The following is a 57671-nucleotide window of genomic DNA, read 5'->3' on the forward strand; positions in this document are numbered from 1 at the left end:
AACCGCGACCGCTGAGCGCGCGGGCCGTGGGCCCCGAGGCTGTGGGTCCCGAGGCCGTGGGCCCGGCGGGAGCCCCCGGGCCGGGCCGGTAGGGTCTGCACGCATGGGAGAGCAGGACATGCCTACCGGCCCGGCGCACGACACGGCGCACGCGCCTGGCACGCACCACCGCGCGGTGCCCGCCCGCGCCACCGGCCGGGGCACCGGCCCGTCGCCGTCGGGCAAGCGCCGCCTCGGCGTCATGGGCGGCACCTTCGACCCGATCCACCACGGGCACCTCGTGGCGGCCAGCGAGGTAGCCGCGCAGTTCCACCTCGACGAGGTGGTGTTCGTGCCCACCGGCCAGCCCTGGCAGAAGAGCCACCGCACGGTCTCCGCCGCCGAGGACCGCTACCTCATGACGGTCGTCGCGACCGTCGAGAACCCGCAGTTCTCGGTGAGCCGCATCGACATCGACCGCGGCGGCCCCACCTACACCGTGGACACCCTGCGCGACCTGCGCGCCCTCAACCCGGACGCCGACCTGTTCTTCATCACCGGCGCCGACGCCCTCGCCCAGATCCTCACCTGGCGCGACAGCGACGAACTGTTCTCCCTGGCGCACTTCATCGGCGTCACCCGGCCCGGCCACACGCTGACGGACGCCGGACTCCCCAAGGGCGGCGTCTCGCTCGTCGAGGTCCCCGCCCTCGCCATCTCCTCCACGGACTGCCGTGCGAGAGTCGCCAAGGGCGACCCCGTCTGGTACCTGGTGCCCGACGGAGTCGTGCGCTATATCGACAAGCGCCAGCTGTACCGCGGCGACTGAGCCGAGAGGGGCACCGGTGAACGACGGATACGACACGGGACACGGCGGCGGCGACCAGTACGAACTCGTCGGCTACGACGAGTACGGCCGGCCGGTGTACCGCCAGGCCCAGGGCCAGGCCCCGGCCCAGCCCGACGGACAGCAGCAGTACGACCCGTACGCGCAGCAGCGGAACGACCAGTACGGGCAGCAGGACGCGCAGCAGGGGTACGGCTCGCAGCAGGGGTACGGCTACGACCCGTACGCCACGGGCCTCCAGCAGCCGTACGCCCCCTACGGCTACGACGCCTACGGCACCCAGGGCGGCTACGACACCGGGCAGCAGCCGCCCGCCCCCGGCCATGGCGCCTACGACGGCCACCCCTCCGGCACGCCCCAGGGCGGCCCGGTCGCGCAACCGTCGTACGACCCGTACGGGCAGGCCGCCACCAGCGGCCCGCAGCCCCGGGTCGCCGAGCAGACCGCCCACATCCCCCAGCAGGCGGGCCCGCGCGAGGAACCGGCCGCATACGCCTCCGGCGAGACCGCGGAACCCGACCGGGACTACCGCACCGAGCAGTTCGCCTTCGTCGAGGAGCCCACCGACGACTCCGAGGACGTCATCGACTGGATGAAGTTCACGGAGAACCGCACCGAGCGCCGCGAGGAGGCCCGGCGACGCGCACGCGCGCGAGTCGTCGCCCTGACCGTCGTCCTGGCGCTGGTCGCGGCCGGCGGCGTCGGCTACCTCTGGTACGCCGGGAAGCTCCCCGGAACGTCCTCCTCGGACTCCGGGACGGGATCCGCGACGGCGGCGGGCGCCCAGAAGCGCGACGTGATCGCCGTCCACCTGCACGACACCAAGGGCGGCGGCACCTCCACCGCGCTACTCGTCGACAACACCACCACCAAGCAGGGCACCGCCGTGCTGGTGCCCAACGCCCTCGCGGTGACCTCCGACGACGGCACCACCACCACGCTCGCCAAGTCCGTCGACGACGCCGGCCCCGACGCGACCCGCACCTCGCTCGACTCGGCGCTCGGCACCGACATCGAGGGCACCTGGCGCCTGGACACGCCCTACCTCCAGATCCTCGTCGACCTGGTCGGCAACATCGAGGTCGACACCGACACCGACGTCCCCGACCCGGAGGCCGAGGACAAGGGCGCCGCGCCCCTCGTACGCGAGGGCGAGGGCCAGACCCTCAGCGGCAAGATGGCCGTCGCCTACGCCACCCACCGCGGCTCGGGCGAGAAGGCCGACGCCCAGTTGCAGCGGTTCGGGCAGGTCATGCAGGGGGTGCTGCGCAAGCTCTCCTCGGACCCCGCGGCCGCGACGACCACCGTCCAGACCCTCGGACTGATCCTCGACCCGCCGCTGACCGACAAGGACCTCGGCTCCTTCCTCGCCGGGCTCTCCGACCGCGCCAAGGGCGGCGACTTCAGGACGACGCTGCTGCCCGTCCAGGGCGACGGCAGGCTCAGCGCCGAGGCGAGCGACAGCATCGTCAAGGACGTCCTGGGCGGCACCGCCAAGAGCCCCGACAAGGACGCGGCCGTCAGCGTCTCGGTCCGCAACGCCACCGGCGTCGAGGACCGTACCGCCAAGGCCCGCGTCGTCCTGCTCAACGGCGGCTTCACCTTCCTGGAGGGCGGCACCGCCTCCGGCACCGAGGCGACCAGCGAGGTGGTCTACGCCGAGGCCGCCGACAAGGAGAACGCCGTCGAGGTCGCCAAGACCCTGGGCCTGCCCGCCGGCTCCGTCACCCAGGGCAAGGTCTCCGCGAACGCCCGGGTCTCGGTGGTCCTCGGCCAGGACTACGAACCGGCGTCGTAGCGGCCCGTCGCCCCTCGGCCGAGGGGCGACGCGCTTATCACGTGGGCCGTCGGCGGCGGTCGTGAGACCCTTGAGGTCAACCGACCGCCGACCCGAAAGCCAGGCAGTGACCGCGACCGACCGTTCCATCGAACTCATCAACACCGCCGCCCAGGCGGCAGCCGACAAGCTCGCGCACGACGTCATCGCCTACGACGTCAGCGACGTGCTGTCGATCACGGACGCCTTCCTGCTGGCCTCCGCGCCCAACGACCGCCAGGTCAAGTCGATCGTCGACGAGATCGAGGAGCGGCTCAGCAAGGAACTCGGCGCCAAGCCGGTGCGCCGCGAGGGCGACCGCGAGGCCCGCTGGATCCTGCTCGACTACGTCGACATCGTCGTCCACGTCCAGCACAGCGAGGAGCGCGTCTTCTACGCCCTGGAGCGGCTGTGGAAGGACTGCCCCGAGCTGGAGCTGCCCGCCGACGCCAAGGAGACCCGCGGCAAGGCGGAGGAGCACGCCAAGCTCCAGGCCGCCGAGGAGGCGACGGACACCGACGGGGACTGGCGATGAGCGCCACCGGCGAGGTGGCGGCCGGGCAGCCGGGCCGCGGTCGGCGCATCATCCTGTGGCGGCACGGCCAGACCTCGTGGAACGTGGAGCGCCGCTTCCAGGGCACCACGGACGTCGGCCTCACCGAGACCGGCGTCGCCCAGGCCCGCCGCGCCGCCCGGCTGCTGGTCGGCCTGCGCCCCGACGCGATCGTCGCCTCCGACCTCAGCCGCGCCGCGCACACGGCCGCCGAGCTGGCCTCGCTCACCGGCCTGGAGGTGACCCTGGAGGAAGGCCTGCGGGAGACCTACGCGGGCGTCTGGCAGGGCCTGACCCACGACGAGATCATCGCCCGGCACGGCGAGGAGTACGCGGCGTGGAAGCGCGGCGAGCCGGTCCGGCGCGGTGGCGGCGAGCTGGAGACCGAGGTCGCCGACCGGGCCGCCCCCGTCGTGCTCCGGCACGCGGAGAAGCTCTCCGAGAACGGCACCCTCGTCGTGGTCAGCCACGGCGGCACCATCCGCACCACCATCGGACGCCTGCTCGGGCTGGAACCGCACAGCTGGGAGAGCCTCGGCGGCCTGACCAACTGCTGCTGGTCCGTCCTGGGCGAGGGCGCCCGCGGCTGGCGGCTGCTGGAGCACAACGCCGGCACGCTGCCGGAACCGGTGCTCGGCGACGACGACTGACCCGGGCCGGTGGGGGCCCGGACCCGGATTTCACTTTCCGGCAGGTCACAGGCTAAAGTTCTTCTTGTTCGCCCCGCCGAGCGGGGCGAAACACCACACGGCTTCGCCGAGTGGCCGCAAGGGGCTATAGCTCAGTTGGTAGAGCGCCTGCATGGCATGCAGGAGGTCAGGAGTTCAATTCTCCTTAGCTCCACAGCCCACGGACGGATCCCGTCCCCCTCGGGGGGCGGGATTTTTCGTTTCCGCTCGCTTGAGCAGCAGGCGTCCCACGGGCGTATATCCCTGCGGGACTCCGTGTCCGGACTGGTACTGAGGCGTCGCTGACCGTATTGGCCCGGTCGTGGCAGAATCAAACGGCCGGAAGGGGACCGCGACCCGACGGGAGGGAGTGGCGATGCCTGCGAGCATCCTCGAGGAGGTCGGTCACCTCCTCGGCTCAGCGGTGACACGGAACACGGCCACCCGCATCCACTGCCCCTCCTGCGGTTCCGGGCACGTGGCCCAGGTCCTCGGCGACAACGGCGGAATCTCTTACGTGTGCACGGCCTGCGGCCACAGCTGGAGCTGATCGATGGGTGCACACAGGCGAAAGTGCGACTGGTGCGGCAGCGGCACCCCCATCGTGCGGGACATGGAGCCGGTCAATCCGGACTACCAGTACTGGTGCGAGGAGTGCGCGCGGGCGCTGATCATAAAGGGCGACCCCATCGAGACGTACCGCGAACTCGAGGGCGAGCCGATCTACGGCCGGCTCCTGGAGGAGCACTGCACGCTCAAGCGGTTCTACTCGTTCGTGACGGCGTAGCCCGGTGGCCCACAAGAGGGCAAAACGGGCAAACCGGAAACGATTTGGTGTTGGGCCCGGTCGACCGTGTAATGTTGGCGTCGCCGCCGGGGAAACCGGGCGGCGGACAGCAAGGGGCTATAGCTCAGTTGGTAGAGCGCCTGCATGGCATGCAGGAGGTCAGGAGTTCAATTCTCCTTAGCTCCACAGGAACGACGAACCCCCCGGATCACTGATCCGGGGGGTTCGTTCGTCTGTCAGCGGCCGAGGGCCCGCCGCCCCCGCCCCGGGGACAGGACCGGCAGGTTGGTGCGCGAGGGCGTGACCTGTCCGCGGGTGTCCTCCTCGATGCGCAGGGCGAGTGCCGGGCAGCGGCGCACCGCGCGGACCGCCTTGGCCTCCGCGAACCGCGGCACGTCGGCCTGGGCGACGGTCGGGAAACCGTCGGCGCCCAGCTGGAAGACCTCCGGGAGGATGTCCGCGCACAGGCCGTGGCCCCGGCACAGCGTCCAGTCGACGTGGATCTTCTGGCGGCTGGGGCCGTTCCCCTCCCCGCCGCCGGGGACGCCCGTGGGTGACCCGCCCCCCTCAAGGAGCGGCAGGACACCCTCCACGGGCCGTCCGCAGCCGTTGCCGAGGACGTGGGCGGCCAGGTCGTCCGTGAACGCCTTGACGGTCGACTCCAGGAACATCGCCGAACCGTCCGGGTGCGAACAGGCGCCGCGCCGCTTCACGTTCCTCGCGACCTGCTTGACGGCCTCCAGGGCGGCCGGCCCGCCGCCGTTCAGGATGTCCTCCAGGCCGCGCGCGGCGGCCGGCAGGCCCAGGTAGCAGGGGCCGCACTGGCCGGCGCTCTCCGCGGCCAGCCACTGCGCCACCCGCAGCGACTCGCCCAGCGGGCACGTGTCCTGACCGATCGGCAGGATCGCCCCCGCGCCGAGCGAGCCGCCCACCTGCTGGAGCGAGTTGCGGGAGACGATCGCCTCGTCGACGGCCGCCGCGTCGATCCACTTGCCGTGGTAGCCGCCGGTCAGCACGCCCTGCGGCACCGGCGGCGCGCCGGCCAGCTGCAGGACGTAGCGCAGCGGCACGCCCGTCGGCACCTCGATCACCATCGGCCGGGCGACCGCGCCGGAGACGGTGAGCATCACGGTGCCCGGCTCGTCGAACAGGCCGGTGTTGCCGTAGCGCTCCGGGCCGATGCGGGCGGCGATGGCGAGCTGGGCGAACGTCTCGGCGTTGGACAGCAGGGTCGGCGCGCCGCCGACGCCGCTCTTCGACGCGCTGACCTTGCGGCCGGGAGGGATGGCCGGGCCGCCGTCGATGGAGCGGATCAGCGAGGCCGCCGCGCCGGTGACCATGCGCACGGGATTGCGCTGCACGCGCGCGCGGAGGGCCGACCGGCGGCCGTTGTTCAGGCCGCGCTCGGCGAGGGCGGCCTCCATGGAGCGCTGCGTGGACTCGCGGGTCACGCCGATCACGAGCGTGCGGGCGCCCATGGCCTCGGCGCACAGCAGCGCGCCGTCCAGGATGAGGTGCGGGGCCCGGTTGATGAGCACGGTGTCCTTGCGGCAGGCCGGCTCGTCCTCGCTGCCGTTGACGACCACGACCGGACGGACGCCGCGCTTGATCGCGGACTCGGCGACCGAGCGCAGCTTCTTGTGGAAGGGGAAGCCCGCGCCGCCGCGGCCCCTCAGGTTGATGCGTTCGGAGAGCTGCGCGAGCTGCTCCCCGCCCAGGGGTTCGAGCGGGCCGTGCACCTTGAGGTGCATCGGCAGGTCCAGGCGCTCGACAAGGTCGAAGCCCGACGTGAGCTGGGGAAGACCGACCACGCGGACTTCTGGGACGTCGGGCAGGGCCTCGTTCACTTAAAGCCTCCGGAAGGCGTGTTCCAAGGTTCGCCCGACCCCGGTGCGTCGAAGTCGTAGGACGACGAGGGCGCACCGGGGGATGGTTCAGTGGCGGGACCGCTGTTGTACGTGTCGCTGGGGTAGTACGTGTCGTAGACGGTGTTCGTCTCACCGGTGTCGTACACGTCACTCGAGCCGTAGCCCGAGGCGTCCGTATCGCCGTAGACCGGGATGGTGTGTCCCGTGTCGTTGAGCGGGTCGTAGGCCGACGGAGGCGCCTCGCCGACCGGCGGCGGCGACGGCACGGGCCAGCCGCCCGAGGTGGCCGAGCCGCCGTCCGCGACGGGCATCGCCTCGGTGGGCCACATGTCGGGCGACGTCCGGGTGGGCGCGGCCGGATCGGTGGTCAGCGGCTTACGGCGCCTGCCGCCGGAGCCGGACACGGCGCGGTAGGCCGCCGCGAAACCGCTCGGGGGCCGCGGGGGAGTGAGGCGTTCGGCGGGTTCGTACAGGGGCCCGGAGGGCGCGGCGGCTCGCGGGCGGGCCCACCCGGCGTCCTCGGGTCCCGGCGCCGCGGAGGACGTCGCCCGGGTCCGGCTCTCCGCCGGCAGGTCCTCGCGGGCGGGCCGCTCCCCGGACCCGAAGAAGCCGGTGATCAGGTCGGCGACCCTGCGCTTGACGGGGCGGGGCGCCGCACGCAGGGCCAGGGCCCCCATGACGCCGAGCACGGACAGGCCGTACAGGATGGTGAAGACCGGCTTGGCCGCGCGACCCGCGTAGAGCCCGTGCAGCAGGGCCAGGCACCACGCCGGGTAGGCCAGCATGTGCATCGCCCGCCAGCGGGCGGCCACCGGGGACACGGACGCGAAGCGGTTGCGCAGGGCGCCCGTGACGCCCACGAAGATCATGAGCATGCTGGCCAGGGTGCCGAAGCCGATGAGCACGGCCCGGCCCCCGAACGCCTCGTCGTCCGTGGCCAGCAGCCCGAACGGGATCACCGCGGCGACCCAGGTGGTGTGCTCCAGCGCCAGCTTGACCCCGATGTGCACCAGCAGGAACACGACCGACGCGACCGCGGTGGTCCGGTGCACCGCCTGGGCCAGGATCCGCTGCCGGGTGTCGAGGACGACGCGGTCCTGGGCGACCAAACCCCAGATCACCGAGCAGCTGAGGAGGACCAGGGACAGGACGCCGGCGCCGAAGTCGAGGAACTCCGCGAAGGTGTCGTCCATGGTGCTGTCGTTCGTCACCACGGCAGGCCTCCCCGTGCCCCGCGGGCGCGGGGAGGGGGCGAGCTGTCGCCGCGGGGGTGGAGCGAGGGTGGGTGGTGAGGGTTCATGGGGCAACTCCGGAGCGGTTCGGGGAAGCGGTCCCGGTGCCGCACTCTAAGTGGCGCCATACTCGCGGGTACGAGGTTTGAGTTATTGCGTTGTTATCAAACGACAATGCACTCGTAGTGATGTCCCGTTAGCGGTCGTTACGCGAAGTAACCTTTGACCTTGGTTCAGGTTCACCCGCCGTACGACCGGCGTGCGGCCCGGCGTGCGGCCCGGTGTACGGCCGCGCGAAGCCCCGTCGCGGCTCCCTCGGCGACTGCGGTACCCTGACGCCATGCGTGCCGTACGCCTTCTGCTTAGCGAGCCGCGCTGATCAGTCCCGACCCCCGGTCGTAGTCCGGTGGCCGGAATCAGCGCGGCGTCCCCTCCTGTGCGAGGGGATTTTTCATTTCCCGGCATTCGCAGCCGCTGGTCTTGAATGTCGCAGCCGCCGGCAGAGACGATCGATGGAGCTTTGAGGATCATGAGCGAGACGAACCCCGCGGCGACCGCCCCTGCGTCGGCGGACGCCGCGCCGCACCGCTACACGGCCGCCATGGCCGCCGAGATCGAGGCACGCTGGCAGGACTTCTGGGACGCCGAGGGGACGTACGCAGCGCCGAACCCCAAGGGCGACCTGGCGGGCGACCCGGAGCTGGTCGCCAGGCCCAAGAAGTTCATCATGGACATGTTCCCGTACCCGTCCGGTGCGGGCCTGCACGTCGGCCACCCCCTGGGCTACATCGCCACCGACGTCTTCGCCCGCTTCCAGCGGATGACCGGCCACAACGTCCTGCACACCCTGGGCTTCGACGCCTTCGGCCTGCCCGCCGAGCAGTACGCCGTGCAGACCGGCACGCACCCGCGCGTGTCGACCGAGGCCAACATGAAGAACATGCAGAGCCAGCTGCGCCGGCTGGGTCTGGGCCACGACAAGCGCCGGTCGTTCGCCACGATCGACCCGGAGTACTACAAGTGGACCCAGTGGATCTTCCTGCAGATCTTCAACTCCTGGTACGACGAGGAGGCGCGCAAGGCCCGCCCGATCGCCGAGCTGGTCGCCCTGCTCGAGTCCGGTGAGCGGGCCGTTCCGGGCCACCCCGGGCGCGCGTGGAGCGACCTGAGCGCCGGCGAGCGCGCCGACGTCCTGGGCGAGTTCCGCCTGGCCTACGCCTCCGACGCGCCCGTCAACTGGTGCCCCGGCCTGGGCACCGTGCTGGCCAACGAGGAGGTCACCGCCGACGGCCGCTCCGAGCGCGGCAACTTCCCCGTCTTCAAGTCCAAGCTGCGCCAGTGGAACATGCGCATCACCGCCTACGCGGACCGGCTGCTGGACGACCTGGACGAGCTGGACTGGCCCGAGGCCATCAAGCTGCAGCAGCGCAACTGGATCGGCCGCTCCGAGGGCGCCCGCGTCGACTTCCCGATCGACGGCGAGCGCATCACCGTCTTCACCACCCGCCCCGACACCCTGTTCGGCGCGACCTACATGGTGCTGGCGCCCGAGCACCCGCTGGTCGAGAAGTTCACCCCGGCCGCCTGGCCCGAGGGCACCCACCAGGTGTGGACCGGCGGTCACGCCACCCCGACCGAGGCCGTCGCGGCGTACCGCGCGCAGGCCGCCGCCAAGTCCGACGTCGAGCGGCAGGCCGAGGCCAAGGAGAAGACCGGCGTCTTCATCGGCGCCTACGCCACCAACCCGGTCAACGGCGAGCAGGTCCCCGTCTTCATCGCCGACTACGTGCTGATGGGCTACGGCACCGGCGCGATCATGGCCGTCCCGGCGCACGACACCCGTGACTTCGCGTTCGCGCGCGCCTTCGAGCTGCCGATCCGCTGCGTCGTCGAGCCGACCGACGGCCGCGGTACCGACACGTCGACCTGGGACGACGCGTTCGCCTCGTACGACGCGAAGATCGTGAACTCCTCCGGTGCGGACGTCTCCCTGGACGGCCTGGGCGTCGTCGAGGCCAAGGAGCGCATCACCGAGTGGCTGGAACGCGCCGGCACCGGTGAGGGGACCGTCAACTTCCGCCTGCGCGACTGGCTGTTCAGCCGCCAGCGCTACTGGGGCGAGCCCTTCCCGATCGTCTACGACGAGGACGGCATCGCGCACGCGCTGCCCGAGTCGATGCTGCCCCTGGAGCTGCCCGAGGTCGAGGACTACTCCCCGCGCACCTTCGACCCGGACGACGCCGACACCCGGCCCGAGACGCCGCTGTCGCGCAACGAGGACTGGGTCAACGTCACCCTGGACCTGGGCGACGGGCCGAAGAAGTACCGGCGCGAGACCAACACGATGCCCAACTGGGCCGGTTCCTGCTGGTACGAGCTGCGCTACCTGGACCCGCACAACTCCGAGCAGCTGGTCGACCCCGAGATCGAGCAGTACTGGATGGGCCCGCGCGAGGGCCTGCCGCACGGCGGCGTCGACCTGTACGTCGGCGGCGCCGAGCACGCCGTGCTGCACCTGCTGTACGCGCGCTTCTGGTCCAAGGTGCTGTTCGACCTGGGACACGTCTCCTCGGCCGAGCCGTTCCACAAGCTGTTCAACCAGGGCATGATCCAGGCGTACGTCTACCGTGACGCGCGCGGCATCGCCGTACCGGCCGCCGAGGTGGAGGAGCGCGACGGCGCCTACTACTACCAGGGCGAGAAGGTCTCCCGGCTGCTGGGCAAGATGGGCAAGTCCCTGAAGAACGCCGTCACCCCCGACGAGATCTGCGCCGAGTACGGTGCCGACACCCTGCGCCTGTACGAGATGGCGATGGGCCCCCTGGACGTGTCCCGGCCGTGGGACACCCGCGCGGTGGTCGGCCAGTTCCGGCTGCTGCAGCGGCTGTGGCGCAACGTCGTCGACGAGGACACCGGCGAGGTGACGGTCGCCGACGTCGCGGAGTCCGACATCGACGCCGACACCCTGCGCGCCCTGCACAAGGCCATCGACGGCGTACGGCAGGACCTGGAGGGGATGCGGTTCAACACCGCCATCGCCAAGGTCACCGAGCTGAACAACCACCTGACGAAGGTGGGCGGCGTCGTCCCGCGCACGGTCGCCGAGCGGCTGGTGCTGCTGGTCGCGCCGCTGGCCCCGCACGTCGCGGAGGAGCTGTGGCGCAGGCTGGGGCACACCGATTCGGTGGTGCACCAGGACTTCCCGGTGGCCGATCCGGCGTACGTGGTCGACGAGACGGTGACCTGCGTCGTGCAGATCAAGGGCAAGGTCAAGGCGCGGCTGGAGGTCGCCCCGTCCATCTCCGACGAGGACCTGGAGAAGGCGGCGCTGGCCGACGAGAAGGTCGTGGCCGCGCTGGGCGGGGCCGGGATCCGCAAGGTGATCGTGCGGGCGCCGAAGCTGGTGAACATCGTCACCGGCTAGGGCTCCGGGCGGGCGGGGCGGGCCCGCGGGCCTCTGTGCGGGCCGGTGCGGGCCTCTGTGTGGGCGTCGGGGCAAGGCCCCCCTTGTGTGGGCCTGGCAGACCCTTAAGGGGCGGTGCTCGGTCGTCTGCGGGCCGGTTCAGGGTTGCGCGCGGGCAGGTTCGGGGTTCTGGCGGAACCTTGGGCCTGCCCGCTGCGTTTACCGTGGAAGAGCGGCGCGGAGAGTGCCGCGGTCCGCCGTGCGCGGGCCGGACGCTCGGAGGAGGAGCTTCGTGGAAGCAGTGATCGCAGTATTCGCCCTGCTCTTCGTGCTCGCCCTCGTACTGGGCGCCTACGCCACGGTGAAGGCCGTCGGCGCCGCCAAGCGCAGCGTGGACCGCGGCATCACGCAGGCCCGCCGCACGGTCGAGGACCACACCCTGCGGGCCAAGTCCCTCGTCCAGCTGGGCCCCGCGAGCGAGCTGGCACAGCTCCGGCTGTCGCTGCGCACCTCCATGCGGGCCACGCAGGACGCACTGCACGCGGGCGTGGCCGAGGACGAGTCCCTCAAGGAGTCCCTCGCCCTCTTCGAGCGGCTCAGCGCCCACGGGTTCGAGCTGGACGCGGAGCTCAGGCGCCTGGAGTCCGAGCCGGACCGGACCACGCTCGGCGCGCTCCTGCCCGCGCTGCGCGAGCGTACGGAGCGCATCACGCGGTCGGCGGAGTCCCTGCGCTGGGCCGCCCGGGACCGGGCCCGCCGCTTCGCGGACGACGACCTGGACTCGCTGCGCGCGCAGATCGACGTCGAGGCCGGCGCCCTGCGCCACTGGACGGAGACGGAGCCCGCGGCAGCTCCGCCGCCCTGGCCCGAGGCTCCGGCCGCCGACGCCCCGGCGACCCCGCAGAGTTGGCCGAAGGCCTCGCGGCCGGAGCGGGCCGAGCCGGCGGAGGAGCCCGCGCGCCCGGCCATCACCCCGCCCGGTCCGAACCCCGTGTACCCCTGGCAGAAGAAGGCCCGTCCGGAGAACACGACCTGACCACGGCCCCGCCCGATCCGACGACGGCCCCACCCGATCTGACCACGACCCCCCACCTGACCTGACCCCGCCCCGACACGACCCGGTCGGGGTCCTGCGCGCGCCGGGCGTCGGGGCCGGGCTGCCGTACGGGCGCTACGCCAGGTAACCTCCAGCTCATGTCCCGCCATGTCGCGATCGTCACGGATTCAACGGCCTACCTCCCGGCCCGGACGATGGAACGGCACGGCATCACCGCGGTACCCCTGACCGTCGTCCTGGGCGACCAGGCGCTGGAGGAGGGCACCGAGATCTCGACCCGCTCGCTGGCCCAGGCCCTGCAGAAGCGGCGACCGGTCACCACCTCCCGCCCCAGCCCCGAGCTCTTCGCCGAGACCTACCGCGCGATCGCCGAGTCAGGCGTCGACGGCATCGTCTCCCTGCACCTGTCCGCCGAACTCTCCGGTACGCACGACGCGGCGGTCGTCGCCGCGCGCGAGGCGCCGGTCCCGGTGCGTGTCGTGGACACCGGGATGATCGCGATGGCGCTCGGTTTCTGCGCGGTCGCCGCGGCGGAGGCGGCGGAGGCGGGCGGCACGGTCGACGAAGCCGTCACCGCGGCGGAAAAGCGGGCCGCGGGCACCTCCGCCTACTTCTACGTCGACACCCTCGACTATCTGCGCCGCGGCGGCCGCATCGGGGCGGCCCAGGCCCTGTTCGGCTCCGCGCTCGCGGTGAAGCCGCTGCTGCGGCTCGACGGTGGTCGCATCGAGCCGCTGGAGAAGGTGCGGACGGCGTCCAAGGCCATCGCCCGGCTGGAGGAGATCGTCGCCGACCGCGCGGGCGGCGCGCCCGTCGACATCGCCGTCCACCATCTCGCCGCCCCCGACCGGGCGTCGGCCCTGGCGGACCGCCTGCGGGACCGCGTGCCGCACCTGGCCGACCTGCACGTGAGCGAGGTCGGCGCGGTGATCGGGGCGCATACCGGGCCGGGGCTGCTGGGGGTTGTGGTCTCCTCGCGGTGAGGGGGGCGCCACTCGTGCGGGTGACGGAGTTGTCCACAACCCGGTGACTTTCCCCGGGAATTGAGCATGATCATCGCGAGTGTGCCGAGGTGTCCGATCCTCGTCGCATGACTCTTCGATCACGCTCACGCACCACGGCCGCGACCAGTGGCCCGGGCCGTCCCCCGGCCTCCGACGGCCGGCTCCGCCACCACCCCCGCCCACCTCGCACCCGCTCCCTCGGCAGGCCACGGCAGGGCCGGCAGGCGCGCCCTCGCACACCGGCGGAGGAGCTCCGCCAACGCGCGCAGGCGCTCTTTCCCGAACACGCCGGTCAGCGGGGGGAGTCGGGGAAGGGACCACCGATCACACGGGGGGAGACGCCGGAGCGAGCGGAGGTGACGGAGGAGGGAAGGGGGTCGCGGGGCGAACCGGGCGCCGTGGGCCTCGCGGACACCGCGGACGTCACGGGCGCAGTGGATGTCACGGACACCATGGATGTCACGGACACCGTGAACTCCGTGCACGTCGTGAGTGCGGCCGGCGGTGACGTGGCGACCCGGTGGGGGCGGGCCGGGCAGGCGCTGCGGGAGCGGATGCCGGTGTGGTGGCAGACCCGGTGCGGGATGGAGCGGCGCAGTCTGGCCGCCCTCACGGTGCTCCTGGTGGTCGCCGCGGTCTTCGCCGCGCAGCACTTCTGGACCGGCCGCACCCAGCCCGTGGCCGCACCCGAGATGGTGCGGGAGGAGGCGGCGTACGGGGCGGGAGGCGAGGGCGGGGCGGCAGGAGCGGCTGCGGCGGCCGGAGCGAACGCCAGGACCGGCGCGTCCAAGGGAACCGGGACGGCCACGGCCCCGGCCGGCGCCGAGATCGTGGTGGACGTCGGCGGCAAGGTCCGCAAGCCCGGAGTCCACCGGCTCCCGGCCGGTTCACGGGTCGTGGACGCCCTGCGCGCCGCCGGAGGAGTAAGGCCCGGCGCCAAGACCGAGGGGCTCAACCGCGCCCGCTTCCTCGTGGACGGCGAGCAGGTGATCGTCGGTGCCCCCGCGCAGGCCGCGGTCACCGGCGCCGACGGCACCGTCCAGGGGAGCCCGGCCGGTTCCGGGGGCCCGGCCGGTTCCGGCGGCACCGCTGCGGGACCGTCGGCGGCGCCGGTGGCCCTCAACACGGCGACCGCCGACCAACTGGACACCCTGCCGGGCGTGGGCCCGGTGCTGGCCCAGCACATCATCGACTACCGCACCCGGAACGGCGGTTTCCGCTCGGTGGACGAGTTGCGCGAGGTCAACGGCATCGGCGAACGCCGCTTCGCCGACCTGCGCGATCTCGTGCGGCCATGAACGGGGACATGAGGCCCGGCGACGCCCCCGACACGGGCACGGGTCGGAGGGCGGATATGGGCACGGGCGCGAGGGCGGACGCGGGGGCGCCGGACGGGTCGGGAGGGGCCGTCGGTCGGACGGCGACCTCGCGCGCGGGCGTGCACGCCGCTTCCGGGCACCGGCTGGGGGCGGCCCATCCCCGGCAGGAAGCACCCCCGGATCTGCGACTGGTGCCGCCCGCCCTCGCGGCCTGGGCGACGGCGGCGCTGATGCTGGACGCGCCGACCGGATGGGCCGTGGGGGTCGGCACCGCCGCTCTGACCCTGGCCGGCGTCCTGCTCCTGGGGGCACGGCGAAGCCACCCGGCCCGCCGTCCCCCGGCGCGGCGACGCTCCGTGGCGCGCGGTCGTCCCCAGGTACCGGTCGCCGCCCTGCTCCTGTGCGTGGCCGCCGCCACCGCCTCGGCCGCGCTGCACGGCGCGGACCTGCGCCGCGGTCCCGTGCCGACGCTCGCGCGGCAGTACGGCACCGTCACCGCCGAGGTGGAGGTCACCGCGGACCCCCGGCTCACCCGGTCCCACGTCCGCGGGAACCGGGCGCTGCCGCCCACCGTGCTGATCGAAGCCGAGGTACGGCGGGTCACGGAGCCGGGCGGGAGGCAGGTGCGGACACGGACGCCGGTCCTGGTGCTCGTCGACGTGGGCGAGGAGCCCTCGGGCGGCGCCCTTGCGACGGTCGCCGGCGACTCGCGGCCCGCCAGGGCCGGCCCCGGCGCCGCGCCCTGGCTGCGGCTGCTGCCGACCACGCGGTTGCGCGTCTTCGCCCGGTCGGCTCCCCCGAGGACCCGAGGGGACCGGGTCGCCGCCGTGCTGCGGGTACGAGGACACCGGGAGGCGCCCCACGTGGTGGCGGCGCCGTCGGGGGCGCAGCGGCTGGCCGGGCACCTGCGGGCCGGGTTGCGGGAGGCGACCGAAGGGCTGCCGGCGGACGCGCGGGCCCTGCTGCCGGGACTGGTCGTCGGCGACACCTCACGCATCACGCCCGAGCTGGAGGAGGCGTTCAAGGAAACCGACCTCGCCCACACCCTCGCGGTGTCCGGGGCCAACTTCACCATCGTGCTCGCCCTGCTGCTCGGGCCGCCGGGGCTGTCCCAACGCGCCGAGCGCCGGGGGTCGGCGCCCCGGCTCGGCCTCTCCCTGCGGGCGACCGCGCTGCTCGGCGGGGTGCTCGCACTCGGCTTCGTCGTCGTGTGCCGGCCCGACCCGAGCGTGCTGCGGGCCGCGGCCTGCGGTGCCGTCGCCCTGCTCGCCCTGGCCACCGGACGCCGCAGGTCGCTGCTCCCGGCGCTGGCGACGGCCGTGCTGCTGCTGGTGCTGTACGACCCGTGGCTGGCCCGGGGTTACGGCTTCCTGCTCTCCGTGCTGGCGACCGGGGCGCTGCTCACGCTCGCCCCGCGGTGGAGCGCGGCGCTGTGGCGGCGCGGGGTGCCGCCCCGGTTGGCGGAGGCGCTGGCCGCCGCGGGCGCGGCGCAGGCACTGTGCGCCCCCGTCGTCGCCGTGCTGTCCGCGAGGGTGAGCCTGGTGGCGGTGCCGTGCAACCTGCTCGCGGAGTTCGCGGTCGCCCCGGCCACGGTGCTGGGCTTCGCGGCGCTGGCGGCGGCGCCGGTGGCGATGCCGGTGGCCAAGGCGCTGGCCTGGTGCGGGGGCTGGCCGGCCGAGTGGATCGCGGGGATCGCCCGCGCGGGGGCCGCGCTGCCCGGCGGGGGAGTGGACTGGCCGGGCAGTTGGGGCGGGGCCGCGCTGCTCGCCCTCGTCACGGCGGGCGTGCTGCTCGCCGGCCGGCGGATGCTGAGACATCCCTGGTGGTGCGGTGTCTGCGTGGTGCTGCTGGCGCTCGCCGTGGTGCAGCCGCCGCCGCTGGGCCGGGTGTTCACGGGCTGGCCCCCGCCGGGCTGGCGGATGGTGATGTGCGACGTCGGTCAGGGGGACGCCCTGGTGCTCGCGGCGGGCGAGGGCGCGGGGGTCGTGGTGGACGCCGGACCCGACCCGGCGCTGGTCGACCACTGCCTGCGTTCGCTCGGCATCAGCCGCGTACCGCTCGTGCTGCTGACCCACTTCCACGCCGACCATGTGGCCGGTCTGCCGGGGGTGCTGCGGGGGCGTTCGGTGGGCGCCATCGAGACGACCGCCCTCGCGGAGCCCGCGTCCCAGGCCGAGTCCGTCCGTCGACAGGCGGCGGCCCGCCGGATCCCCCTGCGTCACGCCGCCGCGGGCGAACAGCGGCGGACCGGCCCCCTGTCCTGGCAGGTGGTGTGGCCACCGCCAGGGTCACGGTCGGGGCCACAACCGGGGGCACGGTCGGAGCCACCGCCGGGTGCGCCGCCGCACTCCCCGCCGGGCCCGCCGACGCCTTCCCCGCCGGGCCCGATGCCGCCGGTGACGGAGGGACCCAACGACGCCAGCGTCACCCTCCTGGTGCGGACGGCCGGCCTGCGTCTGCTGCTGCTCGGGGATCTGGAACCGCCCGCCCAGCAGGCGCTGGCGCGATCACCGGCGGCGGCGGAGCTGGGCGGGGTCGACGTCCTGAAGGTGGCCCATCACGGCTCCGCCCACCAGGATCCCGACCTGATACGGAAGGTGGCCCCACGGCTGGCGCTCATCAGCTGCGGTGCGGACAACAGCTACGGCCACCCGGCGCCGGGCACCGTCGCGGCGCTGCGCGCTCACGGAGCCATGGTGCTGCGGACCGACCGGGACGGTGCGCTGGCGGTCACCGGCACGGGCGGCGCGCTGCGGGTGGCGGGAGACTGAGGGGATGGATGCAACACAGGCCGATGCCTACCTCCGCCGCCTGGGGGCCGAGTACCCGGCGTGGCCCACCGTCGACGCCCTGCGCGAGCTGCACCTGCGTCATCTGCGGCGGGTGCCGTTCGAGAACCTGTCCGTCCATCTGGGAGAGGAGATCGTGCTGGAGGAGAAGCGGCTGCTGGACAAGGTGGTGGGCGCGCGGCGGGGCGGGTTCTGCTACGAACTCAACGGGCTGTTCGGCGCGTTGCTCGCGGCCCTCGGGTACGAGGTCACGCTGCTCGCGGCGCGGGTGTACGGGGACGGCGGCCGGCTCGGCATCCCCTACGACCATCTGGCGCTGCTCGTGCGGACGGTGGACGGGGGCGACTGGCTGGCCGACGTCGGGTTCGGGGCGCACAGCCACGGTCCGCTGGCGTTCGCGGAGCGGGGCGAACAGGAGGATCCCGGGGGCACGTTCCGGGTCGCCGAGGCGGGTCCGGACGCGGCGGGGGTGCGCGGCGACCACGACTCGGTGCGGACGGCCGACCTGGACGTGCTGCACGACGGGAAGCCGGTGTACCGGTTGGAGCCGCGGCCGAGGGTGCTCGGCGACTTCGTGTCCGGCGCGTGGTGGCACAGCACCTCACCCGAGTCGCACTTCGTCCGGTCGCCGGTGTGTTCGCGGGTCACGGAGGACGGGGGCAGGATCACGCTCAGCGGCCGCAGACTCACGTCCACGACGGCCGACGGCCGGCGGGAGGAGCGGGTGCCGGGCACGGACGAGGAGGTGCTGGCGGCCTACCGGGAGCACTTCGGCATCGTCCTGGACCGGGTGCCCGCTGTGCGCCACCGGTAGGAATTCCGCCCGGAGCATGCCATTCGGGGCACTCGGGGCCACTCGTGCGTACTCCCAGCACATGTGCTGGTTTCCCGTGATGTGGTCCCGTGTTGCCTCGAAAGCCCCAACAGTGATCGAATGTTCCTTCGTCAACTGGTTTTGTCACGTCGTGCAGAGGGTGTCGCAGATGATCGGCCGCTGGCTGGAGAGCCGAACGAAGCGGGTGCACCGGGCGGGGCCCCTGGCGGCGGTGCGGACCCCGCCGAACGCGGGCGTGCTGAGCTGCCGGGTCCTGGACCCCGTCAGCGAGCCGGTGAGCAACGCGGAGTTCTCCGTCAGCGACACCATGGGGCGCAAGGTGGTCGGCGGCGGCACCGACCCCTTCGGCTCGTTCGTGGCGACGGTGCCGACGGGGGAGTACCGGCTCGCGGTGTCCGCCGAGGGGTACACGCCGTACCGGGCGTCGGTGACGGTCACCGAGGACACGCTCGCCTCGCTCGGTGACGTGACCCTCCAGGTGGCCCAGCCCCCGGAGCTGCCCGCGCCGGGCGACTGGGAGATCGAGCCGACCCACTCCTCCATCGCGTTCACCGCCCGGCACATCGGGCTGGCCCGGATCCACGGCCGGTTCAACTCCTTCGCGGGCGCGGTGCGGATCGCCGACGAGATGGAGCACTCGGCGATGCACGTGGTCATCGACGCGGCGTCCATCGACACCAACGTGCGGATGCGCGACGACCACCTGCGCTCGGGGGACTTCCTGGACGTGCGGCGCTATCCGACGCTGGAGTTCTACAGCGACCGGTTCGCGCACCGGGGCGGCAACCGGTGGGCCGTGACGGGGGCGTTGTCCCTGCACGGCGTGACCCGCACCGTCACGCTGGACGCCGAGTACCTCGGCCTCGGCAACGGCATGGAGGGCGAGACCCGGGCGGCCTGCCGCGCCACCACCGAACTGCACCGCGACGACTTCACGGTGAGCTGGCAGACGATGCTGGCCCGCGGCATCGCCGTGGTCGGTCCCAGCATCCGCGTCGACCTCGACGTGCAGATCGTCCCCAAGGGCTGACCTGCTGCTCCGGCCCGCGCGCCGTGTCCGACAATGGCACCCGTGAGCGATGTGAGACACGTGCTGGTGCTGCCCGACCGCGACAGTGCCGAGGAGGCGGCCCAGGCCCTCGGTGAACGGTTCGGTCTCGACGAGGAACCCCAGCTGATCAGGGACGCCCTGGCCGGCGAGGACGACGCCGAGGACGCCCAGTGGCTCGTCGTCCTGCGCGATGAGCGGGAGCGGCTGGACCCGGGCGAGCTGGACGCGTTCGCGGGGGAGTGGGACGGCTGGCGCGAGGAGCCCTGAGGCCGCCCCGGGGCTCGGGGGCGCTCCGGAACACGGGGCCGCTCCGGCCTTCCCGCCCGGGCGGGGCCCGTTGTCGGTGGTGCGTGCGATGCTTGTCGCGATGGCCAGGAAGACTGCGAACGACGACCCTCTCGCCCCGGTGACCCTCGCCGTGGGCCAGGAGGACCTGCTGCTCGACCGCGCCGTGCAGGAGGTGGTGGCCGCCGCGAAGGCCGCCGACGCCGACACGGACGTACGCGACCTGACTCCGGACCAGTTGCAGCCCGGCACGCTCGCCGAGCTCACCAGCCCCTCGCTCTTCGCCGAGCGCAAGGTCGTGGTCGTACGCAACGCGCAGGACCTGTCCGCCGACACGGTCAAGGACGTCAAGGCCTACCTCGGCGCACCCGCCGAGGAGATCACGCTCGTCCTGCTGCACGCGGGCGGCGCGAAGGGCAAGGGCCTGCTGGACGCCGCCCGCAAGGCGGGGGCGCGCGAGGTGGCGTGCCCGAAGATGACCAAGCCCGCCGACCGGCTGGCCTTCGTGCGGACGGAGTTCCGCACGGCGGGGCGGTCGGCCACCCCCGAGGCGTGCCAGGCGCTGGTCGACGCCATCGGCAGCGACCTGCGGGAGCTGGCCTCGGCGGTGTCCCAGCTCACCGCCGACGTCGAGGGGACGATCGACGAGGCGGTCGTGGGGCGGTACTACACCGGGCGGGCCGAGGCCTCCAGCTTCACGGTCGCCGACCGGGCGGTCGAGGGGCGCGCCGCGGAGGCGCTGGAGGCGCTGCGCTGGTCCCTGGCGACCGGAGTGGCGCCGGTGCTGATCACCAGCGCGCTCGCCCAGGGCGTGCGGGCGATCGGCAAGCTGTCCTCCGCCCGCGGCGGACGCCCCGCCGACCTCGCCCGTGAGCTGGGGATGCCGCCGTGGAAGATCGACCGCGTGCGGCAGCAGATGCGCGGCTGGACGCCGGACGGTGTCTCCGTGGCCCTGCGCGCGGTGGCCGAGGCGGACGCGGGGGTGAAGGGCGGCTCGGACGACCCCGAGTACGTCCTGGAGAAGGCCGTGGTGACCATCGCCCGGGCGGCACGCTCCCGGGGACGGTCGTAGCCCTCCCCCCTCCCCCCTCCTTCAGGTCCGGCAGGACCGTCCCGCCCCCGCCAGGCCCGCCCCGCCCCGCCCCCCAGGGCAGACCGAAGGCCCCGGCGTCCGTCCTGGGGAAGGACGGCCACCGGGGCCTTCGGATCAAGCTCGGGGATCCATGCCCGCGTGGCGAACGCAGGCCGCGCATGGATCCTGGGTGCCGGACGGGAGCGGATGAGAGAGGGCCCGCTCTGGGTCCTTCCGGCGATCAGACCAGATAAGAGGTTCAGCCCTTGAGGGCGACGACCTTCTGCGACAGCGCCGACTTCTTGTTGGCGGCCTGGTTCTTGTGGATGACGCCCTTGGAGACGGCCTTGTCGAGCTGGCGCGACGCGGCGCGCTGGTACTCGGTGGCCTTCTCGACGTCGCCCGCGGCAGCGGCCTCACGAGCCTTGCGGATCGCGGTCTTCAGAGAGGACTTGACGGCCTTGTTGCGCAGCCGGGCCTTCTCGTTGGTCTTGTTCCGCTTGATCTGGGACTTGATGTTCGCCACGAATGAGCCTTTGCAGGTTCAGGCACGAGGCCGCGAGGGTCCCGTGCCGATGATTTCTTGAAGGAGTGCCTCGCGCTGAGAGGGCAAGAGACACAGCCCCCCACACTACCAGTGGCAGGTGAGCCGCCCAAAACCCGGCCGCGGTGCGGGGCCGGCCGGGAGCGAACCCGCCCCGAACCCGCCTCCAGCCCCTCCCAAACCCATCCCAGCTCCCCACCCGTGGGACGATGGAAGCTACGTATCGATCCGACCCGAGACCGCAGACACTGCGGACGCCTCAAGAATCAGGACCCTGCGTGCCCGCGATCCCTAGCCATGTGCCCGAGCCGAGCCGTACCGACCCGGCTCTGATCCGCAACTTCTGCATCATCGCGCACATCGACCACGGCAAGTCCACGCTCGCCGACCGGATGCTCCAGCTCACCGGTGTGGTCGAGCAGCGGCAGATGCGCGCCCAGTACCTCGACCGCATGGACATCGAGCGCGAGCGCGGCATCACGATCAAGTCCCAGGCCGTGCGTCTGCCGTGGGCCCCCACCCACGACAAGAGCAGTACGCACATCCTCAACATGATCGACACCCCGGGGCACGTCGACTTCACGTACGAGGTCTCGCGGTCGCTGGCCGCGTGCGAGGGCACCATCCTCCTCGTGGACGCCGCCCAGGGCATCGAGGCGCAGACCCTCGCCAACCTGTACCTGGCGATGGAGAACGACCTCACGATCATCCCGGTGCTGAACAAGATCGACCTGCCGGCCGCGCAGCCGGAGAAGTTCGCCGAGGAGCTCGCCAACCTGGTCGGCTGCGAACCCGACGACGTCCTCAAGGTCTCCGCCAAGACCGGCCTCGGCGTCGACGTGCTGCTGGACAAGGTCGTCGCCGAGGTCCCGGCGCCGGTCGGCGTCAAGGACGCCCCCGCCCGCGCGATGATCTTCGACTCGGTCTACGACTCCTACCGCGGTGTCGTGACGTACGTCCGTGTCATCGACGGCCAGCTCGGCAAGCGCGAGCGCATCAGGATGATGTCGACCGGCGCCACCCACGAGCTGCTGGAGATCGGCACCAACTCGCCGGAGATGCTCGGCGCCGACGGGCTCGGCGTCGGCGAGGTGGGTTACCTGATCACCGGCGTGAAGGACGTCCGCCAGTCCAAGGTCGGCGACACCGTCACCAGTCAGCACAAGGGCGCCACGGAAGCGCTCGGCGGCTACAAGGACCCGAGGCCGATGGTCTTCTCCGGCCTGTATCCGCTGGACGGCTCCGACTACCCCGAGCTGCGCGAGGCGCTGGACAAGCTCCAGCTCAACGACGCCGCCCTGGTCTACGAGCCGGAGACCTCCGCCGCCCTCGGCTTCGGCTTCCGCGTCGGTTTCCTCGGCCTGCTCCACCTCGACGTGATCCGCGAGCGGCTGGAGCGCGAGTTCGGCCTCGACCTGATCGCCACCGCGCCCAACGTGGTCTACCGCGTGATCATGGAGGACGGCACCGAGCACACCGTCACCAACCCGAGCGAGTTCCCCGAGGGCAAGATCAACGAGGTGTACGAGCCGGTCGTGCGCGCCACGATCCTCGCGCCCACCGAGTTCATCGGCTCGATCATGGAGCTGTGCCAGACCCGGCGCGGCACGCTGCTCGGCATGGACTACCTCTCCGAGGACCGGGTCGAGATCCGCTACACCCTCCCGCTCGCCGAGATCGTCTTCGACTTCTTCGACCAGCTGAAGTCCAAGACGCGCGGTTACGCGTCCCTGGACTACGAGCCCACCGGTGAGCAGACCTCCAGCCTGGTCAAGGTCGACATCCTGCTGCACGGCGACAAGGTGGACGCCTTCTCGGCGATCACCCACAAGGACGCGGCCTACGCGTACGGCGTACGGCTCGTCGCCAAGCTGCGCGAGCTGATCCCGCGCCAGGCCTTCGAGGTGCCCATCCAGGCCGCCATCGGCTCCCGGGTGATCGCCCGCGAGACCATCCGCGCCATCCGCAAGGACGTCCTCGCCAAGTGCTACGGCGGTGACATCTCCCGTAAGCGGAAGCTGCTGGAGAAGCAGAAGGAAGGCAAGAAGCGGATGAAGATGGTGGGTTCCGTGGAGGTTCCGCAGGAGGCCTTCATCGCGGTCCTGTCCAGCGATGACAGCGCGGGGTCGGGCAAGGGCAAGAAGTAGCCGCGCCATCGCGCGCCGAGCCCGGCCGAGTCCGGCCGACTTCGGGCAAAGCGGTCACGAAAGGGCCCGTCGTGCGAAAGCGCGGCGGGTCCTTTCGCATGTCACGGGCGGGCATCTGTAGGAAGTGACAGGGTGCGGAGTCTTACGCCGAGGCCGGACGCCCTTTAATCTGATGCCTGCCCCGTAGTTACTCGTGAGTTAAACAAGTGATCGGGCACCTGTCCGAGCCACTGCCTGAACACGCCCGAGAGTGAAATCCAGCCGCACCTGAGCAAGCCGCGCCGTCGCGGGCCCACGGAGGATGTCGTGAGCGACACACAGACACTGATCGAGAACCGTCCGCCCTCCGTGGCGGGACTCTTCCTGGAGCGGGTGGCGGCCACGCCGGACGCCGAGGCCTACCGCTACCCGGTGCCGTCGGCCTCGGGCAGTGGCCCGGACGACTGGAAGTCGCTGACCTGGGCCCAGGCGGCCGAACGGGTGTACGCGATCGCCGCCGGCCTGATCGAGCTGGGCGTGCGGCCCGAGCAGCGCGTCGCGCTGGCCTCCGCGACGCGGCTGGAGTGGATCCTCGCCGACCTCGGCATCATGTGCGCGGGCGCGGCGACCACCACGGTCTACCCGCAGACCAACGCCGAGGAGTCGGCGTACATCCTCTCCGACTCCGAGAGCAGGGTGCTGATCGCGGAGGACGCCGCTCAGCTCGCCAAGGCGAAGGAGAAGCGGGCCGAGCTGCCCGACCTCACCCACGTCGTGGTGATCGACGCGACCGGCGCCGACACCACCGAGGACTGGGTCCTCACCCTCGAGGAGCTGGAGCGCCGGGGCGCGGCCCGCCTGGAGAAGGAGCCGGAGCTGGTCAAGGAGCGCGTCGGCGCGCTCACCAAGGACCAGCTGGCCACCCTCATCTACACCTCCGGCACGACCGGCCGGCCCAAGGGTGTGCGCCTCCCGCACGACAACTGGTCGTACATGGCGAAGGCGATCGCGGCGACCGGCCTGGTCGCCGGGGACGACGTGCAGTACCTGTGGCTGCCGCTCGCGCACGTCTTCGGCAAGGTGCTGACCTCCGGCCAGATCGAGGCCGGTCACGTCACCGCCGTCGACGGCCGCGTCGACAAGATCATCGAGAACCTGCCGGTCGTCCGGCCCACCTACATGGCGGCCGTGCCCCGCATCTTCGAGAAGGTCTACAACGGCGTCGCGGCCAAGGCCCGGGCGGGCGGCGGAGCCAAGTACAAGATCTTCCAGTGGGCCGCCGGCGTCGCCCGCGAGTACGCCAAGGTCACCCAGGACAACTTCAAGCGCACCGGCACCGCGAGCGCCCCCGCGGGCCTGCGCACCAAGCACGCCGTCGCCGACAAGCTGGTCTACGCCAAGATCCGCGAGGCGTTCGGCGGCAACCTGCGCGCCTGCGTGTCCGGGTCGGCCGCGCTCGCCCCGGAGATCGGCTACTTCTTCGCCGGCGCCGGCATCCACATCCTGGAGGGCTACGGCCTCACCGAGTCCTCCGCCGCGTCCTTCGTGAACCCCGGCGAGGCCTACCGCACCGGCACGGTCGGCAAGCCGCTGCCCGGCACCGAGGTGCGCATCGCCGACGACGGCGAGATCCTGCTGCGCGGCCCCGGCATCATGGAGGGCTACCACAAGCTGCCCGAGAAGACCGCCGAGGTGCTGGAGGCCGACGGCTGGTTCCACACCGGCGACATCGGCGAGCTGTCTCCCGACGGCTACCTGCGCATCACCGACCGCAAGAAGGACCTCATCAAGACCTCGGGCGGCAAGTACATCGCGCCCGCCGAGGTCGAGGGCCGGTTCAAGGCGGTCTGCCCCTACGTCTCCAACATCCTGGTGCACGGCGCCGACCGGAACTTCTGCACCGCGCTCATCGCCCTCGACGAGATCGCGATCACCGAGTGGGCCAAGGAGAACGGCCTGGCGGGCAAGCCCTACGCGGAGATCGTCGCGGCCCCCGTGACCGTCGAGATGGTCGACGGCTACGTGAAGGAGCTGAACGAGGACCTCCAGCGCTGGCAGACCATCAAGAAGTTCCGCCTGCTGCCCCGCGACCTCGACGTCGAGCACGGCGAGATCACCCCGAGCCTGAAGCTGAAGCGGCCGGTGGTGGAGCGGGAGTACAAGCACCTGATCGAGGAGATGTACGAGGGCTCGCGCGAGGCGTAGGAGCGACTTCGGGGGCGTCTTCGGGACGTTTCCGGGGGCGCCTTCGGGGCTGCCTTCGAACGCTTGCCTAGCACGGTTCTCACCCCTGGCGGGCCACTTCGGTAACTCGGCGCTTATGGGCGGGGTCGGTCTGTCACTCTGTCGGCATCGACTGCGAGGTGTTCGCACGTACTGCCCGGGGAGCCGTCCATGGGGGCCATTCCGACGCAACGGGAGACCGTCTCCCGCGCCAGTGGAGCGCCCGCGCATCCCACTGTGCCGTCCGCTGTGCCGTCCGCCCAGGAGTGCGCGCGGGCGCACGTGACCCTGCTCGGAAGCTCCCTGGCGCCGGGCGCCGCCCGCGCGATGGTGCGGGCGGCGCTGGCCGACTGGTCCGCGCTCGGCCTGCCCGGCACGGAACTGCTGACCGAACACCTCGCCGCCGACGCCCTGGTGGTCGTCAGCGAGCTGGTCACCAACGCCGTCGTGCACGCCGGCACCGACGTCGAGGTGGTGTGCCGCCTGGCGGAGACCGGCACCCTGGTGGTCGAGGCCACGGACCACCACCCCTCCCGCGCTCCGAGGTGCGGCGACCCGGAGACGCCGCACGAGACCCCCGAGTACGGGCGCGGCCTGCGGCTCGTCGCCACGCTCTCGGAGGCCTGGGGCATCACCTACCGCCCGGGTGCGAAGACGGTGTGGGCGTCCCTTCCGGCCGCGGGCGCGGAGCCGGCGGAGGCCGCCGGGACGCTCGCCGAGCAGACCGACGCGTACACCGGCGGCCGCGACGGCACGGTCCGTCCGCACGGTCCCGAGCACGAGGACGGCACGGCCCGCCCGTACGGCGGGGACGGCACGGCCCGTCCGTACGGCCCGGAGGCCCAGGACGGCACCGGGCGGCGCGGCGTGCGGGACCGGGAGTGGCTCGGGCGGGGCGCCCTGTCCTTCCTCGCCGAGGCGTCCGACCTCCTGGCCGGCCAGCTCGACGAGGACCTCGTCGCCTCCCTCACCGGTCAGCTGATCGTGCCGCGGCTCGCCGACTGGTGCGCGGTGTGGCTGGAGGACGAGTCGCTGGGCCGCGGCGCCTGGAGCGACGTGCCCGGCGCGGCCGTGGGAGCCCGGCTGGCCCGCGTCTGGCACGGCAGCGAGAGCCACATCGAGGAACTGCGCCGGGCCCTGGAGAAGGACCCGCCCCGCCCGCGCGACCCCTGGCGCTCCGGCCCCGTCGCCCACCCCTGGCCCGGCGAGGCGCTCGGCCCGAACGGCACCGAGGGCTCCGCGCTCGCCTACCGCCTGGTCGCCGGCGGCCGCCCCCTGGGCACCCTGGTCATCGGACGGACCGGCACCGCCGGCTTCCCGGAGGAGATCAGCGGCCTGGTCGAGGACCTCAGCCGCCGGGTCGCGCTCGCCATCGGAGCCGCCCGCCAGTACGCCCGGCAGGCCACCATCAGCGCCGTCCTCCAGCGCGGTCTGCTGCCGGGCGCCGTCGCCGAGATCCCCGGCGTGCGCAGCGCCCTCGTCTACGAACCGTGCGACAAGGGCGGCCCCAGCGGCGACTTCTACGACCTCTTCCCGGCCGGCGCCGGCCGCTGGTGCTTCGCGGTCGGAGACGTCCAGGGCAAGGGCCCCGAGGCGGCCGTCGTCATCGGCCTCGCCCGGCCCTGGCTGCGGCTGCTGGCCCGCGAGGGGTACGACGTGCCGGACGTCCTGGACCGCCTCAACCAGCTCCTCCTCGACGACGCCACCGAGGCCGCGGACGCCGCCGCCCGCGCCCTCGTCGCCGCGGGCCCTCCGGTTGCCCCGGGCGACGGACCGCAGACCCGCTTCCTGTCCCTGCTCTACGGCGAACTCGTCCCCTTCGACGGCGGCGTCCGCTGCACCCTGGCCTCCGCCGGACACCCGCTGCCCCTGCTCCTCGGCCCCGACGGCACCGTGCGCGCGGTCGCGGAGCCGCAGACCCTGCTCGGCGTGGTCGAGGACGCGACGTACACCAGCGAGACCTTCGAGCTGCGCTCCGGGGACACCCTGCTGTGCGTCACGGACGGGGTCACCGAGCGGCGCAGCGGCTCGCGCCAGTTCGACGACGGGGACGGGCTCGCCGCGGCCCTCGCCGGGTGCGCGGGGCTGGACGCCGGACTGGTCGCCGAGCGCATCAGGCGGCTGGTGCACGAGTTCGGGGCCCGGCCCCCGGAGGACGACCTGGCCCTGCTGGTGCTGCAAGCGGAGTAGGCGCGCCGGTACGGGACAATGGAACGCATGCCCTCCGCACTCCCCGACGGCGAACCCGTCCCCGCCGACGGCGCCCTCCCGGCGTCCGCGCTGGCCGGCGCCGCCGACCGCCCCCTCGGCTTCTACCTGCACGTCCCGTACTGCGCGACCCGCTGCGGATACTGCGACTTCAACACCTACACCGCGACCGAGCTGCGCGGCACCGGCGGCGTCCTCGCCTCCCGCGACAACTACGCCGAGACGCTGGTCGACGAGGTCCGCCTGGCCCGCAAGGTGCTCGGCGACGACCCCCGCGAGGTCCGCACGGTCTTCGTCGGCGGCGGTACGCCCACACTGCTGGCCGCCGGCGACCTCGTGCGGATGCTGCACGCGATCCGGGACGAGTTCGGCCTCGCCGCCGACGCGGAGATCACGACGGAGGCCAACCCCGAGTCGGTCGACCCGGCGTACCTCGCCACCCTCCGCGAGGGCGGCTTCAACCGGATCTCCTTCGGCATGCAGAGCGCGAGGCAGCACGTCCTGAGGATCCTCGACCGCACCCACACCCCGGGCCGCCCCGAGGCGTGCGTCGCCGAGGCCCGCGCGGCCGGCTTCGACCACGTCAACCTCGACCTGATCTACGGCACCCCCGGCGAGACCGACGACGACTGGCGGGCCTCGCTGGACGCGGCGCTCGGCGCCGGACCCGACCACGTCTCCGCGTACGCCCTGATCGTCGAGGAGGGCACCCAGCTGGCCCGCCGCATCCGGCGCGGCGAGGTCCCGATGACCGACGACGACGTCCACGCCGACCGGTACCTGATCGCCGAGGAGACCCTGTCGGCGGCGGGCTTCGACTGGTACGAGGTGTCGAACTGGGCGACCTCCGACGCGGGCCGCTGCCTGCACAACGAGCTGTACTGGCGGGGCGCCGACTGGTGGGGCGCGGGACCGGGCGCGCACTCCCACGTGGGCGGGGTGCGCTGGTGGAACGTGAAGCACCCCGGCGCGTACGCGGGCGCGCTGGCGGCGGGGAAGTCGCCCGGCGCGGGCCGCGAGGTGCTGGCGGGCGAGGACCGGCGGGTGGAGCGGATCCTGCTGGAGCTGCGGCTGCGGGAGGGCGTCCCGCTGTCGCTCCTGAAGGAGGCGGGGCTCGCGGCGTCGCGGCGGGCGCTGTCCGACGGGCTGCTGGAGGAGGGACCGTACGAGGCGGGGAGCGCGGTGCTGACGCTGCGCGGGCGGTTGCTGGCGGACGCGGTGGTGCGGGACCTGGTGGACTGAACGGCCTGGTGTCGCCCCCGCCGCGGGGGCTCCGCCCCTGGACCCCCCTCCTCGAACGCCGGACGGGCTGAATCGAGGAACGCCGGACGGGCTGGCTCAGGTCGTCACGAAATCGATCAGTTCCTCGACCCGTCCCAGCAGCTCCGGCTCCAGGTCCTTGTACGACCCCACCCGCGCCAGGATCGCCTGCCACACCGCCCCGGTGTTCTCGGACGGCCAGCCCAGCGCCCGGCACACGCCCGTCTTCCAGTCCTGGCCGCGCGGTACCCGGGGCCAGCCCTCGATGCCCAGGGAGGACGGCTTCACGGCCTCCCAGATGTCGATGTAGGGGTGGCCCACGACCAGCGCGTGTTCGCTGGTCACCGCCTCCGCGATCCGCCACTCCTTCGAACCCGGCACCAGGTGGTCCACCAGGACCCCCAGCCGCGCGTCCGGACCCGGCGCGAACTCGTCGACGATCGACGGCAGGTCGTCCACGCCCTCCAGGTACTCCACGACGACCCCCTCGATCCGCAGGTCGTCGCCCCACACCTTCTCGACCAGCTCGGCGTCGTGCCGCCCCTCGACGTAGATGCGCCCGGCGCGGGCCACGCGCGCGCGAGCCCCCGGGACCGCCACCGAACCGGACGCCGTGCGCGTGGGCCGTACCGGACCGGACGACGGCCGGACCAGCGTCACCACCCGTCCCTCCAGCAGGAACCCGCGCGGCTCCAGCGGGAACACCCGGTGCTTGCCGAAGCGGTCCTCCAGCGTCACCGTGCCCGCCTCGCAGCCGATCACCGCCCCGCAGAACCCGGTGCCGGGCTCCTCGACCACCAGGCCGGGGTCGGCCGGGACCTCCGGTACCGGCTGCGGTTTCTTCCACGGAGGGGTCAGGTCGGCGGAGTACTGGCGCATTCTGCCGACGATACGAGAAACGGGCGCGCCGTGATCAGCGCGACACGCCGAACCGGGCGGCCAGCGCGTCCCGTTGGGCCCGTACGAACGCCGCGTCCACCACCGCTCCGTGACCGGGCACGTACAGCGCGTCCTCGCCGCCGAGGTCCAGCAGCCGGTCCAGGGCGGCGGGCCAGTGCGACGGTACGGCGTCGGGGCCCGCCTGCGGTTCGCCGGACTCCTCGACCAGGTCGCCGCAGAAGACGACCTCCACCTCGCCCGGCACCAGCACCGCGAGGTCGTGGCCGGTGTGGCCCGGCCCCACGTTGGCGAGCAGCGCCTGCCGGCCGCCGCCCAGGTCGAGCGTCCACTCGCCGCACACCTCGTGCCGGACGGCGACGAGCGCGTCGGCCGCCTCCTCCGCCTGCCCCGCGTCGAGCCCCTCCGCCACCGCGTCCGCCCGCAGCGCCCCGCGCCCGTGTCCGCCCCGCGCGAACACCGCGTCCGTGCCCACCGCGCCGTACACCTCCACCCCCGCGAACGCCGCCGCGCCGAAGACGTGGTCGAAGTGCGGGTGCGTCAGGGCGAGATGCGTCACACGGTGGCCGGTGAGTTCCCGCGCCCACGTGCGCAGCCGAGCGCCCTCCGCCAGGCTCGACCCGGCGTCCACCATCAGCGCCGCGCCCGCGCCGACCACCAGCCCCGCCGTGCAGTCCCACCCCGGCAGCCGGCGGCGCCCCACCCCCGGGGCCAACCGCTCCCACTCCAGGTCTTCCCACATCACGCTCATGGCGGCGACGCTATCGAGGAGGGCGCCTTCGGGCACGGCGACGGTGACCGGCCTTGCCGAGGGCGTACCCCACGGCCGTACACTGGGCCGGGGAAGGCTGGCACTCGCGCGCCGTGAGTGCCAGAGAGGACACCGGGCGGACGACTTCTGGAGGTGCGCGCGCCGATGCTCAGTGAACGCAGGCTCCAGGTGCTGCGCGCCATCGTCCAGGACTACGTCGGCACCGAGGAGCCGGTCGGCTCCAAGGCCCTCACCGAGCGGCACAACCTCGGCGTCTCCCCGGCCACCGTGCGCAACGACATGGCGGCCCTGGAGGACGAGGGGTTCATCGCCCAGCCGCACACCAGCGCCGGGCGCATCCCGACCGACAAGGGCTACCGGCTCTTCGTCGACAAGCTGGCCGGCGTCAAGCCGATGACCGCGCCCGAGCGGCGTGCCATCCAGAACTTCCTGGAGGGCGCCGTCGACCTGGACGACGTGGTGGCCCGCACGGTGCGGCTGCTCGCGCAGCTCACCCGGCAGGTCGCCGTCGTGCAGTACCCGTCGCTGACCCGCTCGACCGTGCGGCACGTGGAGCTGCTGTCGCTGGCGCCCGCGCGGCTGATGCTGGTGCTGATCACGGACACCGGCCGGGTCGAGCAGCGGATGGTCGACTGTCCGGCGCCGTTCGGCGAGGCGTCCCTCGCGGACCTGCGGGCGCGGCTCAACAGCAGGGTCGCCGGGCGCCGGTTCTCGGACGTGCCGAGCCTGGTGGAGGACCTGGCCGACGCCTTCGAGGCCGAGGACCGCGGTACGGTCTCGACGGTGCTCTCCACTCTCCTGGAGACGCTGGTCGAGGAGAACGAGGAGCGGCTCATGATCGGCGGCACCGCCAATCTGACCCGCTTCGGGCACGACTTCCCCCTGGTGATCCGGCCCGTCCTCGAGGCGCTGGAGGAGCAGGTCGTGCTCCTCAAGCTGCTGGGCGAGGCGAAGGATCCGGGCGTGACCGTCCGTATCGGTCATGAGAACGCCCACGAGGGACTCAACTCCACGTCCGTCGTGTCGGTGGGCTACGGTTCGGGCGGCGAGGCGGTTGCCAAGCTCGGCGTGGTCGGACCGACCCGCATGGACTACCCGGGAACGATGGGAGCGGTACGCGCAGTGGCACGGTACGTCGGACAGATCCTGGCGGAGTCGTAGGTGGCCACGGACTACTACGCCGTACTCGGCGTGCGCCGCGACGCTTCCCAGGACGAGATCAAGAAGGCGTTCCGGAGGCTCGCCCGCGAGCTGCACCCGGACGTCAACCCCGATCCGAAGACCCAGGAGCGGTTCAAGGAGATCAACGCCGCCTACGAGGTGCTGTCGGACCCGCAGAAGAAGCAGGTCTACGACCTCGGCGGCGACCCCCTCTCGCAGGCCGCCGGCGGTGGCGCGGGCGGCTTCGGCGCGGGTGGCTTCGGGAACTTCTCGGACATCATGGACGCCTTCTTCGGTACGGCGTCGCAGCGCGGGCCGCGCTCGCGCACCCGCCGGGGCCAGGACGCGATGATCCGCATCGAGGTCGAGCTGGACGAGGCCGCGTTCGGGACGACCAAGGACATCCAGGTCGACACGGCCGTCGTCTGCAACACCTGCAACGGCGAGGGCGCGGCGCCCGGCACGTCGGCCCAGACGTGTGACATGTGCCGCGGCCGCGGTGAGGTCTCGCAGGTCACCCGGTCCTTCCTGGGCCAGGTCATGACCTCGCGGCCCTGCCCGCAGTGCCAGGGCTTCGGCACCGTGGTCCCGACCCCGTGCCCCGAGTGCGCGGGCGACGGCCGGGTCCGCTCCCGGCGCACGCTGACCGTGAAGATCCCGGCGGGCGTCGACAACGGCACGCGGATCCAGCTCGCGGGCGAGGGCGAGGTCGGCCCCGGCGGCGGCCCCGCCGGCGACCTGTACGTCGAGATCCACGAGCTGCCGCACTCGACCTTCCAGCGCCGCGGTGACGACCTGCACTGCACGGTCACCATCCCGATGACGGCGGCGGCCCTCGGCACGAAGGTGCCGCTGGAGACGCTCGACGGCATGGAGGAGGTCGACATCCGCCCGGGCACCCAGTCCGGCCAGTCGATCCCGCTGCACGGCCGGGGCGTCACCCACCTGCGCGGCGGCGGCCGGGGCGACCTCATCGTCCACGTCGAGGTCACCACCCCGACCAAGCTCGACGTCGAACAGGAGCGCCTCCTGCGCGAGCTGGCCAAACTCCGCGGCGAGGAGCGCCCGACCGGGCAGTTCCAGCCCGGCCAGCAGGGATTGTTCTCCCGGCTGAAGGACGCGTTCAACGGACGCTGACAGCTCCTCGCGCGACCTGTCGACGACCCGGGGACGACCTGTCGACGACCCGGGGACGACCTCGGAAAGCCCCTGACGGTGATCACCGTCAGGGGCTTTCCCGTGCCTCCGCCGGAGGCGTTTCGTGGTGGATGCTCCTGGCCTATGCCAACGGAAGCCCGGATTCGGACTTGTTCCGAGGACGTGACAACATGCGCTCATGTCCTCCGCACTGACCGATCTCTTCCCCTACCCGATCGTGCAGGCGCCCATGGCGGGCGGCATCTCCGTGCCCCGGCTCGCCGCCGCGGTCTGCGAGGCGGGCGGGCTGGGATTCCTGGCCGCCGGGTACAAGACCGCGGACGGGATGTACCAGGAGATCAAGGAACTGCGGGGACTGACGGGCCGCCCCTTCGGCGTCAACCTCTTCATGCCGCAGCCCGAGACACCCGACCCCGCCTCCGTCGGTGTCTACGCCCACCAGCTGGCCGGCGAGGCCGCCTGGTACGAGACGGAGCTGGGCGACCCCGACAGCGGCCGGGACGACGGCTACGAGACCAAACTCGCGGTGCTGCTGGACAACCCGGTGCCGGTGGTGTCGTTCCACTTCGGCGTCCCGAGCCGTGAGGTCGTCGACTCCCTGCACCGCGTCGGCACCTTCGCCCTGGTCACCGCGACCACCGCGGAGGAGGCCCGCGCCGTCGAGAGATCCGGCGCCGACGCGGTGATCGCGCAGGGCGCCGAGGCCGGCGGACACCAGGGCACCCACCGGGACCACCCGGAGACGGGCGCCGCCGGCACCGGACTGCTGTCGCTGGTCGCCCAGGTCCGGGAGGCGGTGAGCCTGCCCGTCATCGCCGCCGGCGGCATCATGCGCGGCGGCCAGATCGCCGCGGTCCTCGCGGCCGGCGCGAACGCGGCCCAGCTCGGCACCGCCTTCCTCGCCACCCCCGAGTCCGGCGCGCACGCCCTGCACAAGCAGGCGCTGACCAACCCCCTGTTCGTCCGCACCGAGCTGACCCGCGCCTTCTCCGGCCGCCCCGCCCGCGGCCTGGTCAACCGCTTCGTACGCGAGCACGGCCCCTACGCCCCCGCCGCCTACCCGGAGCTGCACCACCTGACCGCGCCGCTGCGCAAGGCGGCCGCGAGGGCGGGCGACGCGCAGGGCATGGCGCTCTGGGCGGGACAGGGCCACCGGATGGCCCGGGAGCTGCCCGCCGGACAGCTCGTGGAGGTGCTGGCGGCCGAACTCGCCGGCGCCGGGACAGCGTTGTCGGACTTCCTGACGGGAGGGACGGGCCGATGACGGCACCGGTGTTCGTGGTCGACTCCCTGGCGCCGGGAGCGCTGCCCGGGGGCGAGTACGTCCTCGACGGCCCCGAGGGACGGCACGCCGTCTCCGTGAAGCGGCTGCGGCCCGGTGAGGACGTCGTCCTCACCGACGGGCGCGGGCACTGGGCCGAGGGCGTGGTGAAGGCCGCCGAGGGCAAGGACCGCCTGGTCGTCACCGACCTGGAAAGCGTCCACGAGGAGCCCGAGGAGCGGCCCCGCATCACCGTCGTCCAGGCCCTGCCCAAGGGCGACCGCGGAGAGCTGGCCGTCGAGACGATGACCGAGGTCGGCGTCGACGCGATCGTGCCGTGGCAGGCGTCCCGGTGCGTCACCCAGTGGAAGGGCGACCGGGGCCTCAAGGCGCTCGGCAAGTGGCGGGCCACGGCCCGGGAGGCCGGGAAGCAGTCCCGCCGGGTCCGCTTCCCCGAGGTCGCGGACGCGGCGACGAGCAAGCGGGTTGCCTCACTTCTGGCCGACGCCGACTTCGCCGCCGTACTCCACGAGAGCGGCGACGAGCCCCTGGCCGCCGCCGAACTCCCCGCCGCCGGCGACATCGTGCTGGTCGTCGGCCCCGAAGGCGGCGTCTCGCCCGAGGAGTTGGCGCTCTTCGCCGAGGCCGGAGCCAGGCCCTACCGGCTGGGACGCAGTGTCCTGCGCACCTCCACCGCGGGCACCGCCGCGGCCGCCGTACTCCTGGCCCGTACCGGCCGCTGGTCCTGACGGGCGGCCGCCGGCACCGGGCGGCGGACCGCGCCGTCCGGCCCGCGCCGCCCGTCCCGCCGCGGTGGTGAGGAGTGGCCGTATGCGCCCTACCGCCGGCGCCGCGCCGGTGGCAGGCTGCCCTCCATGGGGGCGTTGAGGCGGATTCGACGAGTGGCTCCGGTGGCCGTCGGCGCGGTCGTGGCCGTCGGCGGCGTCGCCGCGTGCGAACCGGGGGGACTCGGTTCCGCGTCCGTGGCGTACACGACCGACCAGACCGTGACCCGCGAACTGGAGCGGCGGCAGGCGGAGGTGAGGTGGCTCACGTGCACCGCCTCCGTCGAGGGCGAGGGCGGGGACGGCACCGCCCCGGCGAGCGAGGACACCGTCGCCTCGGTCGACTGCGAGGGCCGCACCGACGACGGTAAGGAGATCACCGTCGAGGGCGAGGTGACCCGGGCCGTCAACGGCGCCTGCGTACGCGGTGACCTCACCGCGAAGGTGGACGGCAGGCAGTGGTTCCGCGTCGACGGGCTGGGGGACTGCGACGCGACGAGCGCGCCGCCCGCGAACCGGCCCTCCGAGCACCGGCCGGGTCCCACGGTGACCGTCACCCGCACCATCTGGTGCCCGGACGACCCGCACTGCCGGCCGGTCGAGGGCAAATAGCCCGGCGGCCCGGTGGCCGGCAAGTGATCCAAACCTCTGTCGGCCGGACCCGCCCCTGCATAGGCTGAGGGGGTGACACAGCCCGCAGCGCCTGCCTACCTCCGCTTTCCGCACCCGCACGGCGAGTTGGTCGCCTTCACCGCCGAGGACGACGTGTGGCTCGCCCCGCTCGACGGCGGCCGGGCCTGGCGGGTCAGCGCCGACAACGTGCCGGTCAACCACCCCCGCGTCTCGCCCGACGGCACCACCGTCGCCTGGACCTCCACCCGCGACGGCGCCCCCGAGGTGCACGTCGCGCCCGTCGACGGCGGCCCCGCCGAGCGCCTCACCCACTGGGGCAGTCTGAAGACCCAGGTGCGCGGCTGGACCCCCGACGGACGCGTCCTCGCCATCAGCTCCTACGGGCAGGCCAGCCTGCGCCGCACCTGGGCGCGCGCCGTCCCGCTCGACGGCGGACCCGCCGCCACCCTGCCGTACGGGCCCGTCGGCGACGTCGCCCGCGGGCCGCACACCGTGCTGCTGTCCGCGCCGATGGGCCGCGAGGCCGCCTGGTGGAAGCGCTACCGGGGCGGCACCGCGGGCAAGCTGTGGATCGACGCCGAGGACGACGGCGAGTTCGTCCGGCTCCACGAGGACCTCGACGGCAACATCGAGTACCCCTTCTGGGCCGGCGACCGGATCGCGTTCCTCTCCGACCACGAGGGCACCGGCGCGCTGTACTCCTCCCTCGCCGACGGCTCCGACCTGCGCCGGCACACCCCTCTCGAGGGCTTCTACGCCCGGCACGCCGCGACCGACGGCACCCGCGTCGTCTACTCCAGCGCCGGTGAGCTGTGGACGCTGGACGACCTGGACGGCGCCGAGCCGCGCCGCCTCGACATCCGCCTCGGCGGCCCGCGCGTCGACCTCCAGCCCCACCCTCTCCACGCCGCCCGCTGGTTCGGCTCCGCCTCCCCCGACCACACCGGACGCGGCAGCGCGGTCGCCGTGCGCGGCGCCGTGCACTGGGTCACCCACCGCTCGGGCCCGGCCCGCGCGCTCGCGGCGACGCCCGGCGTGCGCACCCGGCTGCCGCGCGCCTTCCGCGCCGACGGCGAGGAATGGGTGGTGTGGGTGACGGACGCCGAGGGCGACGACGCCCTGGAGTTCGCGCCCGCCACCGGCCTCGCGCCCGGCGCCACCGCGCGCCGCATCGCCGCCGGACAGCTCGGCCGGGTCCTGAACCTCGCCATGGCACCCGACGGCAGCCGCGCCGCCGTCGCCTCGCACGACGGACGCGTCCTGCTCGTCGAACGGGAGAGCGGCGAGGTCCGCGAGGTCGACCGGAGCGAGGACGGCGACGCCACCGGGCTGGTCTTCTCGCCCGACTCCTCCTGGCTCGCCTGGTCCCACCCCGGCCCCGACCCGCTGCGCCAGCTCAAACTCGCCAACACCACCGACCTGTCGGTGACCGAGGCGACCCCGCTGCGCTTCAAGGACTACTCCCCGGCGTTCACGCTGGACGGCAAGCACCTCGCCTTCCTCTCCACCCGCTCCTTCGACCCGGTCTACGACGAGCACGTCTTCGACCTGGCCTTCGTCGAGGGCGCCCGCCCGTACCTGATCACGCTCGCCGCGACCACCCCCTCGCCCTTCGGCCCGCAGCGCCACGGCCGCCCCTTCGAGACCCCGGACCGGGACGAGACCCCCGACAGCGAGGGCACCCCGACCACCCGGATCGACCTCGAAGGGCTCGCCGACCGCATCGTGCCCTTCCCGGTCGAGGCCGCCCGCTACTCCCGGCTGCGCGCCGCCAAGGACGGCGTCCTGTGGCTGCGCCACCCGGTCACCGGCGTCCTCGGCGCCTCCCGCGCCAACCCGGACGACCCCGACCCGCACACCGAGCTGGAGCGCTACGACCTCGCCCAGCGGCGCGTCGAGCACCTCGCCGGCGACGCCGACCACTTCGAGGTCAGCGGCGACGGCAAGCGGGTCCTGCTGTGGACCGACGGACGGCTCAAGGTCGTGCCCAGCGACCGGCGGGCCTCCGGCGACGAGGACAGCGACACCAACATCACCGTCGACCTGGGCCGCGTCCGCCAGAGAGTCGACCCGGCCGCCGAGTGGCGGCAGATGTACGACGAGACCGGCCGCATCATGCGGGACCACTTCTGGCGGCCCGACATGAACGGCGTCGACTGGGACGGCGTCCTGGACCGCTACCGGCCCGTCCTGGACCGCCTCGCCACCCACGACGACCTGGTCGACCTCCTGTGGGAGGTGCAGGGCGAACTGGGCACCTCGCACGCCTACGTCACCCCGCGCGGCGGCCACGGCTCCGGCGCCCGGCAGGGCCTGCTCGGCGCCGACCTCTCCCGGCACGAGGACGGCACCTGGCGGATCGACCGCGTGCTGCCCTCGGAGACCTCCGACCCCGACGCCCGCTCCCCGCTCGCCGCGCCCGGTGTCGCCGTACGCGCCGGGGACGCGATCGTCGCGGTCGCCGGGCAGCCCGTGGACCCGGTCACCGGACCCGGGCCGCTGCTGGTCGGCACGGCGGGCAAGCCGGTGGAGCTGACCGTCTCCCCGTCCGGCGGCGGCGAGCCGCGGCACGCCGTGGTCGTCCCCCTCGCCGACGAGGAGCCCCTGCGCTACCACGCCTGGGTCGCCGACCGCCGCGCCCACGTCCACGAGACCTCCGGCGGCCGGCTCGGCTACCTGCACGTGCCCGACATGCAGGCGCCCGGCTGGGCCCAGATCCACCGCGACCTGCGCGTCGAGGTGGCCCGGGAGGGCCTGGTCGTCGACGTCCGCGAGAACCGCGGCGGCCACACCTCCCAGCTCGTCGTGGAGAAGCTCGCCCGGCGCATCGTCGGCTGGGACCTGCCGCGCGGCATGCGGCCGGCCAGCTACCCGCTGGACGCGCCCCGCGGCCCGGTCGTCGCCGTCGCCAACGAGTTCTCCGGCTCCGACGGCGACATCGTCAACGCCGCGATCAGGGCGCTCGGCATCGGGCCGGTCGTCGGCACCCGCACCTGGGGCGGCGTCATCGGCATCGACAGCCGCTACCGGCTGGTCGACGGCACCCTCGTCACCCAGCCCAAGTACGCCTTCTGGCTGGAGGGTTACGGCTGGGGCGTGGAGAACCACGGCGTCGACCCCGACGTGGAGGTCCCGCAGCGCCCCCAGGACCACGCGGCGGGCCGCGACCCGCAACTCGACGAGGCGGTCAGGCTCGCGCTCGCGGCCCTGGAGGAGACCCCGGCCAAGACCCCGCCGACCCTGCCGTGACCCGAGCCGGGCGCGGCGGCCGTGCGAGGCCCGGCGGATACGATGCCGTAGAAGATCACCGGCGTGAGGAGAACCCCATGACAGGGGAACCACAGGACGACTGCCTGTTCTGCAAGATCGTCGCAGGCCAGATCCCCGCGACGATCGTCCGTGAGACGGACACGACCGTCGCGTTCCGGGACATCAACCCCCAGGCGCCCACCCACGTCCTGGTGATCCCCAAGGCCCACTACCGGGACGCCGCGGCCCTCGCCGCCGGCGCCCCGGAGCTGGCCGCGGACGTCCTGCGCGAGACCCAGGCGGTCGCCGAGCAGGAGAAGCTGGACAGCTACCGCACGATCTTCAACACCGGTAGCGGCGCGGGCCAGACCGTCTGGCACACCCACGCCCACGTCCTCGGCGGCCGCGGCCTCCAGTGGCCCCCCGGATGACCCGGACGACTCGGAACGCCCACGATGTCCGTACGTGAACTCGTCGTCCTCGGCACCGCCAGCCAGGTCCCGACCCGGCACCGCAACCACAACGGCTACCTGCTGCGCTGGGACGGCGAGGGCATCCTGTTCGACCCCGGCGAGGGCACGCAGCGCCAGATGCTGCGCGCCGGGGTAGCCGCCCACGACCTGAACCGGATCTGCGTCACGCACTTCCACGGCGACCACAGCCTGGGCCTGGCCGGCGTCATCCAGCGGATCAACCTCGACCAGGTCCCGCACGAGGTCACCGCCCACTACCCGCGCTCCGGTCAGCGCTTCTTCGACCGCCTGCGGTACGCCACCGCCTACCGCGAGACGGTCGCCCTCACCGAGGCGCCGGTCGGCACCGACGGGCCGCTGGCGGTCACCCCCGCCTACACGCTGGACGCCCGCAGGCTGTCCCACCCCGTCGAGTCGTACGGCTACCGCCTCATCGAGCCCGACGGCCGCCGCATGCTGCCCGAGCGCCTGGCCGCGCACGGCATCAAGGGCCCCGACGTCGGCCGCATCCAGCGGGAGGGCACGCTGAACGGCGTACCGCTGGACGAGGTCAGCGAGGTGCGCCGGGGCCAGCGGTTCGCGTTCGTCATGGACACCCGGCTGTGCGCGGGCGTGCACGCGCTCGCCGAGGACTGCGACCTGCTGGTCATCGAGTCCACCTTCCTCGACGAGGACGAGACCCTCGCCACCGACCACGGCCACCTCACCGCCGGCCAGGCCGCGCGGGTCGCCCGGGACGCCGGCGTACGGCACCTGGTCCTGACCCACTTCAGCCAGCGCTACCCGGACCCCGAGGAGTTCGAACGGCAGGCGAGGGCGGCCGGTTACGACGGTGAGCTGACCGTGGCCCGCGACCTCACGCGCGTCCCGGTTCCGAAACGTCGGTGAAACCGCCGTACCATGCTTTGATGCCCCTGCCCATAGCTGAACTGCACCTCCACATCGAAGGCACCCTGGAGCCGGAGCTGGCTTTCGAGCTGGCCGCCCGCAACGGTGTGTCCCTGCCGTACGCGGACACGGACGCCCTGCGCGAGGCGTACCGCTTCGAGGACCTCCAGTCCTTCCTGAACCTGTACTACGAGCTGATGGCCGTCCTGCGCACCGAACGGGACTTCGAGGACCTCGCGAACGCCTACCTGGCCCGCGCCGCCGCGCAGGGCGTGCGCCACGCGGAGATCTTCTTCGACCCGCAGGCCCACCTCGCCCGGGGCGTGGAGATGGGCACGGTGGTCGAGGGCCTGTGGCGGGCACTGGGCGCGAGCCGCGAGAACCACGGCGTCTCCACCCGGCTGATCCTGTGCTTCCTGCGCGACGAGTCCGCCGAGTCGGCCCTCGCGACCCTGGACGCCGCGAAGCCGTACCTGGACCGGATCACCGGCGTCGGCCTGGACTCCGCCGAGGTCGGGCACCCGCCGGTGAAGTTCCGCGAGGTGTACGAGGCCGCCGCCGCCCTCGGACTGCGCCGGGTCGCGCACGCGGGCGAGGAGGGGCCGCCGGCGTACGTCACCGAGGCCCTGGACGTCCTCGGCGTCGAGCGGATCGACCACGGCCTGCGTTCGATGGAGGACCCGGCGCTGGTCGAGCGGCTGGTGCGCGAGCGCGTCCCGCTGACCCTGTGCCCGCTCTCCAACGTCCGGCTGCGCACGGTCGACACCCTCGCCGACCACCCGCTGCCCGCGATGCTCGACGCCGGGCTGATGTGCACGGTCAACTCCGACGACCCCGCCTACTTCGGCGGGTACGCGGGCGACAACCTCGACGCCGTGCGCGGCGCCCTCGGCCTCACCGAGGAGCGGCTGCGGGAACTGGCCCGCAACTCCTTCCTCGCCTCCTTCCTGGAGGACGACGAGGAGTCGCGGGCCCGGTACCTCGCCGAGGTCGAGGCGTACGTGTTCCCGACGGCGTAGGACTCAGCCCGTCCCGGACCCCGGTGTGGCCGCCGCCGACCGGGGTCCCGCCGTGTCGTAGGCGCGCTGGACCGGGACGGCGCCGGCGTCCACGTCGATCTCCACGACCGGCTGCTCCGTGGCGCCGACCTCGGGCACGGCACCGCTGGGCGTGCCCGTCGCGGCGGCGACCAGCGCGGCCGGGGTGCCGCCGCGACGGCGGATCGCGCCGGCCAGCAGCGGGCGTCCGCCGGTGTGCAGGGCGACGGCGGTCATCGGCGCGGCGACCAGCAGCAGACCGCCGGCCAGCACCAGGCCCATTCCCGCGTAACCGGCCTGCGCCGACAGCACACTGCCGGTCAGCGGCCCGGCCGCGGTGCCCAGCGACGACGCGGAGCCGACGAGCACCGCCCACCGGCCGCGCGGGTCGAGCGAGGCGGCGAGACCGATCAGGTACGACAGCACCACCGGGTACAGCGTGTTCCAGGCGATCTCCCCGCCCGCGAAGGCCGTCGGGGTGGTCGCGGACGCGGTGAGGGCGATGCACACGGCGATGACCACGGTCCCCGCCCCGATGGGCACGGCCCGCCCCAGCCGAGGCCCGAGCGCCCCGGCCACCAGGACGCCGACCAGCCCCGCGCCCAGCGCGACGGCGAACACGGCCCCGAGGGTGGCGTCGCCCAGACCGGCCTGGGTCAGTCCGATCCGGCCGCTGACGCCCCACAGGGAGTTCTGCGCCATGGACCAGCACAGCACGGCGGCGGCGAGGACCAGGCCCGAACGGCGGTGGGGGAGCGGGGTGGTGACGTCCGTGCCGGGACCGGCCGGCGACACCGCCGTAGCGCCCGGCAGGCGGCCGGTCAGCGGCCACACCGCGAGCGCCGTCAGCGCGATCGCGGCCAGGGGCAGTCCGTGCGCCCGGCCGAGGTGAGGGACCGTCAGGTAGACCGCGCCGGCCAGCGCGGACACCGTCAGCAGGCCCACCGTGGAGGCCCGGTGGGGATCCCGCTCGGCGGCGATGCGGGTGGCGGCGACCGTGGTGGCCGTGCCGGACCCGAAACCGCCCAGCATCGCGCCGGCGACGACGGCGGGGACGGCGGTGGTGAGCGAGGCGGCGCCGTAGCCGAGGACGGCCAGGGCGAGGCCGAGGCGGGCCAGCGTCCGGGCGCCGATCCGCTGGACCCGGGAGGCCAGCAGGAAACCGGCGGTCGCCGAACTCAGCAGCAGCGCACTGCCGATGGCGCCGGCCTGCGTGCTGGTCAGCGGAAGGCCGGTGTCGAGTCTGCCGACGGTGGTGGGCAGCAGATACGGAGGCAGGTACCCGGCCGTGAAGAGGGCGACGAGGGGCCAGGGAGTGGTGCGGGGGGCGAACACGGGCGTTCCCAGGGCATGCGAAAGGAGGGCGGGAGGGGGGAGGGGGCGACGACCGTCGACGGACAGGAACGCGCGGGCAATTTGTATCAAGCGCGGGGAGGCGAGAAACAGCCGAGGGGGTGTGATCCGGAGCACAGGTGAGTTTGGGGTCTCTCAGGCCGGGTAGCAGCGTTCGCCGACCCGGGGGTTTCGCCCGGCCCGGACGCGTCGGCCTGTCGGTGGCGTGGTGCACACTGGCGGGATCCGCACCACGCCAGGGAGCGCACCGTGACAGCCTCCACCGTGTCCACCGTGTCCACCGATTCCGCCGCGGCCACCGCCGCCGACGCGCCCGCGCTGCCCGACGCGCCCGCGCTGCCCGTCGTGCCGGCCGCCGGGAGAACCCACCACCATCCCGGCGAGGGACCGCACCACAGCCCCCAGGTCGATCCCCTCGCCGCCCTGCGCACCCCGCAGGACCCGCCCTGGGACGTGTACCTGACCGGCACCGTCTTCCTCGACGTCGTCTTCACCGGGCTCGACTCCGCCCCGGTGCGCGGGACCGAGTCCTGGGCCCGCGGCATGGGGTCGAGCCCCGGCGGCATCGCCAACATGGCGACCGCCCTGGCCCGTCTCGGCCTGCGCACCTCGTTGGCCGCGGCCTTCGGCGACGACCACTACGGCGACTACTGCTGGGACGCCCTCGCACGGGGCGAGGGCATCGACCTGACGCCGTCCCGCACCGTGCCCGGCTGGCACTCGCCGGTGACGGTCTCGATGGCGTACGAGGGGGAGCGCACGATGGTCTCCCACGGCCACGAACCGCCCCCCGAGGAGCCGTCGCCCGACTGCCCGCCCCGCGCCCGCGCGGCCGTCGCCTCCCTCACGCCCGGCGCGAGCGCACCCTGGATCGCCCAGGCCGCCGCGCGCGGCACCCGTGTCTTCGCCGACGTCGGCTGGGACGACACCGGGGCCTGGGACCTGGCCGGGCTGCCCGACCTCGCGCACTGCGAGGCGTTCCTGCCCAACGCGGAGGAGGCCATGCGCTACACGGGCGCCACCTGCCCCCGCGCCGCCGCGCACGCCCTCACCGAGCACGTGCCGCTCGCCGTGGTCACCCTCGGCGCGGACGGCGCGTACGCGGTGGACCGGCGTACCGGGGAGAGCGCCGAGGTGCCGGCCATCGAGGTCGAGGCCCTGGACCCGACCGGCGCCGGGGACGTCTTCGTCGCCGGGTTCGTCACCGGCACGCTGGCCGGCTGGCCGCTCGCCGACCGCCTCGCCTTCGCCGGGCTGACCGCCGCCCTGTCCGTCCAGGAGTTCGGCGGCTCGTTGTCGGCGCCGGGCTGGTGCGAGATCGCGACCTGGTGGCGCAAGGTCCAGTCCGTCGAGGGCCAGGACCCGACGGCCCTGCGCCGTTACGCGTTCCTGGCGGACCTGCTCCCGGACGACCTGCCCGGTGCGTGGCCCCTGCGCCGCGCGGTCCCGACCATCGGCTTCCGCCCCCCGGCCTGACCCGCCGCGCTCCGGTCAGAAGCCGAGGCGCCGCAGCTGCTTGGGGTCGCGCTGCCAGTCCTTGGCGACCTTCACGTGCAGGTCCAAGAAGACCGGCGTGCCGAGCAGGGCCTCGATCTGCTTGCGGGACTTGATGCCGACGTCCTTCAGGCGCTTGCCCTTGGGGCCGATGATGATGCCCTTCTGGCTGGGGCGTTCGATGTAGACGTTGGCGTGGATGTCCAGGAGCGGCTTGTCGGCGGGGCGGTCCTCGCGCGGCAGCATCTCCTCCACGACCACCGCGATGGAGTGCGGCAGCTCGTCCCGTACGCCCTCCAGCGCGGCCTCGCGGATCAGCTCCGCGACCATGACCTGCTCGGGCTCGTCGGTCAGGTCGCCCTCGGGGTAGAGCGCGGGACCCTCGGGCAGCAGCGGGGTCAGCAGGTCGGCGAGCAGGCTCACCTGCTGGTTCCCGGTGGCCGACACCGGGACGATCTCCGCCCAGGTGATGCCCAGCTCCTTGCCGAGCTGGTCGACCGCGATCAGCTGCTCGGCCAGGGTCTTGGAGTCCACCAGGTCGGTCTTGGTGACGATCGCGACCTTCGGGGTCTTCTTGATCCCGGCCAGCTCCTTGGCGATGAAGCGGTCGCCGGGGCCCAGCTTCTCGTTCGCCGGCAGGCAGAAGCCGATGACGTCCACCTCGGCCCACGTGGTGCGCACGACGTCGTTGAGCCGCTCGCCGAGCAGCGTGCGCGGCTTGTGCAGCCCGGGGGTGTCCACCAGGATCAGCTGGGCGTCCTCGCGGTGCACGATGCCCCGCACGGTGTGCCGGGTCGTCTGGGGGCGGTTGGAGGTGATCGCCACCTTCTGCCCGACCAGAGCGTTCGTGAGGGTGGACTTGCCGGCGTTGGGGCGGCCCACGAAGCAGGCGAAGCCGGCCCGGTGAACAGCCTCGGCCGGTTCTTCGGATGACTGGGTGCGAACGCTCATGGCGCCCATTGTCCCTGATCCCCGGACCCCCGCCGCACCACCACCGCCCCACGGACCGGTCCCGGCCCGGCCGGCGAGGCCCGGCCCCGCCCCGGCCGCGTCCGACCCGTGCCCCCAGGCCCGTCTCAGCCCGCGTCCACCGTGTCACGGACCGTGCCGTCCGGCCCGGCGACCAGCACCGGCGTCTCGGGCCCGCCCAGGTCCCGGACCGCCGCCCGGTCCTCGGCCGACACCGACTCCGCCTCCGTCACCACGGCCGCCGCCTCCAGCGACTTCGCGCCGGACGCCACCGCCATCGCCACCGCCGTGCGCAGGGCGCTGAGTTCCAGTGAGTCCAGAGCGACGGTTCCGGCGACGTACGTACGGCCGGTCTCGTCGCGCACGGCGGCCCCCTCGGGCACACCGTTGCGGGCCCGCGCGGAACGGGCCAGGGTGACGATCTTGCGGTCCTCGGGGTCGAGCGCGCTGCTGTCGGTCATGGGGTGAGCATACGGAGCGCCGCCGGGCGCCCGCCCGGTCACCCCGCCACCGGGTACATCGCCCCGCGCCGGCCCTCCGGCGAGGCCAGCCACTCCAGCTTCGCCGCGCTGTTCGCCTCGTCCAGCGGCGTGTGCAGGACGATCGTCAGATCGGGGCGGGCGGGGACCTTCAGGGCCGTCGACTCCAGGCTGAGCAGCCCGACCAGCGGATGGTCCAGCTCCTTGCGGATCTGCCCCGCGTCCTCGATGTCCCGCTCCTCCCACAGCGCCGCGAACTCGGAGCTGGCCTCCCTCAGCCGCGCCAGCACCTGCTGGAACCCCTCGTCGTCCGGGTTGGCCGCGCAGGTGGCACGGAACTGGGCGACGACCGTGCGCGCGTTCTCCTCCCAGCTCCGGGCGCGGGCGCGGTACAGCGGGTCGGTGAAGAAGTCGACGATGCAGTTCCACGTCGTCCCGGGCCGCATGCCCAGCACCGCGCCCGCCGCGTCGTTGTACATCACGCAGTTGTAGTACCGGTCCATGATGTGCGCCGGGTACGGCATCCATGTGTCGATCAGCCGCCGCAGCCCCTCGCACATGTCCCGCTTGGCCGGCTCCACCTCCGCGGCGGGCGGGTTCAGCCCCGCCAGCACGTACAGGTGGCGCCGTTCCGCGTTGCTGAGCCGCAGCACCCGGGCCACGGAGTCCAGGACCTGCGGGGAGACGGAGATGTCACGGCCCTGCTCCAGCCACTGGTACCAGGAAGCGCCCACCCCCGCGAGCACCGCCACCTCCTCGCGGCGCAACCCCGGCGTCCGGCGCCGCGCACCGCCGTCGGGCAGCCCGGCCTCGGCGGGGGAGACCCGGGCCCGCCGGCTCATCAGGAACTCCCGCAGCTCACTGCGGCGCCGGTCCCGGCCCGCCGAAGCGGCCCGCGACCGCACGATCACGTCCGGCACGTACGTACTCCCCCCGATAGGCGTGCGCATGCTGGTGCGGTGGCTGGTGGTGCCACCACCAGGACAACTTGCCGCTCCCCACGCCTATTCCGCCACCCGCAGGCTCCTTCCCATGGCGATCGACACCACTTCGACCACCGCGGCCTCCCACCCGGCCGCCCCCCGGCTCGCACCCCGCGACCGGCTCGTCCTGTTCGTGCTCTGCGCGGCCCAGTTCATGGTCGCGCTCGACTTCTCCGTCCTCAACGTCGCCCTGCCCGTGCTCGGCGCGGACCTCGGCATGAGCCCGTCCGCCCTCCAGTGGGCGGTCACGGCGTTCGCGCTGCCGTCCGGCGGTTTCCTGCTGCTCTTCGGCCGCATGGGAGACCTGTACGGGCGCCGCCGCCTGTTCCTCGCCGGCCTCGCGCTGTTCGGCGCCGCCTCGCTGCTGGCCACCTTCGCCTGGGACCCCGCCTCCTTCCTCGCCGGACGCGCCCTCCAGGGCCTCGGCGCGGCGGCCATCGTCCCGACCGGCATGTCCCTGCTGACGACGACCTTCCCGGAGGGGCCGGCCCGCGACCGCGCCCTCGGCATCTCCGGCACCCTGCTCTCGCTGGGCTTCACCGTCGGCATGGTGGCCGGCGGCGTACTGACCGACCTGCTGGGCTGGCGGTCCACCATGGGCCTGCTGGCGCTCTTCGCCCTGGTCGTGCTGCCCCTCGCTCCCGGCCTGCTCCCCGAGTCCCGCACGCCGGACCGCCCCCGCCTGGACGTCCCCGGCGCGGTCACCGTCACGGGCGGCCTGCTCGCCCTGATCTACGCCCTGTCGACGGCCGCCGAGCACGGCTTCGGCCGCACCGACGTCCTCGTCTCCCTCGTCGCGGGCACGCTGCTCCTGACCGCGTTCGCGGTCGTCGAGTCCCGTACCGGCCAGCCCCTCGTCTCCCTGCCGATGCTGCGGCGCCGCACGGTGGCGTGGGGGAACCTGGGCGGTCTGGTCACCTTCTCGATGATGTCCACGGTGGTCTTCGTGCTCACCCTGTACCTCCAGGAGGTCCTGCGCCTGACCGCCTTCCAGACCGGCCTGGTCTTCGGCGTGCAGGGCGTGCTCTCGGTGGTCGCCGGGTCGTACGCGCCCCGTGTCATCGGCCGCTACGGCGCCCGCCGCACCCTCGTCGGCTCGCTCGCCGGGCAGGGCGCGATCGGGCTGTCGCTGCTGGGCCTGGGGGAGGGCGGCTGGTCGGTGGTGCTGGCCACGGCCGCCGTGTCGCTGGCCAGCATGTGCCACCTGGGCGCGATCATCTCCTACGGCCTGACCGTCACCTCCGGCGTCCCCGACCGGGAACAGGGCCTGGCCACCGGCCTGGTCACCTCCACCCAGCAGGTCGGCATCACCGTCGGCATCCCGCTGCTGGGCGTCCTCGCCACCACCGCCACGGACCTGCGTTCCGGGGTCCACACCGTGCTGGTCCTGGACGCGGTGATCGTGCTGGCGGCGGCCGTACTGGTCGCGGCCGGGCTGCGGGCCGGGCGGTCAGGGACGGTCGAGGCGGAGCCGGTCCGCGCGCGGTAGGCCGGCGACCACCAGGTCGTACGAGTCCTCGACCAGCTCCCGGACGAGACGGTCCGGGAGCGCGCCGGACGGGCCGCCGCGCACGGTCACCGTGTTCCAGCGCCGCTCGTTCATGCGCCGGCCCGGGACGATCAGCTCCGGGTGGTCCGTGCGCGGCCGGATCGCCCCGTCCGGGTCACACTTCAGATGGACCGTGAGCGGGTCGTCATTCCGCCACGGCCTCCTCGGCGGGCCGGGTCGCGTTCACCGGCTCCACCAGCACCGTGACGATCTTGTTCCGGCGGCCCGCCGCGGCCTCGGCCGTCAGCCGCAGCTCACGCCCGTCCGGCAGCTCCACGATCGAGGAGGCTCCGGCGATCGGCACCCGGCCGAGCGCCTTGGCCAGCAGACCGCCCACCGTCTCCACGTCCTCGTCGTCGAACTCCTCCAGGCCGTACAGCTCGCCCAGGTCGCCGATGTCGAGGCGGGCGGTGACCCGGTAGCGGTCCTCACCCAGCTCCTCGACCGGCGGCAGCTCCCGGTCGTACTCGTCGGTGATCTCGCCGACGATCTCCTCCAGGATGTCCTCGATGGTGACGATGCCCGCCGTGCCGCCGTACTCGTCGATGACGACGGCGACGTGGTTGCGCTCCTTCTGCATCTCGCGCAGCAGGTCACCGGCGTTCTTGGTGTCCGGCACGAAGAACGCCGGGCGCATCGCGGTCGAGACCAGGTCGCTCTCGGCGTCCCGGCTGATGTGCGTGCGGCGCACCAGGTCCTTCAGGTACACGATGCCGACGATGTCGTCCTCGCTGTCCCCGGTGACCGGGATCCGCGAGAACCCGGAACGCAGGGCGAGGGTGAGCGCCTGGCGGATGGTCTTGTAGCGCTCGATGACGACGAGGTCGGTACGCGGGACCATGACCTCCCGCACCAGCGTGTCGCCCAGCTCGAACACCGAGTGCACCATGCGGCGCTCCTCGGCCTCGATCAGGGACTCCTTCTCGGCGTAGTCGACCAGCGCCCGCAGCTCCGCCTCGGAGGCGAAGGGGCCGCGGCGAAAGCCCTTGCCGGGGGTGAGGGCGTTGCCGATGAGGATCAGCAGCGAGGGGATCGGGCCCATGATCCGGGCCAGCGGCACCAGCACGTACGCCGCCGCGGTCGCGGTGTTCAGCGGGTGCTGGCGCCCGATGGTGCGCGGCGAGACCCCGACGGCCACGTACGAGACGAGCACCATCACCGCGATGGCGATCACCAGCGCCTCGCCGGTCCCGTCGAACTGCCGCAGACACGCGTACGTGATCAGCGCGGCGGCCGCCATCTCGCAGGCGACCCGCACCAGCAGCGCCACGTTCAGATAGCGCGTCGGATCGCCGGCGACCTTGGCGAGCCTCTCGCTGCCGCGCCGCCCGGAGCGGACCGCCTCCTCGGCGCGGAAGCTGGAGACCCGGGCGAGGCCCGCCTCGGCGCACGCGGCGAGCCACGCGATCACGACGAGGGCGACCGCGCCGGCCAGTAGCGGGAGGCTCATGAGACGGTCGGAGCTGGGGACGGGCCGGTCAGGCCCTTCTCCGCACGCCAGCCGTCCACGATGGCGGCCTGGAGGCCGAACATCTCGGCCTTCTCGTCCGGCTCCTCGTGGTCGTAGCCGAGCAGGTGCAGCACTCCGTGGACGGTGAGGAGCTGGAGCTCCTCGTCCATGGAGTGCCGCGTCGGTGCCTCGGTGCCCTGCCTGGCGGCGACCTCCGGACAGAGCACGATGTCGCCGAGCAGCCCCTGCGGCGGCTCGTCCTCGTCCTTCGACGGCGGGCGCAGCTCGTCCATCGGGAAGGACATGACATCGGTCGGGCCGGGCAGGTCCATCCACTGGATGTGGAGCTGCTCCATGGCGTCGGCGTCCACGACGATCACCGAGAGTTCGGAGAGCGGGTGGATGCGCATCCGCGCGAGCGCGTAGCGGGCGATGTCGAGGATCGCCTGCTCGTCGACCTCGGTTCCGGACTCGTTGTTGACGTCGATCGACATGGTCGTGCTGGTCTACTTCCCCTTGGCCTTGGCACCGCTTCTGGGCGTCCGGCCGCCGTTGTGGCCGCCGTTCTCGGTGCCGTTCCTGCTGTCGTACTGCTCGTACGCGTCGACGATACGGCCCACCAGCTTGTGCCGGACCACGTCGTGGGACGTGAGGCGGGAGAAGTGGACGTCCTCGACGCCCTCCAGGATCTCCTGCACCTGCCGCAGACCCGACTTCGTCCCGCCGGGCAGGTCGACCTGGGTCACGTCACCCGTGATCACGATCTTCGAGTCGAAGCCGAGGCGGGTGAGGAACATCTTCATCTGCTCGGGGCTCGTGTTCTGGGCCTCGTCCAGGATGATGAAGGCGTCGTTCAGCGTCCGGCCGCGCATGTACGCCAGCGGCGCGACCTCGATCGTGCCCGCCGCCATCAGCCGCGGGATCGAGTCGGGGTCGAGCATGTCGTGCAGCGCGTCGTACAGCGGGCGCAGGTACGGGTCGATCTTCTCGTACAGCGTGCCCGGCAGGAAGCCGAGCCGCTCGCCGGCCTCGACCGCCGGGCGGGTCAGGATGATGCGGTTGACCTGCTTGGACTGCAGGGCCTGCACCGCCTTGGCCATCGCCAGGTAGGTCTTGCCGGTGCCCGCGGGGCCGATGCCGAAGACGATGGTGTGCTTGTCGATCGCGTCGACGTACCGCTTCTGGTTCAGCGTCTTGGGGCGGATGGTGCGGCCGCGCGAGGACAGGATGTTCTGCGTGAGCACCTCGGCCGGGGTCTCCTGGCCGTCGCTCTCCCCGTTCTCGCTCGCCTTGAGCATGGCGATCGAGCGTTCCACTGCGTCCTCCGTCATCGGCTGCCCCGTGCGCAGCACCAGCATCATCTCGTCGAACACGCGCTGGATGAGGGCGACGTCATGGGTGTCGCCGACCGCGCTGATCTCGTTTCCCCGGACGTGGATGTCGGCCGCCGGGAAGGCCTTCTCGATCACGCGCAGGAGGGAGTCGCCGGATCCCAGCACGGTGACCATCGGGTGCTGGGCGGGGACGGTGAACTGCGCTCTCGCCTGCCCCTGCGCGGGGGTGTGAGCTGTGGGTGTCTGAGTCATGGGCCGGCGCTCGAGGCCTGCAAGTCCTCCTCTGCGGCGTGCGCCGCGTGACTGGCGTGTCTGATGTCTCCAGCGTACGACTCCCCACCGACAGCGCCGAGACCTTTTATCCGACCGGTGCCCGGCGTACCGCCCGCGTTCACCCCGCGCCGCCCGTTCACCCTCCGTGACCGGGCGTCACCGGAGCCGGTGCCCTCGCTGTCCCCGCTGCTCCCGCAGCATGTCCCGGAACCAGCCGTACGACGCCTTGGGCGTGCGTTCGAGCGTCGCGAAGTCGACGTGCACCAGCCCGAACCGGCGCGCGTACCCCTCGGCCCACTCGAAGTTGTCCAGCAGCGACCACACGAAGTACCCGCGCACGTCCACGCCCGCCCGCAGCGCCCGGTGCAGGGCGCGGACGTGCCCGTCGAGGTAGGTGACGCGGTCCTGGTCGTCGAGGCCCTCGTAGGAGCAGCCGTTCTCCGTGATCATGACGGGCGGGAGCCGGTCGCCGTAGCGGTCGCGGAAGCCGGTGAGCAGCTCGGTCAGCCCCTCGGGGACGACGGGCCAGCCGAAGTCCGTCAGCGGCCGGTCCTCGATCCGCCGCACCGAGAAGGGCAGTTCGGCGGGGAGCGGCACACCGCCCCACTCGGTGTCCACGCCCCGCGGCGCGCCCACCCGGGCCGGCGCGTAGTAGTTCACGCCGTACCAGTCGAGCGGCTCGGCGACGATCTCCAGGTCGGCCTCCACGTCGCCGGGCATCAGCTCCCCGATGCCGTCCGGGTACCGCCCGGTCAGCAGGGGGTCGGCGAACAGGCGGTTGAGCAGGACGTCGTAGAAGTCCGCCGCCCGGCGGTCGGCCGGGTCGCCGGACGCGGCCCAGGCCGGCCCGTGCGAGTTGGCGATCCCGATGTCCCCGGCGCCCGCCGCGCGCAGGGCCCGCACCGCCAGGCCGTGCGCGAGCAGCTGGTGGTGGGCCACCGGGAGGGCGTCGAACAGCAGCGTCCGGCCGGGAGCGTGCGTGCCGAGGGCGTGGCCCAGCAGGGTGTGCTCGGCGGGCTCGTTGAGGGTGATCCACGTGCCTACGCGGTCGCCGAGCCGGTCCGCGACCCGCGCCGCGTACTGCGCGAAACGCGCCGCCGTGTCCCGCTCCAGCCAGTCCAGGCCCGCCGGCAGGTCCCAGTGGAACAGCGTCGGCACCGGCCGGATGCCGGCCGCGCACAGCGCGTCGACCAGCCGGTCGTAGAAGTCGAGGCCGCCGGGGGAGTCCACCCGCGGCCACGAGACGGAGAAGCGGTAGGCGTCCACGCCCAGGTCCGCCAGGAGCGCCACGTCCTCGCGGTAGCGGTGGTAGTGGTCGCAGGCCACCGCCGCCGTGGACCCGTCCTTCACCCGTCCCGGCTCGGCGGTGAAGACGTCCCACACGGACGGTCCCCGCAGCTCGGCCGCCCCCTCGATCTGGTGCGCCGAGGTCGACACGCCCCACAGGAAGCCGTCCGGGAACCGGGGGATCGGATCAGTCGCCATGCGCGGATCATCCGCACGCCCGGTGAGGAACGTCAACGCCCCCGCGCGGCAACCGCGTTACGCGCCCTCCTTCAGTACCCGCGAGATCAGCCGCCGCTGCTCGTCCGTCAGCCGGGGATCGGCGGCGTACACCGTCCTGCCGTCCACGGTGATCTGGTAGCTGAACCCGTCCGGCACCCCGACGGGCGGTGTGCCCCGCCCGTCGGCGACCGCCCGCTCGGCCAGGGCCCGCCACTCGGCCGCGTCGGGGCGTCCCGCGGTCTCCACCTCCGCGTGGCGTTCGATGCCCGCGAAGCCTCCCGTACGCCTCACCTGAATCCGCATGGGTCCGTGTCTAGTACGGAATCACAGCGTCCGCACCCCGACCTCCTCCCATGCCTTGCGCACCGCCTCCAGCTCCTCCGCGTCGCCGTAGCGCTCCCGGGCGGCCTTCACCGTCAGCGTCGCGAAGTCCGCGAACAGCGCGTCCTGCGCCAGCTCGCCGCCGGTCAGCACGTCGTACCAGACCTGCCCGGCCCGCTCCCAGGCGTGCCCGCCGAGCGCGGTGGCGACCAGGTAGAACGCGTGGTTGGGGATGCCGGAGTTGATGTGGACGCCGCCGTTGTCGCGGCCGGTGCGCACGAAGCCGTCCATCGTCGCGGGCTGCGGGTCCTTGCCGAGCACGTCGTCGTCGTACGCCGTGCCCGGCGCCTTCATGGAGCGCAGCGCCACCCCCGTCACGCGCGGGGCGAGCAGCCCGGCGCCGATCAGCCAGTCGGCCTCGGCGGCACTCTGGCCGAGCGCGTACTGCTTGACGAGGGCGCCGAAGACGTCGGAGACCGACTCGTTGAGGGCGCCGGGCTGGCCGTAGTAGGTCAGGTTGGCGGTGTGCTGGGTGACGCCGTGGGCCAGCTCGTGGCCGATGACGTCCAGGGCGACGGTGAAGTCGAGGAAGATCTCCCCGTCCCCGTCGCCGAAGACCATCTGCTCGCCGTTCCAGAACGCGTTGTTGTACTCGCGGTCGTAGTGCACGGTCGCGTTCAGCGGCAGCCCGACGCCGTCGATGGAGTCGCGCCCGTACACCTTGAGGAAGTGCTCGAAGGTGGCGCCGAGTCCCGCGTAGGCGCGGTTCACGGTGGCGTCCTTGCCGGGCTCGTCGCCCTCGCCGCGCACCTTCCGGCCCGGCAGGTCGGTGCCGTGCCGGGCGTCGAAGACCGTGCGCTGCGGCGTCCCGGGCTCGGCACCGGCCTGCGGGGCGACGGCGGGGGCGCCGATGACCGTGGTCAGCTGCCGGTGGGTGCGCTCGAAGGCGTCGCGCTGGAGGGTCCGGCGGGCGGGACCGGCGAGCACGGGGTCGTCGTGCCGGGCGAGCTTGTCGAGGACGTGGGGCGGCACGATGGTGCAGAAGACGGGCTCGAAGCCCCCGTAGGTCGTCATGTCCGGCACCCTCGCACTGTGTGACGGGGCTGTCACCACCCGCAACCACGATTGGTGAAAAGCGTCGCCAAGGCGGCCTTCGAGCGGGACGCGAGTGGTATACGGCACTTTTTATCCCGGTTCTCCCCGCGGTCCCGCATACTGATACGGACCCGCGTGACCGGCGTGACTCGGCTAAGGTGCTGAGCATCATGCGTTTCGGGCTGCTTCTCCTTAGCTGCCGCGGCGAGGGCCTGTAAGAGGCCGACTCCCTCCCCGCGGAGCTTGGTGGTGCCGTCGGCCGTCCTTCCGGAACACGCGGACGGCGCGGACGTCGCGCACACCGCGGACATCACGAGGAGCCCACGCCATCATGGCCAACCGCCAGCAGCCCAGCCCCATGCCGACCGTCAAGTACCGCGGTTACGAGCAGGTCGACATCCCCGACCGCACCTGGCCGGACCAGCGCGTCACCGCCGCTCCCCGCTGGCTCTCCACCGACCTGCGCGACGGCAACCAGGCGCTGATCGACCCCATGTCGCCCGCCCGCAAGCGCGCGATGTTCGACCTGCTGGTCAAGATGGGCTACAAGGAGATCGAGGTCGGCTTCCCGGCCTCCGGCCAGACCGACTTCGACTTCGTGCGCTCCATCATCGAGGAGCCCGGCGCCATCCCGGACGACGTCACCATCTCCGTACTGACCCAGGCCCGCGAGGACCTGATCGAGCGCACGGTGGAGTCCCTCCAGGGCGCCAAGAGGGCCACCGTCCACCTGTACAACGCCACCGCCCCCGTCTTCCGCCGCGTCGTCTTCCGCGGCTCCCGGGACGACATCAAGCAGATCGCCGTCGACGGCACCCGGCTGGTCATGGAGTACGCCGAGAAACTGCTGGGCCCCGAGACCGAGTTCGGCTACCAGTACAGCCCCGAGATCTTCACCGACACCGAGCTGGACTTCGCCCTGGAGGTCTGCGAGGCGGTGATGGACACCTACCAGCCCGGCCCCGGCCGCGAGATCATCCTCAACCTGCCGGCCACCGTGGAGCGTTCGACGCCGTCCACGCACGCGGACCGCTTCGAGTGGATGCACCGCAACCTGTCGCGCCGCGAGTACGTCTGCCTGTCGGTCCACCCGCACAACGACCGCGGCACGGCGGTGGCGGCGGCCGAACTGGCGCTGATGGCCGGCGCCGACCGCGTCGAGGGCTGCCTGTTCGGACAGGGCGAGCGCACCGGCAACGTCGACCTGGTCACCCTGGGCATGAACCTGTTCTCCCAGGGCGTCGACCCGCAGATCGACTTCTCCGACATCGACGAGATCCGCCGTACGTGGGAGTACTGCAACCAGATGGAGGTCCACCCGCGCCACCCGTACGTGGGCGACCTGGTCTACACGTCCTTCTCCGGCTCCCACCAGGACGCCATCAAGAAGGGCTTCGACGCGATGGAGGCCGACGCGAAGGCCAAGGGCGTCACCGTCGACGACATCGAGTGGGCCGTCCCCTACCTGCCCATCGACCCCAAGGACGTCGGCCGCTCCTACGAGGCGGTCATCCGCGTCAACTCGCAGTCCGGCAAGGGCGGCATCGCCTACGTCCTGAAGAACGACCACAAGCTGGACCTGCCCCGCCGGATGCAGATCGAGTTCTCGAAGATCATCCAGGCCAAGACGGACGCCGAGGGCGGCGAGATCACGCCGACCGCCATCTGGGACGTCTTCCAGGACGAGTACCTGCCCAACCCGGACAACCCCTGGGGCCGCATCCAGGTCGCCAACGGCCAGACCACGACCGACCGCGACGGCATCGACACCCTCACCGTCGAGGCCGCGGTCGACGGCGTGGAGACCACCCTGGTCGGCACCGGCAACGGCCCGATCTCGGCGTTCTTCCACGCGCTGCAGGGCATCGGCATCGACGTACGCCTGCTGGACTACCAGGAGCACACGATGAGCGAGGGCGCCTCCGCGCAGGCCGCCTCGTACATCGAGTGCGCCATCGGCGACAAGGTGCTGTGGGGCATCGGAATCGACGCGAACACCACGCGCGCCTCGCTGAAGGCGGTCGTCTCCGCAGTCAACCGCGCATCCCGCTGACCAGCCGAATCGGCGGTTTGAGGCCCCGCTCGCCGGAAATCGGCGGGCGGGGCCCCGTCGTATACCGGCCATCTCCGCGCGCAGGTCACGGAAAGGTCTCTCCCCGGGTACTGACTCCACGTCCGTGATGTGGCTAACATCACGCCAGCGCGACGATGCTGTCGCGCGGTTACGGAGGTGCGACGTGCTGCCTGGACGGGAACGAAACGGCCGAGCTGCCCGGCTGCCGCGCATCCTGGGCACGCGCACCGCGTGGACTCCCGTGGGAGACGGCGAGTTCTTCTGCCCCGGCTGCGGAGGCGACCGCAACTACCAGCGGCTCACCGGCCGCCGCCGCTTCACGCTGCTCGGCGTGCCCGTGCTGCCGCGCGGCGAGTCCGCGCCCACCGTCGAGTGCGCGGCCTGCCGCGGCCACTACGGCACCGACGTCCTCGACCACCCCACCACCACCCGCTTCTGCGCGATGCTCCGCGACGCCGTCCACACCGTCGCCCTCGCGGTCCTCGCCGCGGGCGGCACCTGCTCCCGTACGGCGCTGGAGACGGCGGCGGTCGCGGTGCGCGCGGCCGGCTTCGAGGACTGCACCGAGGAGCAGCTCGGCGCGCTGGTCGAGGCGCTGGAGGCGGACACCGGCCGGGTGTGCGGGGAGCCCTGCGTGCCGGGCCTGGCCATAGAGCTGCACGAGGCGCTGGACCCGCTGGCCCCGCACCTCGCCACCGTCGGCCGCGAGTCGATCCTGCTCCAGGGTGCCCGCATCGCCCTGGCCGACGGCCCCTACACCCCCGCCGAGCGCGACACCCTGGCGACCGTCGGCGCGGCCCTGACCATCTGCTCCGACGACGTGACCCGCCTGCTGGACTCGGCGGGCACGCCCTCCTAGCCGGGCCCGCCCGGCCCGGGTATGTCCAGCCGCATGATCTGGCGGTGCATGCCCGGACCGAAGTAGTCCGGGCGCAGGCCGCCGTCGGGTTCCTCGGGGCGGAAACCCAGGGAGCGGTAGAGCAGGATGGCGGCGAGGTTCCCGGGTTCCACGGTGAGGCGGACGACCCCGATGCCGTCCCGGCGCAGCCGGCCCAGCACCTCCGTCATCAGCTCCCGCCCCAGCCCGTGCCGGCGGCGGTCCTGGGTGACGCACAGGCCGAGGATCCAGCTGTCCCGGCCGAGCGCCCTGGTGCCGGCCAGCACGTAACCGCGCAGCCGGCCCGTGCCGTCGTCGAGGACCAGGAAGTGCTCCTCGTACATGTCGAAGAGCTGGCGCAGGAGGAAGCCGGGATAGGCGACCTCCTGGAAGACCTCCTCGTCGAGCCGCCGCAGTTCGGGCAGATCGGACTCCCGGGCCGTCCGCAGGACCAGGGGCGGGTCGTCCGGGCGAAGGGCGGGTTCCGTGAGCCGGTCGGTGCGGTCCAGGGCGCGTTCCAGCGGTTCGGCGGTCATGCAACCCCCAGTCGGGACGTGCGAGGTCAACGCGACGGATGTGCTGTTCATTCATCAGGAGTACACGGCTTCGTATGGCGGCCGGTGGCCCCTTCTGGCTAGAGTGAGCGTCCAACTTCCGCCGTGCAAGGGCGAGTT

At 73.0% G+C, this 57671-nt stretch carries 49 protein-coding genes, 2 tRNA genes and 1 pseudogene (1 of these 52 only partly in view); 35 read left to right on the forward strand and 17 right to left on the reverse strand.

Annotation, left to right across the window (positions count from 1 at the left end; all coding sequences use genetic code 11):
• From ACFIF2_RS05910 to ACFIF2_RS05950, 9 genes are all read left to right on the forward strand, one after another.
• Positions 1–15, forward strand: partial view of a hypothetical protein gene (locus ACFIF2_RS05910; protein WP_395571425.1) — the end only. 153 nt of this gene lie to the left of the window's left edge; the window shows 15 of its 168 coding nt (coding positions 154–168); its start codon lies off the left edge, out of view; the stop codon is at positions 13–15.
• Positions 16–103: 88 nt separating this feature from the next.
• A complete protein-coding gene (gene nadD / locus ACFIF2_RS05915) occupies positions 104–808 on the forward strand; it encodes a nicotinate-nucleotide adenylyltransferase (RefSeq protein ID WP_395571426.1) in 705 nt (234 codons plus the stop codon).
• A gap of 16 nt (positions 809–824) precedes the next feature.
• Entirely contained in the window at positions 825–2624 is a 1800-nt protein-coding gene (locus tag ACFIF2_RS05920) for a LytR C-terminal domain-containing protein (protein WP_395571427.1), read from the forward strand.
• Between the two features lie 106 nt (positions 2625–2730).
• Positions 2731–3177 carry a ribosome silencing factor gene (gene rsfS, locus ACFIF2_RS05925; RefSeq protein WP_395571428.1) on the forward strand — a complete coding sequence of 149 codons (447 nt, stop codon included), beginning with the start codon at positions 2731–2733 and terminating at the stop codon, positions 3175–3177.
• Positions 3174–3845, forward strand: a complete 672-nt coding sequence (locus tag ACFIF2_RS05930; RefSeq protein WP_395571429.1) for a histidine phosphatase family protein — start codon at positions 3174–3176, stop codon at positions 3843–3845. Before rsfS ends, ACFIF2_RS05930 begins: the two co-directional genes overlap by 4 nt.
• 120 nt (positions 3846–3965) lie before the next feature.
• Positions 3966–4038 (forward strand) — tRNA-Ala (locus ACFIF2_RS05935).
• Between the two features lie 201 nt (positions 4039–4239).
• Complete coding sequence (locus ACFIF2_RS05940) at positions 4240–4413, forward strand: hypothetical protein (protein WP_395571430.1); 174 nt, start codon at positions 4240–4242, stop codon at positions 4411–4413.
• A 3-nt stretch (positions 4414–4416) separates the two neighbouring features.
• Positions 4417–4650 (forward strand): hypothetical protein, encoded by a 234-nt coding sequence (locus ACFIF2_RS05945; RefSeq protein ID WP_003976229.1) that lies wholly within the window; start codon positions 4417–4419, stop codon positions 4648–4650.
• Positions 4651–4763: 113 nt separating this feature from the next.
• Positions 4764–4836 (forward strand) — tRNA-Ala (locus tag ACFIF2_RS05950).
• A gap of 50 nt (positions 4837–4886) precedes the next feature.
• On the opposite strand, the gene ACFIF2_RS05955 is transcribed toward ACFIF2_RS05950, so the two are convergent.
• Positions 4887–6497 (reverse strand): NADH-ubiquinone oxidoreductase-F iron-sulfur binding region domain-containing protein, encoded by a 1611-nt coding sequence (locus ACFIF2_RS05955; RefSeq protein WP_395571431.1) that lies wholly within the window; start codon positions 6495–6497, stop codon positions 4887–4889.
• Positions 6494–7732, reverse strand: a complete 1239-nt coding sequence (locus tag ACFIF2_RS05960; protein WP_395571432.1) for a cytochrome b/b6 domain-containing protein — start codon at positions 7730–7732, stop codon at positions 6494–6496. Before ACFIF2_RS05960 ends, ACFIF2_RS05955 begins: the two co-directional genes overlap by 4 nt.
• Positions 7733–8279: 547 nt before the next feature.
• Here ACFIF2_RS05960 and leuS point away from each other — a divergent pair.
• The 9 genes from leuS (at position 8280) to holA (ending at position 20565) form a co-directional block, all read left to right on the forward strand.
• Positions 8280–11174 carry a leucine--tRNA ligase gene (leuS, locus tag ACFIF2_RS05965; RefSeq protein ID WP_395571433.1) on the forward strand — a complete coding sequence of 965 codons (2895 nt, stop codon included), beginning with the start codon at positions 8280–8282 and terminating at the stop codon, positions 11172–11174.
• 271 nt (positions 11175–11445) lie between these two features.
• Positions 11446–12189 carry a hypothetical protein gene (locus ACFIF2_RS05970; RefSeq protein ID WP_395571434.1) on the forward strand — a complete coding sequence of 248 codons (744 nt, stop codon included), beginning with the start codon at positions 11446–11448 and terminating at the stop codon, positions 12187–12189.
• A 158-nt stretch (positions 12190–12347) separates the two neighbouring features.
• Complete coding sequence (locus tag ACFIF2_RS05975; RefSeq protein WP_395571435.1) at positions 12348–13193, forward strand: DegV family protein; 846 nt, start codon at positions 12348–12350, stop codon at positions 13191–13193.
• Positions 13194–13768: 575 nt separating this feature from the next.
• Entirely contained in the window at positions 13769–14512 is a 744-nt protein-coding gene (locus tag ACFIF2_RS05980) for a helix-hairpin-helix domain-containing protein (RefSeq protein ID WP_395571659.1), read from the forward strand.
• A gap of 140 nt (positions 14513–14652) precedes the next feature.
• Positions 14653–17304 (forward strand): ComEC/Rec2 family competence protein, encoded by a 2652-nt coding sequence (locus ACFIF2_RS05985; RefSeq protein WP_395571436.1) that lies wholly within the window; start codon positions 14653–14655, stop codon positions 17302–17304.
• A gap of 4 nt (positions 17305–17308) precedes the next feature.
• The gene (locus ACFIF2_RS05990) at positions 17309–18136 is read left to right on the forward strand and encodes an arylamine N-acetyltransferase (protein ID WP_395571437.1); all 828 of its coding nucleotides are present in this window, start codon (positions 17309–17311) and stop codon (positions 18134–18136) included.
• Positions 18137–18305: 169 nt separating this feature from the next.
• Positions 18306–19187, forward strand: a complete 882-nt coding sequence (locus tag ACFIF2_RS05995; protein WP_395571660.1) for a YceI family protein — start codon at positions 18306–18308, stop codon at positions 19185–19187.
• 42 nt (positions 19188–19229) lie between these two features.
• Positions 19230–19475 (forward strand): hypothetical protein, encoded by a 246-nt coding sequence (locus tag ACFIF2_RS06000; protein ID WP_395571438.1) that lies wholly within the window; start codon positions 19230–19232, stop codon positions 19473–19475.
• Positions 19476–19575: 100 nt separating this feature from the next.
• Positions 19576–20565, forward strand: a complete 990-nt coding sequence (gene holA / locus ACFIF2_RS06005) for a DNA polymerase III subunit delta (RefSeq protein ID WP_395571439.1) — start codon at positions 19576–19578, stop codon at positions 20563–20565.
• A 259-nt stretch (positions 20566–20824) separates the two neighbouring features.
• On the opposite strand, the gene rpsT is transcribed toward holA, so the two are convergent.
• Entirely contained in the window at positions 20825–21091 is a 267-nt protein-coding gene (gene rpsT, locus ACFIF2_RS06010) for a 30S ribosomal protein S20 (RefSeq protein ID WP_395571440.1), read from the reverse strand.
• Between the two features lie 296 nt (positions 21092–21387).
• Here rpsT and lepA point away from each other — a divergent pair, with 296 nt between their 5' ends.
• The 4 genes from lepA (at position 21388) to hemW (ending at position 28908) form a co-directional block, all read left to right on the forward strand.
• Entirely contained in the window at positions 21388–23256 is a 1869-nt protein-coding gene (gene lepA / locus ACFIF2_RS06015) for a translation elongation factor 4 (RefSeq protein WP_395571441.1), read from the forward strand.
• A gap of 306 nt (positions 23257–23562) precedes the next feature.
• Positions 23563–25440 (forward strand): AMP-dependent synthetase/ligase, encoded by a 1878-nt coding sequence (locus ACFIF2_RS06020; RefSeq protein WP_395571442.1) that lies wholly within the window; start codon positions 23563–23565, stop codon positions 25438–25440.
• 189 nt (positions 25441–25629) lie between these two features.
• Positions 25630–27648: a SpoIIE family protein phosphatase gene (locus ACFIF2_RS06025; RefSeq protein WP_395571443.1), complete on the forward strand. Its 2019-nt coding sequence runs from the start codon at positions 25630–25632 to the stop codon at positions 27646–27648.
• A 27-nt stretch (positions 27649–27675) separates the two neighbouring features.
• Positions 27676–28908 (forward strand): radical SAM family heme chaperone HemW, encoded by a 1233-nt coding sequence (gene hemW, locus ACFIF2_RS06030; RefSeq protein ID WP_395571444.1) that lies wholly within the window; start codon positions 27676–27678, stop codon positions 28906–28908.
• A gap of 96 nt (positions 28909–29004) precedes the next feature.
• On the opposite strand, the gene ACFIF2_RS06035 is transcribed toward hemW, so the two are convergent.
• Together ACFIF2_RS06035 and ACFIF2_RS06040 are read right to left on the reverse strand one after the other, a co-directional pair.
• Positions 29005–29805, reverse strand: a complete 801-nt coding sequence (locus ACFIF2_RS06035; protein WP_395571445.1) for a DUF3097 domain-containing protein — start codon at positions 29803–29805, stop codon at positions 29005–29007.
• Positions 29806–29839: 34 nt separating this feature from the next.
• The gene (locus ACFIF2_RS06040; RefSeq protein ID WP_395571446.1) at positions 29840–30574 is read right to left on the reverse strand and encodes an MBL fold metallo-hydrolase; all 735 of its coding nucleotides are present in this window, start codon (positions 30572–30574) and stop codon (positions 29840–29842) included.
• 165 nt (positions 30575–30739) lie between these two features.
• On the opposite strand from ACFIF2_RS06040, the gene hrcA reads away from it, so the two are divergent.
• The 9 genes from hrcA to ACFIF2_RS06085 all read left to right on the forward strand — a co-directional run bounded on the left by hrcA (position 30740) and on the right by ACFIF2_RS06085 (position 41222).
• A complete protein-coding gene (gene hrcA / locus ACFIF2_RS06045) occupies positions 30740–31756 on the forward strand; it encodes a heat-inducible transcriptional repressor HrcA (protein ID WP_395571447.1) in 1017 nt (338 codons plus the stop codon).
• A complete protein-coding gene (gene dnaJ, locus ACFIF2_RS06050; RefSeq protein ID WP_395571448.1) occupies positions 31757–32893 on the forward strand; it encodes a molecular chaperone DnaJ in 1137 nt (378 codons plus the stop codon). It begins immediately after the preceding gene.
• Between the two features lie 199 nt (positions 32894–33092).
• On the forward strand, positions 33093–34178 hold the full coding sequence (locus ACFIF2_RS06055) for a nitronate monooxygenase (RefSeq protein ID WP_395571449.1): 1086 nt from the start codon (positions 33093–33095) through the stop codon (positions 34176–34178).
• Positions 34175–34924: a 16S rRNA (uracil(1498)-N(3))-methyltransferase gene (locus ACFIF2_RS06060; RefSeq protein WP_395571450.1), complete on the forward strand. Its 750-nt coding sequence runs from the start codon at positions 34175–34177 to the stop codon at positions 34922–34924. Before ACFIF2_RS06055 ends, ACFIF2_RS06060 begins: the two co-directional genes overlap by 4 nt.
• A 126-nt stretch (positions 34925–35050) precedes the next feature.
• On the forward strand, positions 35051–35572 hold the full coding sequence (locus tag ACFIF2_RS06065) for a hypothetical protein (RefSeq protein WP_395571451.1): 522 nt from the start codon (positions 35051–35053) through the stop codon (positions 35570–35572).
• Positions 35573–35698: 126 nt separating this feature from the next.
• Entirely contained in the window at positions 35699–38842 is a 3144-nt protein-coding gene (locus tag ACFIF2_RS06070) for a S41 family peptidase (RefSeq protein ID WP_395571661.1), read from the forward strand.
• A 77-nt stretch (positions 38843–38919) separates the two neighbouring features.
• On the forward strand, positions 38920–39273 hold the full coding sequence (locus tag ACFIF2_RS06075; RefSeq protein ID WP_395571452.1) for a histidine triad nucleotide-binding protein: 354 nt from the start codon (positions 38920–38922) through the stop codon (positions 39271–39273).
• A gap of 24 nt (positions 39274–39297) precedes the next feature.
• Positions 39298–40203, forward strand: coding sequence for a ribonuclease Z (locus ACFIF2_RS06080; protein WP_395571453.1), 906 nt, complete (start codon positions 39298–39300; stop codon positions 40201–40203).
• Positions 40204–40223: 20 nt separating this feature from the next.
• Positions 40224–41222 carry an adenosine deaminase gene (locus ACFIF2_RS06085; protein WP_395571454.1) on the forward strand — a complete coding sequence of 333 codons (999 nt, stop codon included), beginning with the start codon at positions 40224–40226 and terminating at the stop codon, positions 41220–41222.
• A 3-nt stretch (positions 41223–41225) separates the two neighbouring features.
• Here the strand turns inward: ACFIF2_RS06085 and ACFIF2_RS06090 are convergent, their stop codons facing one another.
• Positions 41226–42575, reverse strand: coding sequence for an MFS transporter (locus ACFIF2_RS06090; protein ID WP_395571455.1), 1350 nt, complete (start codon positions 42573–42575; stop codon positions 41226–41228).
• A gap of 267 nt (positions 42576–42842) precedes the next feature.
• Between ACFIF2_RS06090 and ACFIF2_RS06095 the strand changes: the two genes are divergently transcribed.
• Positions 42843–44069: a carbohydrate kinase family protein gene (locus ACFIF2_RS06095; protein ID WP_395571456.1), complete on the forward strand. Its 1227-nt coding sequence runs from the start codon at positions 42843–42845 to the stop codon at positions 44067–44069.
• 15 nt (positions 44070–44084) lie between these two features.
• On the opposite strand, the gene era is transcribed toward ACFIF2_RS06095, so the two are convergent.
• The 3 genes from era to ACFIF2_RS06110 all read right to left on the reverse strand — a co-directional run bounded on the left by era (position 44085) and on the right by ACFIF2_RS06110 (position 46455).
• On the reverse strand, positions 44085–45038 hold the full coding sequence (gene era, locus ACFIF2_RS06100) for a GTPase Era (RefSeq protein ID WP_395571457.1): 954 nt from the start codon (positions 45036–45038) through the stop codon (positions 44085–44087).
• 125 nt (positions 45039–45163) lie between these two features.
• Positions 45164–45517, reverse strand: a complete 354-nt coding sequence (locus ACFIF2_RS06105; protein ID WP_395571458.1) for a cytidine deaminase — start codon at positions 45515–45517, stop codon at positions 45164–45166.
• A gap of 38 nt (positions 45518–45555) precedes the next feature.
• Positions 45556–46455 carry a helix-turn-helix transcriptional regulator gene (locus ACFIF2_RS06110; RefSeq protein WP_395571459.1) on the reverse strand — a complete coding sequence of 300 codons (900 nt, stop codon included), beginning with the start codon at positions 46453–46455 and terminating at the stop codon, positions 45556–45558.
• 112 nt (positions 46456–46567) lie between these two features.
• Between ACFIF2_RS06110 and ACFIF2_RS06115 the strand changes: the two genes are divergently transcribed.
• The gene (locus ACFIF2_RS06115; RefSeq protein ID WP_395571460.1) at positions 46568–48007 is read left to right on the forward strand and encodes an MFS transporter; all 1440 of its coding nucleotides are present in this window, start codon (positions 46568–46570) and stop codon (positions 48005–48007) included.
• Here the strand turns inward: ACFIF2_RS06115 and ACFIF2_RS06120 are convergent.
• The 7 genes and pseudogenes from ACFIF2_RS06120 to ACFIF2_RS06150 all read right to left on the reverse strand — a co-directional run.
• Positions 47969–48211, reverse strand: a pseudogene (locus tag ACFIF2_RS06120) (MmcQ/YjbR family DNA-binding protein); the annotation flags it as partial. The gene ACFIF2_RS06115 and the pseudogene ACFIF2_RS06120 sit on opposite strands and share 39 nt — an antisense overlap.
• Before the next feature lies 1 nt (position 48212).
• A complete protein-coding gene (locus ACFIF2_RS06125; protein ID WP_395571461.1) occupies positions 48213–49517 on the reverse strand; it encodes a hemolysin family protein in 1305 nt (434 codons plus the stop codon).
• A complete protein-coding gene (gene ybeY / locus ACFIF2_RS06130; RefSeq protein ID WP_395571462.1) occupies positions 49514–50011 on the reverse strand; it encodes an rRNA maturation RNase YbeY in 498 nt (165 codons plus the stop codon). Before ybeY ends, ACFIF2_RS06125 begins: the two co-directional genes overlap by 4 nt.
• Positions 50012–50023: 12 nt before the next feature.
• Complete coding sequence (locus ACFIF2_RS06135) at positions 50024–51103, reverse strand: PhoH family protein (RefSeq protein ID WP_395571463.1); 1080 nt, start codon at positions 51101–51103, stop codon at positions 50024–50026.
• Between the two features lie 177 nt (positions 51104–51280).
• On the reverse strand, positions 51281–52609 hold the full coding sequence (locus tag ACFIF2_RS06140) for a GH1 family beta-glucosidase (protein WP_395571464.1): 1329 nt from the start codon (positions 52607–52609) through the stop codon (positions 51281–51283).
• Positions 52610–52666: 57 nt separating this feature from the next.
• On the reverse strand, positions 52667–52933 hold the full coding sequence (locus ACFIF2_RS06145) for a protealysin inhibitor emfourin (RefSeq protein WP_395571465.1): 267 nt from the start codon (positions 52931–52933) through the stop codon (positions 52667–52669).
• A 21-nt stretch (positions 52934–52954) separates the two neighbouring features.
• Positions 52955–54025: a M4 family metallopeptidase gene (locus ACFIF2_RS06150; protein ID WP_395571466.1), complete on the reverse strand. Its 1071-nt coding sequence runs from the start codon at positions 54023–54025 to the stop codon at positions 52955–52957.
• A 352-nt stretch (positions 54026–54377) separates the two neighbouring features.
• Here ACFIF2_RS06150 and leuA point away from each other — a divergent pair, with 352 nt between their 5' ends.
• Both leuA and ACFIF2_RS06160 read left to right on the forward strand, forming a co-directional pair.
• Positions 54378–56099: a 2-isopropylmalate synthase gene (leuA, locus tag ACFIF2_RS06155; protein WP_395571467.1), complete on the forward strand. Its 1722-nt coding sequence runs from the start codon at positions 54378–54380 to the stop codon at positions 56097–56099.
• Positions 56100–56283: 184 nt separating this feature from the next.
• Complete coding sequence (locus ACFIF2_RS06160) at positions 56284–56979, forward strand: TerB family tellurite resistance protein (protein WP_395571468.1); 696 nt, start codon at positions 56284–56286, stop codon at positions 56977–56979.
• Here ACFIF2_RS06160 and ACFIF2_RS06165 read toward each other — a convergent pair.
• Positions 56976–57533, reverse strand: a complete 558-nt coding sequence (locus tag ACFIF2_RS06165; RefSeq protein WP_395571469.1) for a GNAT family N-acetyltransferase — start codon at positions 57531–57533, stop codon at positions 56976–56978. The two genes, ACFIF2_RS06160 and ACFIF2_RS06165, sit on opposite strands and share 4 nt — an antisense overlap.
• Positions 57534–57671 lie beyond the last annotated feature (138 nt).

The organism is Streptomyces sp. BK79 (assembly GCF_044142145.1).
Taxonomy (GTDB): domain Bacteria; phylum Actinomycetota; class Actinomycetes; order Streptomycetales; family Streptomycetaceae; genus Streptomyces.

Bases quoted from the DNA above. Each gene is read 5' to 3' on its own strand.
- nadD (WP_395571426.1), top strand. From the start codon at position 104: ATGGGAGAGCAGGACATGCCTACCGGCCCGGCGCACGACACGGCGCAC.
- ACFIF2_RS05930 (WP_395571429.1), top strand. From the start codon at position 3,174: ATGAGCGCCACCGGCGAGGTGGCGGCCGGGCAGCCGGGCCGCGGTCGG.
- ACFIF2_RS05940 (WP_395571430.1), top strand. From the start codon at position 4,240: ATGCCTGCGAGCATCCTCGAGGAGGTCGGTCACCTCCTCGGCTCAGCG.
- ACFIF2_RS05945 (WP_003976229.1), top strand. From the start codon at position 4,417: ATGGGTGCACACAGGCGAAAGTGCGACTGGTGCGGCAGCGGCACCCCC.
- leuS (WP_395571433.1), top strand. From the start codon at position 8,280: ATGAGCGAGACGAACCCCGCGGCGACCGCCCCTGCGTCGGCGGACGCC.
- ACFIF2_RS05975 (WP_395571435.1), top strand. From the start codon at position 12,348: ATGTCCCGCCATGTCGCGATCGTCACGGATTCAACGGCCTACCTCCCG.
- ACFIF2_RS05980 (WP_395571659.1), top strand. From the start codon at position 13,769: ATGCCGGTGTGGTGGCAGACCCGGTGCGGGATGGAGCGGCGCAGTCTG.
- ACFIF2_RS05990 (WP_395571437.1), top strand. From the start codon at position 17,309: ATGGATGCAACACAGGCCGATGCCTACCTCCGCCGCCTGGGGGCCGAG.
- ACFIF2_RS05995 (WP_395571660.1), top strand. From the start codon at position 18,306: ATGATCGGCCGCTGGCTGGAGAGCCGAACGAAGCGGGTGCACCGGGCG.
- holA (WP_395571439.1), top strand. From the start codon at position 19,576: ATGGCCAGGAAGACTGCGAACGACGACCCTCTCGCCCCGGTGACCCTC.
- ACFIF2_RS06025 (WP_395571443.1), top strand. From the start codon at position 25,630: ATGGGGGCCATTCCGACGCAACGGGAGACCGTCTCCCGCGCCAGTGGA.
- hemW (WP_395571444.1), top strand. From the start codon at position 27,676: ATGCCCTCCGCACTCCCCGACGGCGAACCCGTCCCCGCCGACGGCGCC.
- ACFIF2_RS06035 (WP_395571445.1), bottom strand. From the start codon at position 29,805: ATGCGCCAGTACTCCGCCGACCTGACCCCTCCGTGGAAGAAACCGCAG.
- ACFIF2_RS06040 (WP_395571446.1), bottom strand. From the start codon at position 30,574: ATGAGCGTGATGTGGGAAGACCTGGAGTGGGAGCGGTTGGCCCCGGGG.
- hrcA (WP_395571447.1), top strand. From the start codon at position 30,740: ATGCTCAGTGAACGCAGGCTCCAGGTGCTGCGCGCCATCGTCCAGGAC.
- ACFIF2_RS06055 (WP_395571449.1), top strand. From the start codon at position 33,093: ATGTCCTCCGCACTGACCGATCTCTTCCCCTACCCGATCGTGCAGGCG.
- ACFIF2_RS06060 (WP_395571450.1), top strand. From the start codon at position 34,175: ATGACGGCACCGGTGTTCGTGGTCGACTCCCTGGCGCCGGGAGCGCTG.
- ACFIF2_RS06065 (WP_395571451.1), top strand. From the start codon at position 35,051: ATGGGGGCGTTGAGGCGGATTCGACGAGTGGCTCCGGTGGCCGTCGGC.
- ACFIF2_RS06075 (WP_395571452.1), top strand. From the start codon at position 38,920: ATGACAGGGGAACCACAGGACGACTGCCTGTTCTGCAAGATCGTCGCA.
- ACFIF2_RS06080 (WP_395571453.1), top strand. From the start codon at position 39,298: ATGTCCGTACGTGAACTCGTCGTCCTCGGCACCGCCAGCCAGGTCCCG.
- ACFIF2_RS06085 (WP_395571454.1), top strand. From the start codon at position 40,224: ATGCCCCTGCCCATAGCTGAACTGCACCTCCACATCGAAGGCACCCTG.
- era (WP_395571457.1), bottom strand. From the start codon at position 45,038: ATGAGCGTTCGCACCCAGTCATCCGAAGAACCGGCCGAGGCTGTTCAC.
- ACFIF2_RS06105 (WP_395571458.1), bottom strand. From the start codon at position 45,517: ATGACCGACAGCAGCGCGCTCGACCCCGAGGACCGCAAGATCGTCACC.
- ACFIF2_RS06115 (WP_395571460.1), top strand. From the start codon at position 46,568: ATGGCGATCGACACCACTTCGACCACCGCGGCCTCCCACCCGGCCGCC.
- ACFIF2_RS06125 (WP_395571461.1), bottom strand. From the start codon at position 49,517: ATGAGCCTCCCGCTACTGGCCGGCGCGGTCGCCCTCGTCGTGATCGCG.
- ybeY (WP_395571462.1), bottom strand. From the start codon at position 50,011: ATGTCGATCGACGTCAACAACGAGTCCGGAACCGAGGTCGACGAGCAG.
- ACFIF2_RS06135 (WP_395571463.1), bottom strand. From the start codon at position 51,103: ATGACTCAGACACCCACAGCTCACACCCCCGCGCAGGGGCAGGCGAGA.
- ACFIF2_RS06140 (WP_395571464.1), bottom strand. From the start codon at position 52,609: ATGGCGACTGATCCGATCCCCCGGTTCCCGGACGGCTTCCTGTGGGGC.
- ACFIF2_RS06145 (WP_395571465.1), bottom strand. From the start codon at position 52,933: ATGCGGATTCAGGTGAGGCGTACGGGAGGCTTCGCGGGCATCGAACGC.
- ACFIF2_RS06150 (WP_395571466.1), bottom strand. From the start codon at position 54,025: ATGACGACCTACGGGGGCTTCGAGCCCGTCTTCTGCACCATCGTGCCG.
- leuA (WP_395571467.1), top strand. From the start codon at position 54,378: ATGGCCAACCGCCAGCAGCCCAGCCCCATGCCGACCGTCAAGTACCGC.
- ACFIF2_RS06165 (WP_395571469.1), bottom strand. From the start codon at position 57,533: ATGACCGCCGAACCGCTGGAACGCGCCCTGGACCGCACCGACCGGCTC.